This window comes from Haloferula sp. A504 (assembly GCF_044385805.1).
Taxonomy (GTDB): domain Bacteria; phylum Verrucomicrobiota; class Verrucomicrobiia; order Verrucomicrobiales; family Akkermansiaceae; genus Haloferula.
Map to the genome: position 1 here is coordinate 1 of NZ_JBISBU010000001.1, position 57671 is coordinate 57671.

Sequence of the window (57671 nt, forward strand, 5' to 3'; positions counted from 1 at the left end):
GGCAGCGACACGCTGAACACGAATGCGGACACGGAGCTGACCGGGACGGCCGGCGAGGCGTTGAGCAACGGGGTGACGGTGTCGAACCTTGAGATCCTGGGGACGACCAACGGCGTGCTCAACGGCAGCGGCGGCGATGATACCTTCAACCTGACCGGAGCAAACACCGGCAACGCGGGTGGGATTTCCTTCAGCGATGTGACGACGGTGGACGCGGCGGGCGGAAATGATCAGGTGGTGACCAATGCTGATGTGGCATTGACCAGCGTCGCCAACCAGATTGCGACGAATGGAGTGACACTTAGCAACATCGAGTCGTTCAGTGCAGGGAGTGGAATCCTGGATGGAACTGCGGGTGCTGATGTTTTCAGCTATACTGGAGATCAGGCTGGAACCGCGAACGGAATTGCTTTTGTCGGCGTGGATACCATCAATGCAGGTGACCAGAACGACATCCTGAACCTGGGTGCAACCCAAGCGGGCGGCTTGGATTTCTTCGGTCAGGGCGGCATTGATACAATCAACATCACGGGTGACTTGACCCTGACGACCGACATGCTTGATGCGGAGTTCTTCAATGTCGGGAGCAACACGGTGGAGCTTACTGGCAACAATCTAATCGACAGCATCGCGGTCGATAACACCAACGGCACCCTGAACGTGAATGGTCCGGAAACCGTCCTTACCTACTCTTCGACTGGTGGGACACTGGGAGGAGCAGGAATTCTCACCGCGACCAATGGTGCTTCTCTGAATGACGGCTCGAGCGTGGGAGGCAATCTCTTGGGGAACATCACCAGCAACGGAACGGTGGGCGTGACTGGCACCATCGGTGGGGGAAGCCTGACCGTGCAGACCGGGACTCTGGCTCTCGCTGGGACATCGACCAATAGTCCTGTCTTTATCATTGGAGGCGCGACGCTCGACAACCAGAACGGGGGACTGTCCGGTGGTGCACTCGTGGTGAATCAGGGAACCCTCGACGTTGATGTCGCTGATACCGTGGCGGTCTACACATCAAATGGTGGCCTCCTCAGCGGAGCGGGCACCCTGACTGCCACCACGGCCAACCTGAACAATAATTCCAGTGTGACAGGCAAGCTTTCGGGCACCACGACCAGCAATGGGACGGTTCAGGTGACTGGCAGCATTGGCGGTGGCGCGCTGACGGTTCAGACGGGTACCCTCACTCTGGGAGGTGTGTCCACGAATGACACGGTTGCGATTCAGCCGGCATCGACCCTTGTCGATAACGGAGACCTCGGGGACACCGCCACGGTGACGAACCAGGGAACATTGACGGTGAACACAACCGACACCATCGGTGTCCTGAACAACGACGGCGGGCTCGTGAATGGAACAGGAACGCTCACGGCGACCACCTACGATCTATCGGGTGGATCGGAAATCGCGGCTCCAACCACGCTGGGGATGGGAATTCTCAACAGCGATGGAGCGGTGACTCTCCGAGGTACCTCCAATGCAGACACTATCAACATCAATACCGGCACTCTTTCCGTCATTGCTGGTGGGCAACTGGGGCAGGCCGCTTCCATTATCAATCTGGCGGGGGGCGCGAGTCTTCAAAACGGTGGAGGTCTGACCTACTCGGTTCTGCAGGGGACGGGGACGGTTGTAGGGGGACTCAATAATTCGGGAATCGTTTCTCCTGGTGGAGACGGCGTATTAGGAACACTCACGATTGATGGAGACTTCACAAACTCTCCCGCAGGCACTCTTCGCATTGATGTCTCCAATCCGGGCGGCGCGCTCGGAGCAGACTTACTTAATGTCAATGGTGTTGCAACGTATGCGGGTAATTTGGATCTTAATCTTGTCGGCCCCGATGCACCTGATGGCGGCTCCTCGATTCAAATAGTTAACGCTGTGAGTGGCAGCGGAGCTTTAGCGCCTGACTTGGACTTTGCAACAAACGTCCTTTCCTACAGCTTCGATCCGTCAACAGGCGTGATTCAGTTCGACCTTGCAGACGAGGGGGCTAAATTCAGCAAGGCGTATCAAAATCTGAATGAGAATCAGACCGAGGTGTTCTTTGCGTTGGTAGAAGATACGCGAGATCCAGGTTTCCAGAACGTCGTGACGACAATTGATCCGGCTACTGGTGAGATACGACATCAGTTGCTGCCGGGACAGCTCGACCCGACCTTGGAGGGAGGGTTGATGCGTGATGCGACCAATGACGCCATTCAGCCGGGAGGAATTGTGACATCGGTCGTCAACCAGCTTTCGCCCGAGGTTCACCGGGGTCTTGCCGATTACTCCGAGGAGAATCTGCGGAATCATGTCCGCAATGGGGAGCGCGCGCAGTCCATCCATCGGGGGGATCACATCGATGTCTTTGCCCAGCTCTGGGGGTCGACGGCCGGAGCACAGTCGCTCGCGAACAACGCCAGCTACACTGTGGAGACCTTCGGGCTGACGGGTGGTGTCCGCTATGAGGTGGCACCGCAGTGGGAGGTCGGAATGCTGCTTGGTGTGGACACTGGAACCGTTTCAGGTGCACTGATCGATGCCGATTCCCAGGGCTTCATGCTTGGAGCCTTCGGAGGTTACCTCATCGATCCGGAGTCGTCGCTGCGGGCGACGGCCCATGTAGCCTACGGCATGTATGAGCACGACGTCACCCGCCAGAGCTTCGGTGGAGCCGTGCAGGCGAATGGGATTGGCTCGGATGTGTTCCAGATCGGTGGTGGGATTTCGGGTGTCGCTTATTCTTCCGGTCCGCTGCGCGTCATTCCCGGGGCCCGTTTGACCTACGCCAATGGTGAGGTTGATGCTTTCAGCGAGCGCGGTGCAGGCATTCCGCTGTCTGTCCAGGCTCAGGACATCGAGGCCCTACTCTTGGATTTGGAATTGCTGGTCGAGTATGACATCACGGAGAAGCTCAGTGTCTATGGATCACTTGGATACACCATGGATCTTCTGGATGATGAGGATGCCGTGGGTGCGAGTTTCGTTGCTGGTGGAGCGGCTGCCCGGCCGATGAGGGTTACGGCCCCAGGCATCGGCGACGAGGCATTCCTGTTCGGCGTCGGAGGTAGTTTTGAGGTCGCACCAAATGCCAAGGTCGGCATCCACTACCTCGGTGAGTTTTTCTCTGATGCGGACGCTGCCCACAACTTCGGAATCGGCGGGGTGGTATCCTTCTGATTCAGCCTGCCATGCGCTTCTCCATTCGAATTATCCTTGTTGTGAGCCTCGGGATCCACCTCCCGGGGTGCAGCAAGGAGACGCAGTCGTCTGAGGCCCAACTTGGGACGGATACATCGCCTCGCGTGGTGGGTCTGGGCAATATTGTAGCCATTCCCCACCGTCTCGTCAGGGACGATGGCGCATATCAGATGGTTTCCATCATCGATGGCGTCGCGGCGAACCACAGGTTCATGGCGGCGGTGAGATTTGTCCGGGAACAGGGCGAGCGCCTGGTCAAGGAAGATGGAAAAGGCGAGCCGGAGGGAGGTGAAGCGAAGGAAGGCGTGCCGACCCAGGAAACCTACCGCAGGAATCAGGAGATTCTCCTCGAGACCTACGGTTTCAAGCCCGGGGGGGATCACCTGATGATGCCTGTGAGGAGTACCCTCTACGAGGTGAGTGATGCCGGGAGTGGCGAAGGGGCAGAGGTGACCCGCTCCAAGGTGATGGAGTTGGATTCCATCGAAGCCTACGAACTCCTTCAGAAGCTGCGTGAGGACTACGCCCGCTTGTCAGCCGAAGCTGGCGGCGAGGGAAAAGCGACGGAAGTCGCGGAACGCTTGAGGAGCGGGTTTGGCTTTGACGTCACGAGGAAGTATGAGCTTGAGGTCAGCAAAACGGTGCTATTTCAGAAAGTCGATGGGTCCTGATTGAGGCGGGGCCCGGCGATTGACTGGCCCGACCGATGCGCTTGTGAGCCCCATCGCGACAAGAAAATACCAACCACTATCAGGGGATGAGGGATTTCTTTGGTCCAGACCGGAATGGCCGTCGCTCGAAGCTCCTTTGGATGCTGGGGCTTGGTGGGTCGGTAATCGTGATTCTCATCCTTGCATGGGGCCGCAACTGGCGGGGCCAGGATGAGCGGGGTTCGGGGTCGACGGTAATGGTGTCGCAGCGCGAGGCGGCGCAGAGTCGATCCCCTGCGGGACTGGCTGCCGGGGAGGCGGGCAATGGGAGAGGTGAGGCGGGTCGGGAGTCAGAAAAAGAAGAGCGCCCGCGGGATCGGGGTTTTCGTGGAGACCATGCGTGGGGACGGACCTCGGCGGGAACGACGACCGTTTCCAATGGGGGGCGGCGAGGAGACTTAGACGGCAAGCAGCGCGTTGGAGCGGTGCGCAGGGATCCGGCTCCAGAACCCCGCCCCGAGGGTGACATTGCGGCGATCCTCGAGGGCGTGGACATGGCGGATGAGAAACAGCGCGCTGCGGCGGTGGCGAAGATTCGGGCTCTGGAAGATGCCCGGTTGGATTGGGCGAGGGCCAAGGCACGGCGGATGAGTATCCCGATCATCATTCCAAGAGAGGATGGGTCCAAGGCCGAGCTTTTTGACTTTGTGGAGGATCGCCCCCAGTATCGTGCGACGAACAATCAAGACGCTGCAATCTCGACGAATGCTGCGGCCCTGAGGGTCAGCCCCTTCAGCGTGACGGGTGGGAGTCTCCGCGTAGGCGTCTGGGATGAGGCGAGGGTGCGGAACAGCCATCAGGAGTTCGGTTCCAGGGTGTCGATTCAGGACAGCAGCCCGACCTTCAGCAATCACGCGACACACGTGGCCGGGACCATAGGTGCCAGCGGGACGGTGAGCAGTGCAAAAGGTATGGCACCGGCCGTGCGGATCCATTCCTATGACTGGAACAGCGACGGGTCGGAGTTTGCTTCTGCGGGGGCCGCCACACCTCTGCAGTCCTCAAGGGTCCTTGTTTCCAACCATTCCTACGGCTTCATCCGCGGGTATAGTTGGAACAACGGCTGGACCTGGTATGGTTCAGGGACGAGTAGTTCGTCGGTTGATCCGGAGTTTGGTCGCTACTCGGACTCTAGTCGCAGTTGGGACAGCTACGCCCAGAGTCTTCCTTACACGCTCATCTGCAAGGCCGCCGGGAACGACCGCAACAACAACCCGTCCAATGGGAGTATCGTGCAAGTTAGGAGCACAGGCGGAACTTTCACCATGAGCAGCAGCAGTCCCAAGGGGGACGGCATCTACAAGGGAGGTTATGATCTGATCGAGGGGATGGGCCTTTCCAAGAATGTTCTTACGGTGGGAGCGGTCGATGATGCGGTTTCGGGCTCCAGTCGTTCGGTGGGGGCAGCATCAATGTCGTCCTTTAGTTCCTGGGGGCCTGCGGACGATGGACGGATCAAGCCAGATGTGGTGGGAAATGGAGTTGGCGTCTATTCGCCGGTCGCAACGAGCGACAGTGCCTATTCAAGCTACGGCGGAACGAGCATGGCGACTCCGAATGTGGCGGGAACCGCCATGCTTCTGACAGATTACTATCAGAAGCGTTTCCCGGGTCAGCAGATGCGGGCCAGCACGCTCAAGGCTTTGCTGATTCACACGGCGGACGATTTGGGGCGACCCGGGCCCGACTATCAGAATGGCTGGGGGCTGGTCAACGGAAAGGCAGCAGCCGAAGTGATCGATCAGCACGCTTCGAGCTCCGGGAGCCCGAAGATCATTGAGAGCCAGGTCGGCTCAAACGCTGTCAAGGTGCACACCTTCCAATGGGATGGTGTGGGTGCGATCCGCGCCACACTGGTGTGGCACGATCCGGCGGGCACCGAGAAATCGGGCGGGGACAACCGGAGCAAGGCACTCGTAAATGATCTGGATCTTAAAGTCATCGCGCCGAATTCAACCCAGTACTATCCTTTCGTGATGCCCCATGTGGGCTCGTGGAGCCAGTCGTCGCTCAGCCAGACGGCGACGACGGGTGTCAACAGCGTCGATAATGTCGAGCAGGTTCTGATTCAGAATCCGGGGACGCCTGGGACGTTCACGGTGGAGGTTCGTGCGAACGGTAGTTTTTCCGGAGGGCAACAGGCCTATTCCCTGATACTCACGGGCAGCGCCACCGCTTCTGCACAAACCCGTGTGATTGACCTGTCGGGAAGTCTCTCCTTTGGGAATGTGACAACTGGTCAGAGTGCGTTTCGGAACTTGCTTATCAGAAATCTCGGCAACGACGACCTGAGTATTTCCTCCATCAGCTACCCGACCGGCTTTTCGGGGAGTACATCGGGTGCGGTCATTCCGCCGGGTGGCTCGATCAACAGAACTGTCACCTTCGCTCCTTCGACCGGGGGGGCATACAGCGGGAATGTGACGGTATTCTCGGACAAGACATCCGGAACGAATACCCGACTGGCAACGGGTTCGGGAGTCGTGGGGGTCACCAATCTGAACAATGGCGTCCCAGTGACGGGGCTCTCGGGGGACGGAGGTTCTGAGCGAGTGTATCGCTTCAGCGTTCCCCCTGGCCAGGAATCCCTGTCGTTCGAGATCTCGGGAGGAAGTGGTGACTGCGACTTGTATGTGCGTTATGGATCAATTCCAACTACCAGCGATTGGGACCATCGACCTTACTTGGGCGGAAACGATGAAACCGTCACCATCAACAATCCCGCAGCTGGAGATTGGTACGTGATGCTGCGTGGCTATTCAAGTTATTCGGGAGTCTCCCTGGTGGCAAGCTATCAGGCTCCCGTGGTGACAACCCGGATCATCCGACTCAGTGGAAGTTTGTCCTTCGGGCAGGTTTCGACCTTTTCAACCAGTGACCGGGAATTGCGGATTCATAATGACGGCAATGCTCCGTTGTCGGTGAGTTCGATCAACCTTCCGACAGGTTTCTCGGGATCATGGTCAGGCAACATCGCGCCTGGAGGAAGTCAAGCAGTGACAATCACCTTCGCACCTGTGGATGACATCGTCTATGCGGGGAATCTGAGTGTGAATTCCAACAAGACATCAGGTGTTTCGATCGCCTCGATCTCCGGAAGTGGCGTTAATTCTGTCTATCCGCTTTCCAACGGCATCCCGGTCAACGGATTGAATGGACTGTTGGGTTCAGAGCAGTTTTTTAAAATCACCGTACCTTCTGGCCAAACCCGCCTCACGGTTTCCACTTCAGGAGGTATCGGCGACGTCGATCTGTATGTCCGGCGTGGATCGGAACCGACTATTTCCAGCTACACCCAACGTTCGATCAGCAGCGGGAATTCCGAGACAATCACCATCACGAATCCACAGAGTGGAGAATGGTTTATTCTTCTTCATGCCTTCAGCCAGTACCGGGATGTCCAATTGATCGCGTCCTACGAAGCGGTGGTCGCGCAGACCCGCATCATTCGGCTGACCGGCAATCTGGCTTTCGGCGATGTGAAGATCGGTCAATCGAAGACGCAGTTCTTCACGATCCACAACGACGGCAATTCCTCGTTGTTCGTGAATGGTTTGAATCTTCCGCAGGGCTTTACCGGGAACTACTCGGGTTCGATTCCCAGTGGTCAGTCGCAGTCGGTGGGGGTAACCTTCGAGCCCTTCAATGCGGCATCCTACGGGGGCAATCTGGTCGTCAACTCCAATGCCACCTCGGGGGGGTCGACCATGCCGGTGTCGGGAACGGGAAGCGGCACCTTGGCGTTGTCGCGTTTGGAATCAACGGCGACTGCGGCGGGTGGCAGCGGGGCGATCGATGTCAGTTGTTCCGGTCCGTGGTCTTGGAGTACGGCGGCGGCCTGGATTTCCAGTGCATTCGGGTCCAACCAATCCGGCAACCTGGAATTCGTCTTCTCGGTCGCAGAGAACCCATCCACGGATCCGCGGACGGCAGTGATTTCCTTCACACAGGGAGGCTTGACGCTGGTTCATACCGTCACCCAGGCCGGTTCCGCGCCATTGCTGGAGCTGAGTGCGGACGCACGTGGATTCAGTTCAGGAGGGGCGGCATCCTCCAACTTCAATGTGATCTCCAACCAAACGTGGTCGTGGAGCAAGAGTGTCTCATGGATCACCAGTTCCGAGCCGGGCTCCCAGAATGGCAACACAGTCTTCAGCTACTCCGTGGCTGCGAATCCGACGACGGCGATTCGTGAAGGAATCATCACCTTCACCCAGGGACCTTTGACCAGGATCCACCGGGTGACGCAGGCGGGTGCTGCGGTGACCTTGGACCTCAACACGACCCGGATTCAGAACGTCTCGTCGTCCGGGGCGAGCTACGTGGTTTCCGTCAGCTCGAATGGGGAGTGGCACTGGGTTTCGGATGCGGCTTGGGGCAAGGCACCAAGCGAGGCGGCCGTGCAATCCGGGAACCAAACCTTCTCGCTGTCGGTGGATCCCAATCCGACGGTCTTCGGTCGGTCGATGAATTTCAACTTCTCGCACGGCGCACTGAACAAGACTCTGACCGTTGAGCAGGCTGGAGCGCAAGCGACTCTTACTCTTGGGTCCCTCTCGTCATTGATTGGTGGAGAAGGTGGCGGTGCCGACATTGATGTCACTTCCAACACGGCATGGAATTGGTTCACCAACGATTCATGGGTCACCGCAGTCGGTCAGCCTCCCCAGCAAAGTGGTTCCCGCACCTTCTCGTTATCTATTGAGCAGAACTCGAGTAGCACACCCAGAACCGGAACCATTTACTTTCATACTCCGGATTATTCCACATTTGAGAGCCATACTGTCACCCAGGAAGGCTTTGTTTCGGAGCTGACGGTCACCCCGACGCAGCGGAACGTGGATGAATCGGGTGGAGTGTTCGATCTGACGGTCGGCAGCAACACGAGCTGGGACTGGTCATCGAGCGGGGACAGTTGGGTTACCAGTGGCGAACTGCCCTCGCAGGATGGACCCCAGACCTTCACCTATGAGGTGGGTGCGAATACAAGCAGCGCCCCCCGAAGCACCTTGCTGACTTTCCAGGCGGGTGGAATCATACGAACCCACGAGATCCTCCAAGCTGGTTCGGCGGCTGCGGATCCGCCGAAGATCACCAATCTTGAATCCTCCGGTTCCAGCGCGATTATCTCCTTCGAAACCATCGTGGGAAGAAGCTATCGGATCCGCTGGGGACCGAACCTTGATTCGATGCCCAACAAGCTTGAGGGCATACCTGGAAGCGGAGGCGTGGTCACCCGGACGCTCGCCGGCGCGGGTTCCGCGCTCAATGACCGCATGTTCTTCACAGTAGAGGACTACTGAGTCGTTGCTGACTTGAGGAGTTTCCCCGGAAACTTGAGTCTTCTCAGGGCGGACGGGAGAGCCCTAGGCTGCGCGCATGGCCGGAGGAAGTCTGCTGATGCTGTTGGACGACATTGCGTCGATCCTCGACGACGTCGCACTCATGACCAAGAAGGCGGCTTCGAAGACCGCCGGGGTGCTGGGGGATGACCTGGCGCTGAATGCGGAACAGGTGAGCGGGGTGGTGGCGAAGCGTGAGCTTCCGGTGGTGTGGGCGGTGGCCAGGGGATCCTTCGTCAACAAGCTGATCCTGGTGCCGGCGGCGCTGGCCCTGAATCACTTTGCATCGTGGGCAGTCACGCCCTTGCTGATGATCGGCGGTGCCTATCTCTGCTTCGAGGGGGTCGAAAAGCTGATCCACTACATCGTCCGCAAGCGCGAGAGGACGGTCGAGGCGGCGGTGGAAAAGGTGAGGGAACTTCAGCACGGCGAGGTGGACGAGAAAGCGAAGATCAAGGGGGCGGTCCGCACCGACTTCGTGCTCTCGGCGGAGATCATTGTGATCACGCTCGGAGTGGTCGCCGCGCGGCCTTTCGCGACGCAGGCGCTGGTGCTTTCCGCGATCGCCGCGCTGATGACGGTCGGCGTCTATGGCCTGGTGGCCGGCATCGTGAAGCTCGATGACCTCGGCCTCTACCTGAGCCGGAAGGGGATGGCGATCGGGCGGGCGATCCTTTGGGCCGCACCGTTCCTGATGAAGACGCTGTCGGTGGTCGGCACGGCGGCGATGTTTCTGGTCGGAGGGCAGATATTGGTGCACGGCATTCCGCCGGTGCATCACGGGATCGAGCATTTGGTCGAACCTTGGGGCGGCGGGGGAAAGGTGGCGATGACGCTGTTCAACGGGCTGTTCGGGATCGTCGCCGGGGCCTTGGTGCTGCTCGTCCTCAAGCCCTTCCTGAAGCAGGGGCATTGAGGACTACCCCTGCGCCAGTTCCAGTGCCCGCTGCTTCATCTGGGTGGCCATCAGGTTGAGGGCGTTGGCGCGGGTCGGGGCGAGGTGCTCCTTGAGGCCGGTCTTGTCGATGAAGGAAAGGTCGGCGGTGAGGATGTCGTCGGAGCTTTCGCCGTCGAGCACGCGGACGAAGAGGGCGATCATGCCCTTGGTGATCACGCTGTCGGAGTCGGCGGCGTAGCGGATCGTTCCGTCCTCGGTCGACGCATCGAGCCAGACCTGTGACTGGCAGCCCTTGATGAGCTTCTCACTGGTCTTCTGTTCCTCGGGCATGGCGGGAAGCTTCTTTCCGAGTTCGATCACGTACTCGTAGCGTTCCTGCCAGTCCTGGAAGAGGTCGAGTTCGTCGAGGACCTGCTGTTGTTTGTCGGCGATGCTCACGTCGTGGGGATGGGAAGAGGGGATTGCGAAAAATGCAAACTTTGGTTGTGGCGGAATTGGAGTGTTGCGGCGGGCCGCCGCAACCACGGGCTGCCCCGGGCCGGGGCAGCCACGGTGCCGCTACCGCAGCATCATCGCCGCCTTCTCGACGCTGGTGGCGAGGGCTTCGACATCCTCCATCGTGTTGTAGGCGGCGAAGGAGGCGCGGGTGGTGCCGGTGATGCCGAAGCGGGCCATCAGCGGCTGGCAGCAGTGGTGGCCGGTGCGGACGGCCACGCCCATCTGGTCGATCAGGGTGCCGAGGTCGTAGTGATGCACGCCCTCGATGGCGAAGGAGAGCGCTCCGGCGCGTTCCGAGGGGCCGTAGAGGTGGACGCCTTCGATGCCGCCCACGACCTCAGCCGCCTTTTCGAGCAGCCGCTTCTCGTGGAGATGGATGGCCGCCATGCCGAGTTCGTTGGCGAAGTCGATGGCCTCGGCGAGGGCGATGGCCCCTTCGATGTTCGGGGTGCCCGCCTCGTACTTGAACGGCAGGTCGTTGTAGGTGGTTCCCTCGAAGCTCACCTCCTTGATCATCTCGCCACCGCCGCGCCAGGGAGGCAGGGATTCGAGGACCTCGCGCCGGCCCCACAAGACGCCGATCCCGGTGGGGGCGAAGATCTTGTGTCCGGAGAAGACGAGGAAATCGGCGCCGAGTGCCTGGACATCGACCGGCAGGTGCGGCACCGCCTGCGCGGCATCGATCAGCACGCGGGCGCCGGCAGCCTTGGCGGCGGCGATCATTTCGGCGACCGGATTGATCGTGCCGAAGGCATTCGAAATCCAGGTGACGGCAAGCAGCCGGGTTCGTTCCGTGAGCAACTCCCGGAACGCGTCGAGATCGAGCACGCCGTGGTCGTCGCAGGGGATGACCTTCAGTGAGGCGCCGGAGCGCTCGCACAGCATCTGCCACGGGACGATGTTCGAGTGGTGCTCGAGCGTGGAGATCAGGATTTCGTCCCCGGGTTGAAACGAGGCGGTCAGGATGTTCGCGACGAGATTGATGCCATCGGTCGTGCCGGAGGTGAAGATCACCTCGTCGCTGCTGGAGGCGTTGAGGTGGGCGGCGACGGTCTCGCGGGCCTTCTCGTGGGCTTCGGTGGCGGCCCGGGCGAGGTGGTGGGTGCCACGGTGGATGTTCGAATTGAGTTCCTCGTAGTAGCGGCGCGATGCCTCGAGGACGCGCCGCGGCTTCTGGGTCGTGGCCGCATTGTCGAGATACACGAGCGGGCGCCCGTTGATCTCGGTGGCGAGAATCGGGAACTCGCTGCGGATGCTGGCAGGATCGAAGGAACTCATGGCTCAGAGTCGGCCGGGAGGTGTTCGACGCAATACTCGGTTCCGTCGAGCATGGTGCGGAAATCGAGTTCGGGATCGGTCAACTCGGTCCGATCGCACTCGGCACAGCGGTGAAAGGCCTGGTCTTCGGGCAGGGCCTTGGACTGGAACTTGCGTCGGCGCAGGCCCGCCTCGGCCAGGGCCTTGCGGTCCCGGAGGAAGGTCGGCAGCACCCACAGTCCGTAGGGGAGAAGGGTGGGGAGGACGACGGAGATCAGCGGCAAGTGACCCAGCAGCGACAGCACCATGATCCCGAAGCCGATCCACGCGAGCCAGCGCACCTGCACCGGAAGAATCGCGAAGAGCCGGAATTCGTAGCGGGGAAAGTAGGTCGCGAAGGCGAAGAACATCGCGAGGTAGAGGTAGGTCCCGATGAAGGAGGTGTGCGGGTCGAGGATCATCGGCCCGATCATCAGTCCCACCCACACGCTCAAGAGGTAGAGCGTCGTGCGGGTCGGTCCCCAGACCTCCTCCAGCGAGTCGCTCACCAGGAAGGCGATGAAGGTCGCGAACACCAGGAACAGGACGCCGAAGACGCTGAAGCCGAACACGCCCATCGGCGCGAAGCCGAAGCTCAGCAACCTCCAGTATTCGCCGTCGAGGATCTTTGCCCGGTCGAAGGCAATGATCGAGGCGACGTCCGGGTTGATCCATGAGACGGCCGATACCAGGACGCCGAGCATGGCGAGGTATTTGAAAAGTCCGGGGATTGCCACCCAGTGCAGGCGGTCTTCCATCCGTTCGAGCCAGCGCATGCCGGGAGCCTATGGCCCCGAAGTTCCAAGTAGGAAGTGCCAAGTGCCAAAAGAGAGGGAAGGCGCGTCGGTTATGAAACCGGCACGCCTGGTCGTCGCGGTCCGGAGTTCTCGATAGGGAGCCTGGGCTGCCGCCCATGGCATCCGGGGATTGGCGCGGGCGGGAGGCTGTCTATCGCAGGTGGCGCGGGGTGAGGGGATGAGGCGTGCCGATCTCATAATCGGCGCTCCTCTCCTCACATTCCCGGCAGTTCGATGAAGCCTTCCAGCTTCCGGATGCGGGTGGGGTGGCGCATTTTCCGCAGGGCCTTGGCCTCGATCTGACGGATCCGCTCGCGGGTCACCTGGAACTGGCGGCCGACCTCCTCGAGGGTGCGGCTGTAGCCGTCCTTGAGGCCGAAACGCTGCTCGAGCACCTCGCGCTCGCGCTCGGTCAGCGTGCACAGCACGTCGCCGATCTTCTCCTTGAGCATCGCGAAGCCGGCTTCCTCCATCGGGTTCTCGGCCGCCTTGTCCTCGATGAAGTCACCGAAGGAGGTGTCGTCGGAGTCGCCGACGGGTGCCTGCAGCGAGATCGGCTGCTGGGCCATCTTGAGGACGGCGCGCACCCGCTCGACGGGAAGGTGGATTTCCTCGGCGATCTCCTCCGGGGACGGCTCGCGGCCGTATTCCTGGACGAGCTGCTTCTGCACCCGCATCAGCTTGTTGATGGTCTCGATCATGTGCACCGGGATGCGGATGGTCCGGGCCTGGTCGGCGATCGAGCGGGTGATGGCCTGGCGGATCCACCACGTCGCGTAGGTCGAGAACTTGTAGCCGCGACGGTACTCGAATTTCTCGACCGCCTTCATCAGGCCCATGTTGCCCTCCTGGATCAGGTCGAGGAAGGAGAGGCCGCGGTTGGTGTATTTCTTGGCGATGGAAATGACGAGACGCAGGTTCGCCTCGACCATCTCGGTCTTGGCCTTGAGGGCCTCGCGCAGCCAGTGGCGGAGGTTCTTGTTGGTCTCGTTGAAGTCGTCGACCGAGTGCCAGGACCGTTGCTGGAGTTCGCGCAGCTTGGTTTCGAACTCCTTGTTCTTCGGGCTCGACTTCACCTTGCGTTCGTACTTCCAGAACTTCGACTGGTATTCCTCGACCTGCTCGCAGAAGTCCTCGGTGACCTTCTGCTTGAAGTAGAAGCGCGAGTAGACGCGGTGGAGGGTCTGCAGGTTCTTGGCGAAGTTTTCCTGCAGCTTCTTCTTGCCGCGGGGTGCCTTGGCCGAGAGTTGGCGGAAGATCGTCTCGTTCTCCTCGTGGAGCTGGCGCAGTTGGTCGCAGAGCTTCGGCAGGCTCTTCATGTAGCGCTCCCGTGATTCGATCTTCTTGTCGAGGATCACGCGGTCGAATCGCTCCTTGCCGCGCGTCAGCTTGTCGGCGAGTTCCAGATAACTGTCGGCCACGAAGCCGAAGAGGTGGAGCTGCTTGGCGACCTCGATCTCGGCATCCTCGATGCGCTTGGAGATCTCGACCTCCTGCTCGCGGGTGAGCAGGGGCACCTGGCCCATTTGCTTGAGGTACATCCGGACCGGGTCGTCGAGAATGTCGAGCTTCTGATCCTTGGTCTCGGCCGGTTCATCGTCGCCGGACTCGCGCTTCTTGTCCTTGAAGCGGTCGACCTCGGAGGCGTCGATGATGTCGAACTCCATGTCGCGGAGCTGCTGCATGATCGCCTCGACGTCGGAGGGCTCGACGAGATCGTTCGGCAGGATGTCGTTGATGTCGTCGTAGGTGAGATACTCCTGCTCCTTGGCGAGCTTGATGAGTTCGCGGATCTTCTCCTGGATCTCCGGGGTGTCGATGCGGCGCTTTGCGACGCCGTTTTCCTGCTCGGCCTTCGGGTCGGCTTGATCGTTGCCGCCGGCCTTTTGGGAAGCGGCTTTGTCCTTCTCCGTCGCTTCGGGGGGCGCTGCCTTCTCCTTTGGATCGGCTTTGGCGGCGGGTGTGGCCTTTTTCGTCGCCGGCTTCTTCGCGGCGGTTTTCTTCGCAGGCGCCTTTTTTGCGACCTTCTTGACGGCCTTGCCCGGTGCGGCCTTCTTGGCAGCCTTCTTCACGACCTTCTTTTTCGGGGCGGCCTTCTTTTTGGCCGGAGCCTTCTTGGCCGCTTCCTTCTTTTTGGCCGGAGCCTTCTTGGCCGCTTTCTTCGCGGGGGCCTTCGTGGCAGCCTTCTTCGGGGTTGCCGATTTTGCGACCTTCTTGCGGGCCGTCTTGCTTGCTTTCTTGGAGGACATTGGCGGGTCGATGAAGACGCCGGGACAGACCTCCCCCATTATGGGGCGAAACTGCCGTCGGCGGTAGCGCGGGCGGAACATTTCCGGACCCGCTGTCCCGGTCAAGGTTTTCTTTCGTCGCGAAAACCCGCTCTATTCCAAGGTTTTTGTGCTTTCGACCGTCGGCTCCGGGGGGTGAAGCGATCATTGGTGAGCGCCCGGGCGGGCATGCCGGCCAGGAGATCGGCGATCTCCTTGGCGCGTTCGAAGAGTTTCGCGGCCTCTTCGTTTCCCAATTGCGGGTCGTTCAGCGCGGCCTTGATCCGGGCGTCTTCCTTCTCGAGGGCGAGCGCCGAGGCATCGGCAAGGGTCTGCGTGGCGCTGTCGACCGGGTCCTCCGGGGCGGCTTCGCTGAAGGCGGTTTCCTCGCGCAGTGCCAGGCGGTCGGCTTCGTCCAGACCGGCGAGAAAACTGTTCACCGAGGCGGGTGAGGCGGGATCCGGACGCTCGGCGAGGATGGTCTGGAGGATGTGGACTCCGTCGAGTTGCTCCTTGAGTTCGTGGAGGGTTTCGAACTGCTCGCCGAGCCAGTCGCGGGCCTCGTGGGATTGGAGCGCAAGCGCACAAAGCGCCCCGATGCGACGGTCGAGGGGCGTCGGCTCGACGGCGGGGGGGCTCGGTTTGCCGTCGCGGGCCTGATGGCGGTTGGGGCGGGGACGGCGGGCGTTGCGGCGGGCGCGGGTGACGGCCCCCTGCAGGTCGGGCGCGCCCACCCGCAGGCGGGTCGCGAGGTGCTGGATCAGGGACTCGCGTGCGACGTCGTCCTGGATGACCGCGAGTTGGGAGGCGGATTCATCGATGAAGGTCGAGCGCTTGAGGGGGTCGGAAAGGTCGCCGGCGAGGCGCACGCGGAAATCGAAGAAGCTGCCGGCCTGGTCGAGGAGTTGGCGAAAGGCATCCACGCCGTTGGCCTTGATGAACGAATCCGGATCCTCGTCCGGCGGCATCGCCACGACCTTCACCGCGATGCCGTCGGCGGCGAGGGTCATGAAGGCGCTTTCGACCGCCTTGTTGCCGGCGGTGTCGGAGTCATAGCACAGCACCGCGGTCTTGGTGTAGCGCCGCAGCGTGCGGGCGTGCTGGGCGGGAAAGGCGGTGCCGAGCGGGGCGATGGCGTGGGGGATGCCCTGCTCGTGGCAGACGATGGCGTCGATCTGGCCCTCGCAGATCAAAACCGATTTCTGTTCGAGGATCCCCTTGCGCGCCTTGTCGAGGCCGAAGAGGACGTTGGACTTCTTGAACAGCTGCGTTTCCGGCGTGTTGACGTACTTGCCTTCTCGCGGGTTGTCCTCGAGTTGACGGCCCGAGAACCCGATAACGTCGCCGTAGTCGTTGGCGATGGGGAACATCAGGCGGTCGCGGAAGTAGAAGTAGAGGCCGCGCTCGGTCTTCTTGACGATGCCGGCATCCGCCAGGTCGCGGCCGCGCAGGCCTTCCTGCCTGGCCCACTGGATGAACATCGGCTTCGGTGGTGCCCAGCCGATGCGCCATTTCTCAACCGTTTCGCGGGAAAAGCCGCGGCCTTTCAGATACTCGCGGGCGTGCTCGGCTTCGGGGGCCTCGAGCAGCAGCTTCTGGTAGTAGGCGGTGATCTTGCGATGGAGGTCGAGCAACTGGCCGCGGCGGCGGCGCTCGGCTTCCTCGCGCGGGTCGAGTTCCTGCTCGACGATGGTGATCCCGGCACGCTCGCCGAGTTTCCGCACCGCATCGGCGAAGGGCAGGCCCTCGTATTCGCGGACGAAGCTGATCGCATCACCGCTCTTCTTGCAGCCGAAGCAGTGGAAGAACTGGCGGACCGGATCGATGGAGAAGGACGGGGTCTTCTCGTTGTGAAACGGGCACAGGGCCTGGAAGCGCGTGCCCGCCCGCTTGACCGGGAGGTACTGGCCGATCAGGTCCACGATGTCGGTGGCGGCCAGCACCTGTTCGACGGTTTCTCGGGGAATCTGCGGCACGGACTTCTGGTGTAAGCGGTCGGCGGGAAGTTCCAAGTTCCGAATCGGTTGATCGGAGCCGAAATCGCTTGATCGCCCTCCGGGCCGGATATGTTGCAAGTGTTCGGAATTTCCCGGGCATCAACCCCTCCCATCATCATGAAGGTAGCCACAAAGACGAAGAACGGTGAAACCCGCGAACTCCTGCTCAAGGAGTATTTCCTCAACGCCTACCTGATCGCCATGCTCAAGCGGGTGAGCGAGGAGGTGGGCCGTCGGTCCGGCAAACGCGAACGACTCGTCGAGGCCCGCGTGCCGGTCCGCTGACCGGGGTATTGCCCCGGCGGCACGACGAGTGCTAGCGTCCTGCCGATGGAACTGGCTCCCGTGCTTCAAATCGCGCTTGGATGGCTCGAACTCGGGCTTCCGGAGGAGGCTCTACAGGAGCTGGAGTCGCTGAGTGCCCGCGACCGGATGCGGCGCCAGGCGCTGGAGCTGAAGCTGGCGGCCCAGATGAAGGCCGAGCGGTGGAATGCCGGGGCCGACACCGGCCGCCTGCTTTGCCTGCGCGAACCCAAGGAGCCGCAGTTTTTCATTCAGGCAGCCTACTGCCTGCATGAAACGGGCGACACGGCGGCCGCCCGCAATTGGCTCATGACCGGGCCGTCCAGCCTGATCGAGGATCCGCTCTTCCACTACAACATTGCCTGCTACCACGCGGTGCTCGGGGAGTCCAAGCAGGCCCGCTCCCACCTCAAACGGGCGATTTCAATGGATGAGTCGCTGCGGTGGCGCGCCTGCCACGACGACGATCTGGCGACTCTCGGGGAAGTCTGGAAGCCGCAGTGATTCGCGGTTGGCAAGCGCATCGCGACGGTGGAGGGTCCGCGCATGGGAGTATCGCCGGCGGCACTGGGGGACGTGCTGGAGCAGTTTCACGAAAATTTCCGGGACAACGGCGAGCTCGGAGCCTCGGTCAGCGTGTGGTGGCGTGGGACCGAGTTGCTCAACGAAGGCCGCGGCTGGTGCGAGCGCGACCATCGCCGGCCGTGGATCGCGGACACCCTGGTGCCGGTTTACTCGGCGACCAAGGGGCCCTCGGCGGCGGCGCTGCTGCTGGCGCTCGACGAGCACGGGCTGGGGGTCGAGACCCCGGTCCGAGAAGTCTGGGCGGAGTTCCCGGTGAAGGCGAACTTCGGCGAGCTGCTCTCGCACCAGTGTGGTCTGGCCGCGTTGGACCGCCCGGCGGATGCGTGGGATCACGCGGCGATCGTCGGGGCGATCGAGGCGCAGCAACCGGCATGGTTGCCGGGTGAAGGACACGGCTATCATCCACGGACTTTCGGGACGCTGGTCGATGAGCCGGTGCGTCGCCTGACCGGCATGCCGCTGGGTCGATTCTGGAATGAACGGGTCGCCGCGCCCCTCGGGCTGGAGTTCTGGATCGGGCTGCCCAAGAGCGAGTATTTCCGCGTGGCGGAACTGCATCCGGGACGGGCCAAGGTGGGCGGAACGGAGTCGGTTTTCTACAAGGAGTTCGCCCGCGAAGGCAGCCTGTCGTTCCGGGCCTTCCGGTCGCCGACGGGGTTTCGCTCGGTCCGCGAGATGAACGACCCGAAGGCGTGGCAGGCGGGGTTTCCGGCGAAGGGAGGCGTGGGCACCGCCAGTGCGCTGGCGAAGTTCTATCAGGTCGCGATCGGTGCGCTGCCGGGGCCGTTCAGTGAGCGGGTGATCACGGCGCTCGGCACGCGTCGAATCCAGGGTGAGGACCGGGTGCTGATGCAGCCAACCGCCTTTTCCGCCGGCTGCCAGATGGACCCGCTGGATGATGGCGGGCGGAAAGTCCGCGGCCTCTACGGTCCTGAACTGGGAGCCTTCGGTCACCCGGGGGCCGGCGGCAGCCATGCTTTCGGGGATCCGGAGAACGGCATCAGCTTCGCCTACACCATGAACCAGATGGAGCTGAGCGTCCTGCCGGGCCGCAAGAGCACGGCGATGGTCGATCGGCTCTACGGGGAGTGACGGAAGATCGCGAGGTGCCGGTCGACGGATTTGCCAGGGGCGTCGTTGAGTCGCCGGGACGCGGGGTGGGGGAGGTCGGCCACCGGAGTGGCGCCGAGTTGCCGGAGGCAGGCGCCCGCCAGTTCGTGCTCGCGGTCGAAGTAGGAAGTGATCGCGAGACAACCGTCCGGCTTCAGCGCGCCGAGGGCGTGGCGGTACAGCCGGGTCCAGACCTCGGGATCGTGCCAGAAGTTCTGGTGGCGGATGAAGACGAAGTCGAAGCGGGGAAGTTGCCGCATTCGATCGACCCGCGAGGCGTCGCCGCTGCGGAAAGCGAGATCCTGTCCCGGGCCGCGGGCCGGCACCCAGCGGGCGCGGGCTTCCTCGATCTCGGCCGCCCGCAGGTCGATCCCCAGCAGGAAAAGCGGAGCGCCGCGGGGGGCGAGGGTCTCGACCAGCACCCCGGTTTCGTCGGCCCTGCCGCAGGCGAGGTTGAGCACGGCCGGTGGTGCCGTCGGTGCCCAGGCGGCGGCCTTCAGGCCGAGGTTCAGCAGCCGGCCGAGCCGGGCGACATCCTGATCGATGCCCGGAAAACTGAAGGGACGCGCCGGCCGCATGCCCCCGGGTCTCGCGGGTGCGCGGGTCCGGATCAAGAACGAACCCGGGCCTGGAGTGGGACGCGGGTGCCGGCAGACCATCAGGGGCGATCAAGTCAGGGAGAGAATCAGGCGGATTGCTGGGAATTGGGGAGCATGATGGACCTGATGGAGAGGATGAATGAGATGATTATCCGGGTGCCGGCGTCTCGTCGGAGGATCTGCGCGCCGTCGGAGCTTCAGATTTTTCCATCTCATCATGTTCATCCTTTGCATCCTCTTCATCAAGCAACCCATTCCTCCCGAGCTTGATCAACCCTGGGCAGGCCAAGCGAAATTCGGATTTGTCGCCGGGCGACCGGTCTGGTAGGCCACCCGCTTTCCCCGACGCCCATGTCTCCTTCTCCGTCTCCCGTCAGCCAGGTCGATGCCGAGGTGCTCGACCTGATCACCCGGATTTCGAACCAGTTCGCCATCGAGGGCGAGTTCGTCGCCGGCGAGGAGATCCAGAGCGGGCACATCAATTCGACCTACCGCGCGACCTTCGAAGCGGCGGACGGCTCCCGGCACCGCTACATCCTCCAGCGGATCAACGAAAAGGTCTTCAAGGATCCGCTGGCGGTGATGCGCAACGTCGAGTGCGTGACCCGCCACATCAACTGGAAGGTGCTGCGGGTGAAGAAGGATCTCGGGGGACAGACCTTGAACCTGTATCCGGGCCGGGGCGGGCGTTTCTGGGTGAGCGGGCCGGGCGGCGGGGTCTGGCGCTGCTACAACTGCATCGAGGGCTGCCACACCTACGACATCGTCGAGAACACCCGGCAGGCCTTTCAGGCGGCGCGGGCCTTCGGTTCGTTTCAGGATCTGGTGAGCGACCTGCCGCCGGACGAACTCGAGGAGACCATCCCGGCCTTCCACGACACCCGGAGACGCTACCAGCGGCTGATGGAGGTGGCCGAGGCCGACCCATCCGGCCGGGCCGGTTCGGTGGCCGCGGAACTTGAGTTCGTGAGGTCCCACGAGGCGGATGTGGGCCGGGTCCTCGACGGGCTGGCGTCGGGCGAGATTCCCCAGCGGATCACCCACAACGACACGAAGATCAACAACGTGATGATCGACGAGGAGACCGACGAGGCGGTCTGTGTGATCGATCTCGACACGGTGATGCCGGGTTCGGTCCTCTACGATTTCGGCGACCTGGTGCGCACGGCGGTGAGTCCGGCGGCCGAGGACGAGCGGGATCTTTCCAAGGTGGCGCTGCGCATGCCGATGTTCGAGGCGCTGGTGGAGGGCTACCTGGAAAGCGCGAAGGATTTCCTGCGCGAGGAAGAGGCGGCCCTGCTGGCCTTCTCGGCCAAGCTGATCACCCTGGAGATCGGCATCCGCTTCCTGACCGATCACCTCGAAGGGGACGTCTATTTCAAGACCAGGCGCCCGGACCACAACCTCGACCGCTGCCGAACCCAGTTCCGGTTGGTGGAGGAGATCGACGCTCATCTTCCCGCGATGGAGAAGTTCGTCGGCAAGGTGTGGCGGGGGAGGTGAGGCCGCGTCAGGTCATCGGGACAAAGCGCACCGGCGCAACCTCTTCGGATCGAATCGTGCCATCGGCATCCCGCGTGACGAGGGTGAGTTGCTGAATGGTGTTTTCCCCACCGATCGGCACCACCATCCGTCCCCCGGGTCTCAGCGATTCGACCGGTCGTTGCGGCAGGTGGTCGGGAGCGCAGGAGACCAGGATACCGTCGAAGCGGACGTCCGGTTCCGGCCAGCCGTCGAAGCCGTCGCCCTCACGCAGGTCGATTCGGGTGAAACCGAGCTGTTCCAGTGTTTTCCCGGCTCTTTCAACCAGTTCCGCGTCCCGTTCGAGGGCGCAGACGTGTTTTGCGATGCGGCCGAGGACCGCGGCCTGGTAACCGCTGCCGGCGCCGATCTCCAGCACGGTGGCATCGGGCGGCAGCCGCAGCAGTTGGGTCATGTAGGCGACGATGTAGGGCTGCGAGATGGTCTGTCCGTTGCCGATGGGAAGCGGATGGTCCTCGTAGGCGAGGGCGCGGCTTTCCTCGGGCACGAAGCACTCGCGGGGAATGGTGCGCATCGCATCGATCACCCGCTCGTCGTGGATCCCGCGCGCCTGGATCTGGTCGCGGATCATCGCATCGCGCTTGATCTCGTAAGTCATCCAGCGGGAAGCATGGCCCCTTGCACCGGAGATTTCCAGCGATGAGTCGAGGGCGGCTTGCGTGGCCGGGTCCCGCTGATACGGTCGCGCCGTGAAGTACTGGTTGATCAAGTCGGAGCCCGATGTGTTTGGAATCTCCGACCTCAGGAAAGCGAAGCGGGAACCGTGGGACGGCATCCGCAACTATCAGGCGCGGAATTTCATGCGCGATGGCATGGAGATCGGCGACCTGGCGATCTTCTACCACTCGAATGCCAAACCGCCCGGGGCGGTGGGCCTGGCCAGGGTGTGCAGCGACGCCTATCCCGACCCGACCCAGTTCGATGCGCAGTCGAAGTACTTCGATCCGAAGTCGAATCCCGACGAGCCACGCTGGCTGCTGCGCGACTTCGAGTTCGTGCTGGAGTTTCCTGAAATGGTGACCCTGGAGGCACTCAAGGCCGAGAAGGCGCTCGAGGGAATGATGGTGACCCAGCGCGGCACGCGGCTCTCGATCACGCCGGTCGAGTCCAAGCACTTCCGCAAGGTTTGCTCGATGGCCGGAGTGAAAGTGCCGAAGTAGCGGGTTTTCCGGGCAGGTGACGAAGGTGGGGCTTTGCTCCCGGGCAGGGGTCTGCTTGACTGTCCACTGATGAAAATCTGGATCCTTGTCCTGGCCTTGACCGGGGTGCTCGCGGCCGGGCCGACGGAGTCGCGCGAGTGGACGGCGACGAACGGCAAGACCGTGGAAGGCAGCGTGCTGCGAATCGAGGGCGACAAGGCCGTGCTCAAGCGCGCCGACGGTCCGGAGGTCAAGGTGCCGCTCTCCCTTTTCGTTGAAGGCGACCGGAAGTTGCTGCACGAGCACTTCGGGATCGAGGCGGGAGGAAATGCCACGGCAAGCGGGGCCGCCGCCGCCGAGGGCCTCCCCTTCGAACAGGGCGAGGTGGTCGGGCCGGTCGATGCCGGCGACGGGGCGACCTACTACCTCTACCTGCCCAAGTCGCTGAAGGCGGAGCGCAAGGCCCCGCTGCTCTTCTACACCGATGCGGGAGGCGGCAGCCCGCGCCAGCTCCAGGGGATCCGGGAGGGAGCGGAGGTCTGCGGATGGGTGACGGCGATCAGCGTCGAGTCGAAGAACGGCGAGTCGGTGGAGCACAACAAGCGGGTCAGCAAGGCCTGCGTGGATCACATCCTCGAGACCCTGCCGGTGGACGGGGACCGGCTCTATTTCACCGGAAATTCGGGTGGGGGTGCGATGTCGATGTTCAATGTCGACGAACTGAAGGGGGCCGGCGGTATGCCGAACATCGGCTACATCCCGCAGGGCTGCGATCCACCGAAGGGACACTACTACGTCCTTAGTGGTGGGAGCGACTTCAACCGCTACCTCTCGGCCCACATCGGGAAGAAATTCGGCAAGGACGCGGTGCACCGGATGCACCCGGGCGGGCATGACGGAGGTCCCCAGTCGATGCGGGTGGACGGGATGATCTGGCTCAACGCCCGCTTTCTCGAGGAGGAGCGGCGCGACCACGCGGAGGAGGCGCTGGATTTCGAGGCGGCGGTGATCGCCATGATCCGCGACCTCGCGGGGAAGGAGCCGCACCGGGCCTATTCGATGGCGCGTGTGCTCAAGGACGACTATGCGATTTCAGGAGCCAATCTCGGTGTCGTGGATGCCCTGCTGGGCGAACTGGGTGCCGAACCGGACAACGTCCGCTACCATGAGGGTCTGCTGGCGATCGACGAGTTCTCGGAGGATGAGTTCGCCGAGTTCGGCGAAGGTGGGGGATCGAAGATGGGGCACGCCGATCCCAAGGTGACCCGCAAGGCCGAAGCACTTGCGGAAAAGTATCAGGGCGTGCCGATGATCGAGGACACCTTCAAGGCCATGGCCAAGCCCACCGTCGGAGGCTGACTCAGTCGCGTTTCTCGTCCTCTTCTTCTTCCTCGCTGTCGTCGCCGTCCTGCGGTCCGGCATCCGTCTCCTCCTCGGGTGAATCCGCTTCTCCGGGGTCTTCTTCTTCCCCTTCGGCCTCCGCCTCGGGTTCCGGGATTCTGCCGCCGTGCTCCAGCAGGAGGATGACTTCCTCCTGAACACTTTCGACCTCATCGAGCGGAATGTTCGGATCGCGGATGAGGAAGGCGTCGCCGGTCTTCCGGTGTTCGTACACGCGAAGGGTTCCGGTCGGAATCGTCTGGGCATCGGTCTCGCGGAGAAGCTTCTTCCGCTCGAGCATCACCGCGAGGATGTAGCGGACGTTCTCGGTGTGTTCCTCGTCTTCATCGACCAGGCGGCGGAGCAGGGTTTCCGGGTCCTCCTTTTCCATCGGATCCACTTTTTCGTCCTGCGCGGGTGGCTCGTAGGTGCTGCGCCAAAAGGAGAACGCGGATTCGTCCTCTTCGCCGCGGGCCTCCCAGGCCTCGAGCGAAAAGTCCCTCCTCAGGTAGCCACTCGATTCCGGGTCGGGAAACAGGGCCGTGACGATCTGTTGTCCTTCCTCGAAGGGCTTCTCGGTGATCGCGCACTGGCGGGCGCGTGAACGGATGTGCCAGGATTCTTGTAGGGCCATGGGGTGTAAAAGCTGAAACTCTGAAAAGCTGAAAAGCTGAAAAGCTGAAACGCTGAAATGCTGAACTCTGAACTCTGAACTCTGAACTTGGATCACGCCTCGTTGGGGATCATGCGGCGGATGACCTGATAGATCGGGCGTCCGGTGAGCCGCCGCCGGAACAGGTAGAGGGCGAGGACGCCGAAGATCAGGTTCGGCAGCCAGGCGGCGAGCATGGGCCGCAGGTGTCCCGAGTCGCCGAGGCTGAGGCAGATGGTGGTGACGAAGAGCAGGCCGGCGCAGAGGAAGACCGCGAGCGCCAGGCCGCCCGAGGTGCCGCGGCGGGAAAAGAAGATGCCGAGCGGGGTGGCCAGCAGGACCACGATCACGCAGTTGAAGGGCTGGGCAAAACGATGGTGCCACTGGGTCAGGTGGGCCGCCTCGCCCCGCGGGTCGTTGGCGCGCGGGCTGCGCAGCCAGCCGACGAGTTCCGGGACGCCGAGCTGGTTGGTCGGAAGACCCGGGCGGATGATCTCGGCGGGGGTTTCCCGCCAGGTGCGGACGATGTAGGGGTTGGGCAGGTCGGGTTCGTAGAGTGGGGGTTCGCCGGCCTTGATGTGGCGCAGGGTGGCATCCTCGAAACGCCACGAGCCGTCTTTCGGCGACCATGAGGCGGAGCGGGCGACGAGGACGGATTTCAGCTTGCCCTGACCGGTCTCGCCAATGATCCGCACGCGCTGCAGTGGGGCGCCCTTCTGGTAGTTCGGGGGGAAGCTCCCGACCATCCACAGCCGTCGTTCCCGCGGGTTGCGGAACTGGACGAATTCGGCAGCCACCTCATCCAGCCCCCGGGCGGCATCGAGGATCTTCTTTTCCCGGGCATTCGACTGCGGCGCCCAGTGGAAGTTGAGTCCGGCACTGAGGGCTCCGGCCAGCAGCCCGGCGATCAGGAAGGGCTGGGTGATGCGCCCGATGCCGCGGCCCGTCTGCAGCATCGCGACGATTTCACGCGAACCCGAGAGACGGCCGAGGCAGAACAGCAGCGACAGCATCAGGGCGTAGGGCAGCAGGGTGACGGTGAGTTCCGGCAGGCGCGCGATGTAGAGCTGCAGGGCGGTGCCTGCGAGGTCGCCGCTGGCCTTCAGCTCCTGGAGGTTGTCCTCGACATCCATGAGCAGCCAGACGACCGCCAGGGCTCCGAAGGTGATCGCAAACAGGGCCAGGAACTGGCGCGAGACGTAGCGGGCGATCGTCCCGCCGAAGCAGTAGAGCAAGGCTCCGAGGGCGGGCAGCAGGCAGAGCCCGCCGACGACCAGCGGGCGCAGGCGCTCGGTGGCGATGTCGGCATTGGGGAAGCTGGCGATGCGCTCGGCGACCTTGGCCTGCTCGATGGGCATCAGACGGGAGGCAATCGCCAGTCCGAGACCGCAAAGCAGGAGGGGAATCAGGAACCGCCGCATGTTGACCGCCGGAGAATGGGTGCGCGGGGCCGCGGGTGCCAAGTGCCGAATGGGGATTGCGGGCACCAAAACGACGACCCGCCACTTCGCGCTTGGAAGTCGGGCGGGGGATGCGCGAAATGCGGCGAGCATGATCGGTCTGGCGGGAGAGCAGGGGGTTCCGGAGGGTTTCGCCCGTGAAATCGGCGAGGCCTTTTCGCCGGGCGGCCTGCTGGCGCGATCAAAGGACTTCGAATTCCGTCCGGAGCAGACCGAGATGGCGGTTGCGGTCGCCGAGGCGCTGCAGGAGCGCCGGTCGCTGGTCGTCGAGGCCGGCACCGGCGTCGGCAAGTCGCTCGCCTACCTGCTGCCCGCCGCCCGCTACTCCCTGGAAAGCGGGCGCAAGGCGATCGTCTCGACCCACACGATCAATCTCCAGGAGCAGCTCGTCCACAAGGACATCCCCATCGTCCGCCGCCTGCTCGGCGAGGACCTGCCGGCGGTGCTGCTCAAGGGGCGCCACAACTACCTGTGTCCGGCCCGGCTGAGCCGCGCCCGCCAGCAGACCGGCGACCTCTTCACCTCCAGCGAGAACGAGGAGCTCGAGGCGATCGCGAAATGGGCGGAGGGCACCCGCGACGGCACGCTGAGCGATCTCGACTTCCAGCCGTCGATGAAGGTCTGGTCGCAGGTCTGCTCGGAGGCCCACATCTGCACCGCCCGCCACTGCGGCCCCCGCGGCAACTGCTTCTTCCAGGAGACCCGCAAGCGGGCGGCGGAAGCCCGGGTGCTGGTGGTCAACCACACGCTTTTCTTCGCGCTGATCGACACCGGTGAGTGGTCGGAGGACGGCCGGGCCGAGGGATTTCTTTTCCCCGACGACTTTGTGGTGCTCGACGAGGCCCACACCGTCGAGCAGGTCGCCGCGGTGCAGCTCGGCCTCAGGGTCAGCCAGGCCGGCCTGCGCTTCGACCTCCAGCGATTGTACGATGGTCGTCGTAGAAAAGGGATCCTCAAGAGTCATGGCAGGGCCTCGGTGCTGCGGGCGGTGGAGGAGGCCCGGGTGGCGAGCGAGCGTTTTTTCGAGGCGATCGGGGGGGCGGCGTCGTTCGGCGACTGGTCGAAGGAATGGCGGGTGCGCGAACCCGACCTGGTCCCGAACACCGCGGGCGGGCCGCTGCGGCGGCTGTGGCAGGAGATCGACGCGATCGCCGAGGACGTGGATCACGAGACCAGCCGCGCCGAGCTGCAGGATGCCTCGCGGCGCCTGCGCGAGTTCCACGGCGGCATCCAGGCCTTCCTCGAGCAGAGCTCGGAGGACAGCGTCCACTGGGTGCAGAAGGCGGGCCGCGACGAGACGCAGTTCTCGCTGCATGCGGCGCCGGTGCGGGTGGCCGACAAGCTGCGTCCGCTGCTTTTCGGCGAGGACAAGACCTGCGTGATGGCCAGCGCCACGCTCGGCGTGGGCGATCCCGACCTGAGCTGGTTCCGCGGCCGGATCGGCGGCGAGGAGGTCGAAGCCCGGGTGATCGGCAGTCCCTTCGACTACCGCCGGCAGATGGTGGTGAAGATCTGGAAGTCGATGCCCGAGCCGAATGCCGCCGGCTACGACCGGGCGCTGGTGAAATGCATCGGCGAGGCGGTGGAGGCCAGCAGGGGGCGGGCCTTCGTGCTCTTCACGAGCTACCGGGTGATGCGCGAGGCGGCGCGGGAACTCCGGGATTCCTTCGAACGGAACGGCTGGAGGCTTCTGGTCCAGGGTGAGGGCATGCCACGCCACCGGATGATCGAGGAATTCCGCGGCGACGTGGACAGCGTGCTCTTCGGCACCGACAGCTTCTGGACCGGGGTGGATGTGCCCGGCGAGGCGCTGTCGAACGTGGTGGTGACCCGCCTGCCCTTCGCGGTGCCGGACCATCCGCTCACCCAGTCGCGGCTCGAGGCGATCGAGGAGGGGGGCGGCAATCCCTTCATGGAATACTCGGTGCCCGAGGCGATCCTCAAGCTGCGCCAGGGTGTCGGTCGCCTGATTCGTACCGCATCGGACTCGGGCATGATCTGCCTGCTCGACAAGCGCGTCCTGAGCAAGCGCTACGGCGGGCTCTTCCTCCAGGCCCTGCCCGAGGCGAAGCGCGAGGTCATCGGATGAAGGAAGAGGACCGCCGATTTCCGAATCGGCACCCGGCAACTCGGGAAGATTGCCGATTCGGAGATCGGCGGTCCTATCGCTCCTTTTCGACCGACTCGATCGCCTGACGAAGCTGGAAGGCGCTCCACTGGCCGGGGGCGGTCGGGGTGTCGCCGAGGTAGCCGTAGTTGAGCACCGATCCCAACTGGGCGAAGAGCAGTCGCGAGGCGGGGGCCAGCGGTCCCATCCCCATGAGGGAGACCGGGAAGCCGTCGCCGTGGCCGAGGAACAGGGCCAGGGGTCCGAGTCGACCGGGTTCCCAGCCGAGATCGACGGCGGCCTTGAAGCCGGAAGCGCCGAGCTGGCGGGCCGCCTGACGGCGCGCCTCGAGTTCATCGATGGCGGGGGTGCCGCTGAAGTCGTGGCAGGAGGCCAGCCACGGGATGTCGCGCTCCGCCAGTTCGCCGATCAGCGCCCGCATGGCGTCGGCCGAGGCGAGCTCGACGTCCACGATGGCCGCATCGTCAAGGCTCGTTCGCAGCCGGCGCAGGCGTTCGTCGGCATCCAGCCCCGGGGCTCCTCCCTCCGCCTCGCATCGCGCCGTGAAGAGCAGCGGCAGGTCGCCGAAGCGGCGCCAGGGCTTTGCCTCGACGGTGTCATCATCCAGCAGGTCGAGCCGGATTTCCACGATGTGGCAGGCCTTCCGGATCTCCGCCTCATCGACCCCGGCGAGCACTGCGGCGGTGCCGATGCTGCCGACAACCTTCGGCTGGCCCGGATCGAGGAGGGGATGTGCCATTGGCGCAAGCGAAAGCGCGAGCCCTCGTGCATGTCAATCGCAGCGTCTTGATCGAGGGGTTTCTTTGTAAATACGAAGCGCGTTTTTTGTGACAATTACGAGCTTTTCTCTCGCCAATGCCCGGGCGTGGCGACTAGTTCTCGGGGAGCAAAACCCCTATGAAAACGAGATCTTCTTTCCTGCGAAGCGTCGTCCCGGCGCTGGGTGTCGCGCTGGCCTTCTCGCTCTCACCCCAGTTGATGGCCCAAGGCCGCGTGGATATCGGCTCGCTTGAGTTCGACGAGCTGCCCTCGCCGGACCTCGGCGGAACCAAGAACAAGAGCTTCAAGCCCAAGGACTGGCTTGAGGTCGAGGCGGGTCTCACCGTCCCGGCGATGAACCGCGAGCAGGAGGCCACCGGCTTCGTCGACAAGATCGTGGTGAAGTGGTACGTGGCGGTGAAGGAGAAGGCTTCCGGCCGGGTGATGCTGCTGACCAAGGACATCACGCACCTGAACATTCCGGTCGACGAGGAGGTCTTCACCTCGGTCTATCTCTCGCCGAACACCCTCAAGCGGCTGACCGGCAACGACCGCGCCGGCAAGAGCTCGGTGGAGGTCGTGGCGCTCGAGGTGCTCGTCAATGGCGTGAAGGTCGGCGAGGAAACCTCGAAGATGAAAAGCGGCTGGTGGAACTCGCCGAACCTCGGTCGCGGCGACCGCTTCCCGCTGCTCAGCAAGGCGGAGACCCCTTTCAAGATGTACTGGTGGGATCGCTACGCCGAGATTGAGGAGGAGCGCTGAAGATTCCCTGCTGATCGTTTCCCCGCATCTCTGACCTTCCTCTCATGGCTGACCAATCGTCCACCATCACCCTCAACATCGGAACCCAGCGGGTCGCAGCCGCCGTTTTCGAGACATCGAAGTCCGGCGAACTCGTGCTGAAGGCCTACGACGACGAGAAAATTCTCGCCGATCCGGCCACCGACGCCGCGCGTCCGGCCCAGATCCGCGCGGCGATTTCCGAGCTGGTCGGTCGTCTCGGGCTCAAGGGCAAGGCCCGCTACGCGATTTCCGGACAGTCGGTCTTCATCCGCTTCGTCAAGCTTCCGCCGCTCGACGATGACAACATCGAGCAGCTCGTCACCTTCGAGGCGCAGCAGCACGTGCCCTTCCCGCTGGAAGAAGTGGTCTGGGACTATGAGATTCTCGAATCCGGTGGCGAGAAGGAGGTCGTGATCGTCGCGATCAAGGGGGAGGCGCTCGAGGAAATCAACGAAGGGGTCGATGATGCCGGGCTCGGCACCGCCGAGGTGGATGTCTCGCCGATGGCCCTCTACAACGCCTTCCGGGCCGCCTATCCCGACATCGACGAGCCCGTGCTGCTGATCGATGTGGGAGCCAAGACCAGCGACCTGCTCTACATCGAAGGAAACCGTTTCTTCACCCGCAGCGCGAATGTCGGCGGGGCGGCGGTCTCCACGGCGATTGCCAAGGAGTTCGACGTGCCCTTCGTCGAGGCGGAGGCCCACAAGACCCACGGTGGCCTGGTGGCGCTGGGTGGTGGCCACACCGAGCAACTCGATGAGGCGACGGCCGCCCTGGCCATGTGCATCCGCAATGCGATGACCCGGCTGGCGACGGAGATCCCGCGCACCACCAACTACTACCGCAGCCAGCACGGCGGCAGCGCGCCCAAGCGTGTCTTCCTTGCCGGTGGCGGGGCCAATCTTCCCTACGCCAAGGAGTTCTTCGAAGAGAAGCTGCGCCTTCCGGTCGACTACTTCAATCCGCTGCCGGCGATCACGGTCGGGTCGGAGGTCGACACCGAACGCCTTTCCAAGGAGGCCCACACGATGGGCGAGCTGATCGGTCTCGGTCTCCGCGGCAGCGGTCGCTCCCGGCTCAACATCGACCTCGTGCCGGCGAAGGTCGGCGAGGCCCGCGCCGCCGAGAAACGCAAGCCCCTGTTCATCGCGGCGGCCGCGCTGCTCATGCTCGGTGCGCTGGTTGGAGGCGTCTTCAAGTGGCAGGCGGCGAACAAGGCACGCGAGGAGGCCGACAAGCTCGCCCGCATCGCCGATGAACTGCAGCAACCCGCGCAGGCGATCGACCGCCAGGTCAAGAAGCAGCAGAAGCTCGAGAACGTGGCCTCGATCTACGTCGGTGCCGAGCGCTCGCGGACCTTCTGGCTGGATGCCTTTGACGAGCTGTCGAATGCCTTCGCCAGCGAGTTCGTCTGGATCACCGACATGGATCCGGTGGCCGCCTATCAGCCCTTTGCCGAGAAGCCGCTCGAGACGCCGAAGTCGGTGGTCAAGAAGGACTTCGGCCGCACCGCCTACGGGGGTGAGGGCCTGGAGAACGTGACCATCACGATCAAGGGCACGCGTCCGCGCGATCCGGACCGCAAGGTCGCCGCGTCGGTCAATGCCCTGCGCCTCAAGGGCTTCTGGCTCAACAGCAAGAGCAACACCAAGGGGCAGAACGTCGTTTACGACCTGCTGGCCCGGCTGCAGGAGAACGCCAAGGAGGGCGGCAGCCACTTCAAGTTCAGCGTCAAGCGCGACGGCAAGGATGTCGAACTGGAGAACAGCCAGTTGGTTCCCAAGATCGACGCGGCGCCGAAGGAGGGGGAGTATGCCGCCTATTTCGAGTTGATCCTGCCCCTCAGCCGGGAGGTCCGCCCCCGCTAAACCCCAGCAAAGAATGAGTTTTCAGGAAAACAAGTTTCCCATCCTGCTCGGAGCCGTGACCGCCGTGGTCACCGGTGGCCTGATCTTCTGGAGCATGAAGAGCGGGGGCAAGTACGAGGAGGCCAAGTCGGACTACGACAACGCCGACCGCAAGATCGGCCAGCTCATGCGCGTCGATCCGAAGCCGACCGAGGGCAACCAGGTTGCCAAGAAACAGGCGGTGGATGCCTATGCCGAATCGGTGGCCAAGCTGCAGGAGGCCTTCGATCCACGCCGCGCCACGAAGCTGCAGAACATCGAGCCGAGCGCCTTCACCGACTCGCTCCTTTCGGCCCGCAAGCGGGTGCTCGCCGAGTTCGAGAAATCCGGCACCACCGTGCCGGAGCAGTTCTTTCTCGGCCACGGCCGGTTTTCCGACACGCTGCCCCAGAAGAAGGACACCGGCGTGCTCAGCTACCAGCTCGGGGCCTTCGAGGATCTCCTCACCAAGCTGGCGCAGGCGGCGCCTACGGCCCTGACAAACATCTACTGGGCCGGAGTCCCCGAGGTTCCGGAAGGGGCGGCAGTCGTGCCCCATCCGATCGAGATCACCTTCCGCGGCCCGGAGTCGAGCCTGCGGGAATTCCTCTCCTCGCTCGATGATACCGGGAAATACTATTACGTTGTAAGGACGATGCGGGTCATGAACGAGCGCGACAGTGCCCCGAATGCCCAGGACGCCCGTTTTGAAAGGGTCGTGACCCCCACACCGGATCTGGGTGGGCCGGGCAGCATTTTCGGAGACCCCGGCGGCTTTGTCTTTCCCGAGGAGGATGGTCTCGAGGATCTCGACTCAACGGAGGATCCCGCGGATGGCGGGGCCGAGGGCGAGGGTGAGGGAGAGGGCCTGCCCGTCGAGGAGGTCCCGGCTCCCCCGGCACCCGCACCCGAACCGGCGGCTCCCACCGACAGCGGCGAGATCCTGAAGCAGGTCCTCGGCGACGAGAAGATCCAGGTCTTCCTGCGGATCGACGTGCTCCAATTCCTCGAACCCCGCGAGCTTCCCCAATAAGTTTCCCATGTCGAAAGCACCCAAGAACATCGAGAAGATCCTGCTGGGCGTGGGCCTGCTGGCCGGGGCCGGTCTGGCCTATCTCGGGTATTCGCAGTTCGCCGCAGATGCGTTCAACAAGTCGGCGCCGAATCCGCGCGATGGCGACGTCTCCGTCGCCGGTGCCGAGCAGATTCCCGGGACGATCAACTCCCTCCAGAGCGACCGCACCATCCGGGCCGCCACCGTGCCCTCGACCCGCTTGGATTCCGGCCAGCGCGAGGTCAACCTCTTTGTCGGCGTGCCGCTGTTCGCCGAGCGGGACAATCCGAACGATCCCATCGACCTGCTCCAGAGCCCCGACGTGCATCCGCCGATTCCGAACGAATGGTGGCTGAAGTACGAGATTTCTCCGGTGTACGCCGATTCCCCCCAGCGCGATGCGGATGAGGACGGCTTCAGCAACCTCGAGGAGTTCACGGCCAAGACCCTGCCGAATGATTCTGGGAGCCATCCGGAACTCGCCGACAAGCTGGCCTACGTGAAGGATGAAACGGTGACCTGGTTCCTCGAGTTCGGGTTCCAGGCGGGAGGCAAGTGGATTCCGAAATTCGAGAACCTCACCACCGGGGAGAAAAACCGCGTGCCTTTCGCCAATGGCCTTGAGCCGGGAGATGTCTTCTTCGGGGAGGAGCCGTTCAAGGGGCGCTTCAAGTTCATCGAGATCGAGGAGCGCGAAGTCTTCAACGAGCGGCTGAACATCAACGAGAAAAAGCAGTTCGGGAAGTACGAGGACCTCAAGGAGAACAAGAAGGGGACGCGGTATGAAGTTCCCAACCGCATTCCCAACGCCGTGAAGCCGCAGTATTACAACTACGACCGCACCGCCGTGCTGGAACTCCGCGCGCTCGGCATGGGAGGGAAGGAATTCAAGGTCGAGGAAAACACCCGCTTCGCCCTGCCGCCGGACGGCGATGACAAGAAATACCTCCTCAAAAACGTCACTCCCGAACAGATCGAGATCGAATGGGAGGTCGACGGCGAGACCCGGTCGCGGGTGATTCCGAAAGGATGAAGTTATCCTGTAAATACAATCCCAAGGCTTTGTGACAGCTTCGAAGAATTCGCTTTCCAAAGGCCGGTCAGACCGGCAGAACCACCCAGCAAATATGCATAAAAAGCCAACGCTTCCGACCCACACGACCGTGGCCACCTTGCTGGCCGCCGCGACGGTGATGCCGGTCATCATGACCTCGGCCCACGCCCAGAGTGGCCTCGCCCAGCGCGAGATGGTCCGCCGCCAGCAGGCCGTCAATGAATCCGACCGTCTTCGCGACGAGGCCCGCCTCGCCTATTCCAAGCAGGAATACAAGGAGGCCTACGATCTTTACACCCAGGCCCTCGACCTGCTCCCGGACGCCCCGCTGCTGAGGGAGCGTCGCAATTTTCTCAAGGCGTCGCGTGGTGATGCCGCAATCGCGGTGGCGGATCAGTATCGGCGCTTCGGCAAGTACGACGAAGCGCGGACGATGCTCGAAGATGTCCTAGAAGAGGATCCAAATAACCATCTGGTCAAGCAGCGGCTCAACTGGCTCGACGATCCGATCCGCACCAACCCGGCCCTGACCGTCGAACACTCGAAGGACATCGAGGAGGTCCGGCAGGGGCTCTACATGGCCCAAGGCTACTACGATCTCGGCCAGTTCGACGAGGCTCGCGAGGCCTACCAGGACGTGTTGCGCATCGACCGCTACAACTCCGCCGCACGCCGCGGCATGGAGCGTGTCGATGCCGCGCGCAGCGACTACTACAAGGCCGCCTACGATTCCACACGTGCCGAGCTGCTGGCCCAGGTCGATGCCGCATGGGAAATGTCCATTCCGCCGGAAGCGCCGGCCGGAAGTGGCATCATCGATTCCCAGGTTCGCGAGAGCGCCGGGGCCACCTACATCCTCCAGAAGCTTCGCAATATCGTGGTTCCGGTCATCGACTTCGAGGACACCTCGGTCGAAGAGGCCATCGACTACCTTCGTGTGCGCTCGATCGAACTTGATACCTTCGAGCTCGACCCCGACAAGAAGGGGATCAACTTCTTCATCCGCAAGCCGTCGAATGCCGGCGGCGGAGCCGACAACGGCCTCGATATCGGCGGTGGCGGTGGTGCCGCCCCGGGAACCGAGCGGATTTCCGAACTCCGCCTGCGCAACGTGCCGCTGGCCGAGGCTCTCGACTACATTTGCGAGGCGACCCGCCTGCGCTGGTCGGTCGACGACTTCGCCGTGACCATCAAGCCGGCCGGCGACGTCGACGAGGATCTCTTCACCCGCACCTTCAACGTGCCGCCGGACTTCGTGAACCGGATCGGGGGCGGAGGTGAGGAGGCCGGGGGCGGTGGTGACTTCGATCCCTTTGCCCCGGCGGCCGACAGTGGCCCCAGCTCGCTGAAGCCGAAGCAGAACATCACCGAGGCCCTCAAGTCGAACGGTGTCAAGTTCCCGGAGGGCGCTTCCGCCCAGTTCTTCGCCGCGAATTCCACGCTTCTCGTCCGCAACACGCCGACCAACCTCGACCTCGTCGAGACGATCGTGAACAACACCGTGGGCGACGCGCCGAAGCAGGTGAAGATCTCGACCAAGTTTGTCGAGGTATCCCAGGAAAACACCGACGAGCTCGGCTTCGACTGGATCATCTCGCCCTTTGGTCTTTCGGCCAACAGTGTCTTCCTCGGAGGCGGCACCATTGGCAACGGGGTTCCCCGCACCAATGCCGACTTCATCAGCCCGGTGAACTTCACCGCCATCCCCGGGGTGCCGATCGCTTCGGGCCAGAACGTCGAGAACATCGCCACCGGCGGCAACCGGTCCGGTGACGCCGCCCTCGCGCGGAACTCGATCGATGCGGTTCTGAACAACCCCACCCGTGCCGCTCAGAATTCGAGCGTGGCCCCGGGCATCCTGTCGCTGACCGGATTGTTTACGGACGGACAGGTTCAGATGATCATGCGGGGTCTCGCCCAGAAGAAGGGCACCGACCTGATGACCGCTCCGAGCGTGACCGCACGCTCGGGTGAAAAGGCCACCATCGAGATCATCCGCGAGTTCATCTACCCGACCGAATACGAGCCGCCGGAACTCCCGAACAGCGTCGGCAACAACGGTGGCAACGCCGGTGGTATCGGTGGTCTCGGCCAGGGACCTGCGATCTTCCCGGTCACGCCCGCCACGCCGACCGCCTTCGAGACCCGGAACACCGGTGTCACGCTGGAGATCGCTCCCAACATCGGGGCCAACGACTTCGTGATCGACCTCAACTTCGCGCCGGAAATCGTCGAGTTCGAGGGCTTCATCAACTACGGAAGCCCGATCCAGTCGCCGTCTTCGGATGCGCTTGGCAACCCGACCACCGTCACGATCACCGACAACCGGATCGAGATGCCCGTCTTCTCGACCCGCCGGGTGAATACCGCGCTGACCATCTTCGATGGCTACACCGTGGCCGTCGGCGGCCTCATGCGTGAGGACGTCCAGAACGTCGAGGACAAGGTGCCGATTCTCGGTGACATCCCGATCCTCGGCCGTCTGTTCCAGACCAAGGCCGAGAACCGGATCAAGAGCAACCTGATCATCTTCGTGACCGCGGAGATCATCGATGCCACCGGACGTCCGTTGAATCGTGGAGGGGCCACCGCTCCGATTGGAGACCCGGGCCTGCCCGATACGGTCGGCGTGCTTCCGACGCGCTGATATCCGGCCTGCCAGATCATGACCCAAGCGGGCGGGGGACCAGGTCCTCCGCCCGTTTTCGTCGAATGGGGAGCGCCGGCGTCCCGCCGGCACCTTTCGGCATTCTGCCGAAAGGTGCGGAGCCTGGCTTCCGAGAGCGACCGGACCGGTTGAGCCGGAGTGGCGCTTTCCGGAGCGCCGTACCGGGGCGGGGCGACCTCCCGGTCGCGGGGAAAGGCCATACTTCGCTTGCGGTCACCCCACCAATGCCGGCTGCACCAAGCGGCTGCAAGCCGCCCCGCCCCGGAATGGCTCCTTCAAGGAGCCACTCCACCGCCGGACTTCCCTCGCGACGCCGGATCGGTTTCACTCCGTGGCATGAGTATGAGGGTCATGGCCCTGACTGGTGGCGTCGCGAGTGGGAAATCCACGGCGTGCGCGATCTTCCGGGAGCTGTGTTCCGACCTCGTGCTGTTCGAGGCCGACGCCTCAGTACACCGGCTGCTGGCCTCCGACCCGGGGGTCGAAGCGGCGGTGGTCGGGCGCTTCGGCGCGGAATGCCGGGCACCTGGAGGCGGGATCGACCGCCCGGTGTTGCGCGAGCGGGTTTTCGGTGATGAGGCCGCTCGCCGCGACCTCGAGGGGATCCTCCATCCGCGAGTGAGGGAGGAATGTCTTGAATCCCTGGCCCGCGCGCGCAAGATCGGCGCGTCGCTGTTCCTTGCGGACATTCCGCTCCTGTTCGAAAACGATTTCGATTTCGGCCAGGAAACCAGTCTTCTGATCGCTGTCGGCCGGGATACCCAGCTCAAGCGCCTCAGGGATCGGAACGGCTTCGACGACGACCTCGCCCGGTCCATTCTGGATGCCCAGATGCCGACGGCGGACAAGATGCGCCGGGCGGACGTCGTTTTCTGGAACGAGGGCTCCCCGGAACTCCTGCGAGCGCAGGTCCGGCGATTTCTCCATACCCACTCGAACATGAGCGAACCAACACCCGATACTCCGGCTGCGGAAGCCCCTCCGACTTCGGTCATCGACATCAACGAATTCCGGGCCAGGTCGCTGGCAGAACTTCAGGCCATGGCGGAAGCCGTGCCCGGCCGGATGACTGCCTCCCCGACCAAGGCCCAGCTGATCTTCGAACTCCTCAGCTTCCACGCCCGCGAGGGGGCCGAGCTGATCGGCGAAGGGGTGGTCGAGCAGGCCAAGGAGAACTACGCGATGCTGCGCGATCCCGCCCGCAGCTTCCGGACTTCGCCCGACGACCTCCACATCAACGGCAACCTGCTGCGCGATTACGGGATCAAGCCCGGCCACCGGGTCAAGGTGCTGGTGCGCTCGCCCCGGGAGCGGGACAAGTTTCTCAGCGCGGTCGAGGTCCTCGAGATCGAGGGAGTTCCGGCGTCGGAGTTCGAACCCGGCAAGGATTTCGACAAGCTGACGCCGCTTTTTCCCGACGAACGGTTGATCCTGGAAGGGGAGGGACCCGCCGGGCTCAGTCCCCGGGCGATCGATTTGATCGCTCCGCTGGGCAAGGGTCAGAGGGGGCTGATCGTCGCTCCTCCGCGGGGCGGCAAGACCATCCTCCTCAAGCAGATTGCCAAGGCGATCCACGAGAATCACAAGGAGGTCGAACTCATTGTGGTGCTGCTGGACGAGCGCCCGGAGGAGGTCACGGACTTCGAGGAGACCGTCGGCGCGACGGTCTATGCTTCGACCTTCGACGAGGCACCGAAGCGTCATGCTCAGGTGGCGGACCTCGTCATCGAGCGCGCCCAACGGCTCGTGGAGCAGGGGCGTGACGTGGTGTTGCTGCTCGACAGCCTCACCCGTCTGGCCCGCGGCCACAATTCGGCCAACAAGGGTGGTCCGATCGGTTCCGGCGGCATCAGTCCCGCAGCCCTGCAGAAGTCCCGGAAATTCTTCGGCAATGCCCGGAATGTCGAGGACGGCGGAAGCCTGACGATCCTTGCAACGGCCCTGGTCGAGACCGAGAGCCGCATGGACGATGTGATTTTCGAGGAGTTCAAGGGTACCGGCAACATGGAGGTGCGGCTCGACCGCGAACTGGCCGAGCGGCGGATCTACCCCGCCATCCACATTCCCCAGAGTGGAACCCGCAACGACGACCGCCTCTACCATGCCGACGAGTTCCCGAAGGTGCTGGATTTGAGGCGCCAGCTGGCGGGATTGCCGGTCGGAGAGGCGATCGAGACCCTGATGAAGAATCTGGGCACCACCCAGAACAATACCGAATTGCTGCTCAGGGGGTTACGCTGATTTGGGTGTCCATGGAGCCGGACAGAGTTTGCCCTTGCCGGAGGGCTTGCGCTAAGGTGTAGTCCCTCTACGCATGAACGGAAGGACATCGACGGTTTCCGCCAAATTTCTCAAGTCTTCGATTGTCGGGGTGATTCTCGCTTCGGCATCGATTCCGAGCAACACGGCGCAAGCCCAGTTGACGGATCCTGAAGAGATTACCGATCTGTTCTTGCGATGGGCTGTGAGCCAGGGATCCACGGGTCCGCGTGGCTTCATCCGGACCCAGCGTGTCATCCGCCAGACCGGTCCCCAGACCGCGGCTTTCGTTTCGGGAGAGGTTGAGTTCGTGGTGGCCGATGGCGCGATCGGCGGCATCTGGCGCGACCAGATCATCCCCTTCTTTGAGGAGTGGGACACCGACCAGGACGGCTGGCGTGACGTGGTGGAGCAGGAGTACCAGGGCCAGGTGGGTCTGACTCCCGCTGGCACGGATTGGGCCCTCGATCCGTTCTACAACCCGCCCCGTGACCAGTTTCCTCCGGACGTCTTCTGGACGGTCCTGGCCAACGGTTCCCGTCTTCCCGTGCGGCCCGAGGGTTCCGCTCCGGCCACTCTGGTCCTTCCGTTCGCAGGCAACTCCGTGATTCTCGCATCCGGACCCCCGAGTCCGCTGCCGAAACCTCAGGTGCTGTTCAATTACTCGACATCGTTCTTTGTCACGACCCAGGCAGGATCCGGATTCCTGAACGGACTTTCGGTCTACCACTGGTCGAAGAAGTACACCAGCAACCTTGGCGGAGCGATCATGGAAAAGGAGATCCTCCCCTCCGATGCGTATCGCCTTCAGTTTCCGGTCACCACCAACCCCGCGCAGACCACGACCGTTTCACTGAACCACCTGCCCGTACCCAACGGCGCGCTTACTCTCGGTCTGCGGCGCCCTGACTGGTTGATTCGCAAAGTCGAAACCTTCGTCGGGACCAACCAGCAGTTCGCCGAGCAAAAGTGGTCCAATGGCCGGCTGGTCCTCGATCCTGTGTTGGTGAACTATTTCACCATGGACAATCTTACCGGGCTGTTTGCCAATCCCTTCAATGACCGGCTTGCAATCAGTGTTCTGGACGAGGCCGGGGAGGTGATCTGGCCCCCGCTCTCGGGATCCGGTTTCGTTCTCAACCTGCAGCAACCGACCTTCCCTTTGGTCTTCGGGCAGCTTTATGGGACGCCCGGGCTTGGAGGGAATCCCACCTCGAAGCTTTCGGTAAACGGCGAGATCGCCATCTTCTACCAGCGCAACGTCTCCACTCCTCCGAGTGGCGGGGATGTCTCGTCGGTGGAGTTGCGTATTCCGGTCAAGTTTGAGCAGAGCTACCAGTCATGGCGTCAGCTCTTTTTCGGAGCCAATGCCTTCAATGATGTGATTTCCGGGAAAAACGCGGATCCGGACGGTGACGGAATCGTGAACATCGATGAATTCGAGGGTGGAACGAATCCGAACGTGATCGACCTCGGCCCGCTCTTCATCACTTTCGCGCCACCTCCGATTGCCGCTGCGCCTGGTGCCGGGGCCCTCATGGCCGATGGCGACGACGTGCCGCAGATCCGGTACGACAAGCCTGGTGGTATTGAGTCGCAATCAACCCGCACGGTCGAGTATTCCTTCGAGACATCGACGAACGGAACGGATTGGGATACGATCGATGAGACCCGCTGGGACGTCGACGAGGACGATGTGAGCATGTCCGCCACCTACACCGGCAGCGACCCGCTTCCGCCGACCATGCTGTTCCGGGTGCGATACACCACCCCGGCCGAGTAGGCAGGTGGGTGGAGCCAGCAGTGGGTCGGCGGTGAAATCTGCGTTCGAATACTCTTGCTCCCGTCATCGGGCTTCCTGACGCCGGGCTCGGAGCCATAACTTGATGGAAGCGATTGGGAATGATTTCATGATTGAGACGCCGGAGGCCCTTGGAGAGTTGCTGAGTCGGGCGAAGGGGGCATCGGTTTGTGCGGTGGATACCGAGGCGGACAGTCTTCACCGCTACCGGGAATCGCTGTGTCTGATTCAGTTTGCGTGGGGCGACGAGTCCACTCTGATCGACCCCCTGGCCATCGACGACCTCGGGGCGTTCTACGACTATCTCGGCAGCCGCATCGTCTGGATGCACGGGGCGGACTACGACATGACCATGCTCCGCCGCGAGTGCGGCGTGATTCCCGAGAAGGTCTACGACACCCAGATCGGAGCCCGCCTGCTGGGCATCCGGAAGTTCGGCCTGGGCAACCTGGTCGAGCACTACTTCGACATCAAGCTGTCGAAGTCTTCGCAGAAGGCCGATTGGGGCAAGCGCCCGCTTTCGCCGAAGATGGAAGAGTATGCGATCAACGATGTCCGCTACCTTCTGCCGATGGCCGAGATGATCGTGACGGGCCTGAAGGACAAGGGGCGCTACGATTGGTTCATCGAGAGCTGCGAGCAGGCGCGGGCGAAGGTGCTGGATCGTGACGAGTCGAAAGACGAACCCTGGCGCATCCAGGGTGCCGGGAGGCTGGATCGACCGGGACTCAACCTCCTGAAGCATCTCTGGTACTGGCGCGACCGGGAGGCCGAGCGCTGGGATCGGCCTTCGTTCATGGTGGCATCCAACAAGCAGCTGCTTCAGTGGGTGCAGGAGATTTCCGCGGGCGACCGCGTCGAGTTGCCGCGGCATTTCCGGCCCGACCGGCGGAGGCGTTTCCAAGCGGCACTCAAGGAGGCGGCGGCAACCGACGCCTCGGAACATCCGAAACGCCAGAGGGGTGTGAGGCGGCGTCGCGACCGGGACTTCGATCAACGGGTGGCCGAAATGATCAAACACCGCAACAAGGTGGGCGAGGAGCTCGATATCGATGGCTCCGTGATCGCGTCGAGGGCGATGATCGAGGCCTATGTGGCGGAAGATGACGACCACGAGGAGCAGTGGATGGGATGGCAGAAGAGCTGCCTGGGCCTTGACGATTAGACGGCTTGGCCCGGACGGGTGGGCGACTCTTCGCCGGGAGTCGTAATTTTTTGAAAATCAGGCGTTTGGAGTGAGGAAAAATGTCCTGCTGAGGGCATAATCGGCCTTGTCTCAACCCCGCGATTTTCGGATCTTTTCGGGGTTCATGTCCGAAGAGTCGAAAGAGCCCGAAGGGGAGCATACCAAGGTCAGCGGGGAGCAGAAGTACGGGGCCGAACAGATCGACAAGCTCGAGGGTTTGGAAGCGGTCAGGAAGCGCCCCGGGATGTACATCGGGGACCCGGATGTCAGGGGCCTGCACCATTGTGTGTTCGAGGTGCTCGACAACTCGATCGACGAGCATCTCGCGGGTTACTGCGACATGATTCGTGTCGCGCTGCACGTGGATGGCTCCGCAAGCATCAGCGACAACGGGCGCGGCATTCCGGTCGACACCCACCAGAAGTTCGGAATGCCGGCTGTGGAACTGGTGCTGACGAGCCTGCACGCCGGCGGCAAGTTCGGTCAGGGAGCCTACAAGTATTCCGGTGGTCTGCACGGGGTGGGTGCCAAGTGCGTCAATGCGCTTTCCGACTGGTTCAAGGCGGAGGTCATGCGCGACGGAAAGGTCCACTCGATCACCTTTGAGCGGGGCAAGACCACCAAGCCGCTGGAGGTGATCGGCAATGCCCCCGACGGCCACACCGGCACGACAATCACCTTCTTTCCGGACGCCACGATTTTCACCGACACCATCCAGTTCGAGTTCGACCGGCTGGCGAAGCGTCTGAGGGAACTCGCCTTCCTGAATCCCGGATTGACGATCGTGCTGGAGGACGAGCGACCCGAATCGCAGCAGAAGGAGTCGTTTTTTTATGCGAGGGGGATCGAGGAGTTCGTCGAGCAGCTGGGTGAAAGCAAGACCCTGGTCCATCCCGATCCGGTGATCCTCAAGGGCAAGCGCCAGATCGAGGTGGACTACGATGGAAAGATCACCCAGGACGACGTCTACGCCGACGTGGTCTTCCAGTACAACGACGGTTACCAGGACCAGATTCTCTGCTTTGCCAACTCGATCCCGAATGCCGACGGCGGGACCCACCTGAGCGGCTTCCGGGGTGCCCTGACGCGGGCGATCAACCAGTACGCCAAGGCCAACAAGATCCTCAAGGACAAGGATCCCGCGTTGAGCGGAGACGATGTGCGCGAGGGCATTGTCTGCGTGATCAGCGTCAAGATGCCGAATCCGCGCTTCAGTTCGCAGACCAAGGACAAGCTCGTCAACACGGAGATCGAAGGGGTCGTCGGGTCGATCGTTTACGAAGGCCTGCAGACCTACTTCGACGAGAATCCGAACCTCGCGAAGATCATCATCGACAAGGCGGTGAATGCCGCACGAGCCCGCGAGGCGGCACGCAAGGCCCGCGAGACCGTCCGGAAGTCGGTGCTTTCGGGAGGCGGGCTTCCCGGCAAGCTGGCCGACTGCTCGGAGCGCGATCCGGCGAAGTCCGAGATCTACATCGTCGAGGGCGACTCGGCGGGTGGCTCGGCGAAGTCGGGCCGCAACCGGCAGACCCAGGCGATCCTTCCGCTGCGGGGCAAGGTGATCAACGTCGAGAAGGCACGCCTTCACAAGGCCCTCCAGAACAAGGAGATCCAGGCGATGATCACCGCCATCGGTGCCGGGATCGGGGAGGGCGACCAGGAGGGGGCGTTCGATCTTTCCAAGGTCCGCTACCACAAGGTGATCATCATGACGGATGCCGACGTGGACGGCTCCCACATCCGCACCCTGCTGCTGACCTTTTTCTGCCGCCACATGTCGGAACTGGTGAAGGCGGGATACCTCTACATCGCGCAGCCGCCCCTGTACAAGGTGTCCCGCAAGAAGCGGGAGGAGTATGTGCAGGACGATGCCGCGCTGAGCCGGATCCTGATATCCCTCGGCTCCGAGGACGTCATCCTGCGGCGGCCCGACGGCTCGGACGCGGTCGATGCCGACCTGCTGAAGAGCATCCTTGAGGTGCTCGTCCAGCTCGGCCGCTACAAGCAGACCGTCGAAGGACACGGGGGCAGCCTGCGCTCGCTGCTTGATGCGCGTCATGACGGCAAGTTGCCCGAGTTCATGGTCCGGGTTCGCGAGGGCAACGAGGAGGAGGTCCACTATTTTCCCACGGAAAGGGAGTTGCTGGACTTCGCCGCCGGGAACCGTGATCTTCGACTGTTCGATGAGGACCTCAGCGAAGAGGAACTCGCCGAGTTCAAGGAGAGGTGGGGATCGATGCCCCGGCGGGCGGTGAAGTACGAGCTGCACGAGTCGTCGGCGATCACCCGGTTGCTGGCGAGGCTGGAAGAGTTCGGGGTGAAGACCGATCCGTTCTATTCCGACGACGAGCCGCTCTACGAAATGATCGAAGGGGATGGCGACGAGCCACCGGTTGCGGTTCACAACCTCTTCGAGATCCTCGACCGGGTCTTCGAGATCGGCCGGCGCGGCATGCGCATCCAGCGCTTCAAGGGTCTCGGGGAAATGAACGCCAAGGAACTCTATTCAACCACCATGGATCCGGCGACCCGCAAGCTGCTGCGGGTGAGGCTGGATGAGGAGAACCTGCTGGAGGCGGACAAGATGTTCGACGTCCTGATGGGTGACATCGTGGAACCGCGGAAGCGCTTCATCGAGGACAACGCACTCAACGTGCAGAACCTCGATGTCTGAGACCTGCCCCCAACCTTTCTAACGAATTTGCAAGATGTCTGAAGAATCGATCAGTTCGATCAACGTTGCCGATGAGATGTCGAAGTCCTTCCTGGACTACTCGATGTCGGTGATCATCTCCCGGGCGCTTCCCGACGCCCGGGACGGCCTGAAACCCTCGCAGCGCCGCATTCTCTATGCGATGCATCACGACCTCTCGCTGACGCCGGCCAAGCCCCACCTGAAGTGCGCGCGCATCGTCGGTGAAACGATGGGTAAGTACCACCCCCACGGCGACTCGGCGATCTACACGACGCTCGTGAACATGGCCCAGCCGTGGACGATGAGGGAGCGGCTCATCGACGGGCAGGGGAACTTCGGTTCGGTGGAAGGCGATGCGGCCGCGGCAATGCGGTACACCGAGGCGCGGATGGCCGCGCTCGGGTCGGCGATGATGACCGACATCGAGAAGGAGACCGTGGATCACCACGTCACCTACGACGAGAATTCCGTCGAACCCGACGTGCTCCCGGCGGCCTTTCCCAACCTGCTGGTCAACGGCGGAACGGGCATTGCGGTGGGCATGGCGACGAACATCCCCGCCCACAACCTCGGCGAGGTGATCGACGGCGTGTGCGCGCGCATCGACAGGCCTTCGATCTCCATCGAGGAGATGAAGGAGCACATCAAGGGTCCGGATTTCGCCACCGCCTGCGAGATCCGCGGCTTCAAGGGGATCGACAGCTATTTCCGCACTGGACGCGGCAGCGTGAAGATGCGGGGCACGATGGAGGTCGAGGAGAATGCCTCGGGCACCTCGACGATCACCATCCGCCAGGTGCCCCACGGGGTGAACCGCGCGGTGCTGCAGCAGCGCATCGCCGAGCTCGTGCGCGAGAAGGTGCTCACCGACATCTCCGGCATGCGGGATCTCTCGGACGAGGAAACGCGCATCGAGATCACGCTCAAGCGCGACGCGCGGCCCCAGGTCGTGGTCAACCAGCTCTACAAGCTGACCGCCATGGAGACCTCGTTCGGGGTCAACATGCTGGCAATCCACGAGCGGCGGCCGAAGCAGCTCTCGTTGATGGATGCCATCGACGCGTTCATCGAGCACCGGCGGGACGTGGTGGTCCGGCGCACCCGTTTCCTTCTCAAGAAGGCGGAGGACCGCGCCGAGAACCTCGAGGCCTTCCTGCTGGCACTCGGACACCTCGACGATTTCATCAAGATCATCCGCGAGTCCAGGAACCGCGACGAGGCTCGCGAGAAGCTCAAGGCCTACACTTTCGAAGTGGCGACCGCCGAGCGTCTCGGGGTGCTGATCCGCAGCCAGCCGAGCATCGAGGGCGATCGCTACGTCTTCACCGACCGCCAGGTCAACGCCATCCTCGAACTCCGCCTCTATCAGCTGACCGCGATGGAGCAGGACAAGATCAAGGGCGAGTACGACGCCGTGATCGAGGAGATCAAGGATCTCATGGACATCCTGGAGAAGGAGTCCCGGGTCCTGGAGATCATCAAGACCGAGCTGCTCGAGGTGAAGGAAAAGCACGCGACCCCGCGGCGCTGCCCGATCCTCCCGGACGAGGGCGAGATCGCCATCGAGGACCTGATCGCCAACGAGGGCATGATCGTGACGCTCAGCCACCGGGGCTACGTGAAGCGCACCCCGGCCAGCGAGTACCGCGTGCAGGGCCGGGGCGGCAAGGGAGTCCGGGGCATGGAAACCCGCAACGCGGCGGATCCCGACGAAAACGACTTCGTCGAGCAACTCTTCTCGGTGCAGGCCCATGATTACCTGATGTTCTTCACCAACACCGGGCGGGTTTATGTCGAGCGGGTTTATGAAATCCCGGAGGCATCCCGTGCCTCGAAAGGGCGGAGCATCAAGAACGTGCTGAACCTCCAGCCCGAGGAGACCATCGCCTCGATGCTTCGCCTGGAGCGCCGGACGGATGACGACGGCAATGACATCACCTTCTCCGAGGACCAGGGCTATGTGCTTTTCGCCACCCGCAGCGGGAAGGTGAAGAAGACCTCGCTTCACGATTTCCGGAACTATCGCAAGGATGGAATCATCGCGATCAAGCTCGAGGAAGGCAACGAGTTGATCGGCGTGCGCCTGACCACCGGCAAGGACGAGGTTATCCTCGTCACCCGTCAGGGGATGAGCCTGCGCTTCCCGGAGGAACAGTCGAGATCGATGGGCCGCGCCACTGCAGGGGTCGCGGGCATCAAGCCGGTGGAAGGCGACTACGTGGTCAGCCTCTCGCTGGTGAGCGAGGATGCCACGCTGCTGGTCGCCTCCGAGAATGGCATCGGTAAGCGCACGGCGTTCGAGGAGTACCGCTCCCAGAGCCGCGGAGGCAAGGGCATCATCACGATGAAGGTCGGTGAGAAGACCGGCGAAGTTGTCGGGGCGGTTTCGGTGGCCGAGGAGGATGAACTGATGCTGATGACCTCCGGAGGCCAGAGCATCCGGATCCGTGTCTCCGAGGTACGGACCGCCGGCCGGAACACCATGGGTGTGAAGCTGCTGACCCTGAAGAAGGGCGAGCGGCTTCAGGACATCGCTCGCGTGATTCCCGACGAGGATTCGGAGGATGCGGGCGAGGTCGATGAAGCCGGGGCGGCGGAGCCACCGGAACCTGAAGCGGAAAGCAGCGAAGAGTAAGCCGCCCGGACGGCGGGACCGCCGCGTTGGGGGAATTCAGGGACGTCCGTCGACCCGTTCCACCACGTAGGTCATCCCGTCTTCCAGCACCCGCACGGACTCACCCTTGGGGATCAAGCCCTGACGTGAGATGGCATCGTGCTGGATGCCCTCGACGAGGATCGTGCCGGAAGGCCGGAGGTCGGTGACGGCCTTGCCGGTGGCTCCGATCAGCGAGCGACCGAGGTCCTGCTCGGCGGGACTGCCCGAGGGCAGCTCTTTCTTCACGATCAGCGAGCGCAGGAGCGGGATGTTCGGCAGATAACGGGCGAAGACGAAGAGGGCGAGCATGCCGCCCGCCAGGCCCAGTCCGAGCATCATGGCCGGTCGAAGAAGCAGGTCATCGAGCGAGGAGATCATCTCGCCGGATTCGCGCGCGCGGTCGAATTCGATCTTGTCGGCCATCGCGAACCAGAGCGAGCCGAGGACCATGAGCACGCCGATGATCCCGGCAATGCCGCTCGGCAGGACGAAGAGTTCGAGGATGATGAGCACCACCCCGAGAAGGAAGACCGCCATCAACTCGTAGCCGGCCAGGTTTCCGGCCACGCTGTTGCCGAAGAAGAAAATCGCGAAGGCGCCGAGGGAGATGAAGCCGAAGACGCCGAATCCCGGGGCCTTGAGCTCGATCCACGCCGCGCCGATGCCGACGGCGATGAGAAGCGGCGAGAGGGCCGCGATCCACCAGGCGATGGCCTCGAAACCGGTCGGCTTGGCCGGAACGACCTCGGCGCCGGTGATGCCCTCGGCCTCGAGGACCTTGTCGACGCTGTCGGCGATGCCGGCGGCGAGCAGGGGTGCCCCGTCGATCTGCTGGGTTGCCTCCTGGGCGGTCAGGCTGAGCAACTCGTCCTTCGGAACGGTCACGCTGCCGAAGGTCCGTTCGTTTTCGTCGTCGATGAACATCATCGCCCGCAGGACATCGATGCGGTGGCCCTTCTTCTTCACGATGCCGCGAAGCGAGGCGTCGAAGACGCTTTCCAGCTTGGCCCGCATGACCGGATCAATCTCCTGGCCGGTTCCGCTGACGAGCCCGGCCGCGCCGATGATGGTGCCGGGCGCCATGTAGATCCTGTCGGTTGCGAAGGCGATGATGGCCCCGGCACTGAGGGCCTCGCGCTCGACCCAGGCGATGGTGGGGACCTCGAGCTTGCCCAGTTGGTCGAAGATCAGGTCCCGGGTGTTGAAGGCAAAGCCGCCGGGGGTGTCGATTTTGAGAACGAGCGCCCGTGCCTTCTCGTTCTCGGCGCGCTCGAGCGTCCGCTGGAAGAACTTGAAGGCCTGGTTGTTCATCAGGTCCTTCTGCCCGATGGAGAGGACCACCACCTTGTCGGTGTAGGATTCCTCCTCGGACTTGCCGATGAGCTTGCGCTCCGGCGTCTCCCCGTCTTCCGCGAAGGCCGGGAGAAGGACGAGCAACAGGGCTGCGAGGAATCGGAGGGCGGATTTCATGGGTGGCGTTCGCCGCTTTGGCGAAGGGAGACGGGAGGCCCCAGAACTTCGGCGAGAATGATGGCGCGGCGGGTGGCATCCGCTGAACGCAGGCTGTCACCGATCGGAGTGCGGCGGCCCGGTGCCCTCCGTCGCCCCCCGGTTTTTCGCTCGAAGGCCTCGGCGAGGCGCGCCTCGCGCTCCGAGACTTCGGGCACCGGAGCCTGGACGGCAGCGGGCGTGGCGGGAATGGGTGGCGGCTCCGGCAGGGGGGGCGGCGCGACCTTCTCGGGGTGCCAGACCGTGGGATCCGTTTCCCACGGGGCGCGGTCCTCCTGCTCGCCCATCTGGCGGCGCCAGACGATCTCGCGCATCCGTTCCTCCTCCTCGGAGATCGGCTCCTCCTCGATCTCGCGCTGGCCGAAGCGGTTCTTCAGCCACCCGAGAAACGAGATGATCATCAGCAACAGCAGGCCGATGGCATCGCCCGGCAGGTCGCTGAAATCGAAGGCGAGGATCATTGCTGGGTGTCCCCCTTGGGCGAGTCACCGTCGGTGGCGATCGAAGAACGCATGTCGGTGTCGGCGACGACGTTGCGGTAGCGGGCGTAATCCATGATGCCGAGGTTGCCGGAGCGGAAGGCCTCGGCCATGGCCTGCGGCACCTGGGCCTCGGCCTCGACGACCTTGGCGCGCATTTCCTGGGTGCGGGCAGACATTTCCTGCTCGGCGGCGACGGCGGCCGCGCGGCGCATCTCGGCCTTGGCCTGGGCGACCCGCTTGTCGGCCTCGGCCTGCTCGGTTTGCAGCCGGGCACCGATGTTGTCGGCCACATCCACGTCGGCGATGTCGATGGAAAGGATCTCGAAGGCGGTCGAGGCATCGACGCCCTTCTCGAGAACGAGCTTCGAGATGTTGTCGGGGTTCTCGAGGACGTGCTTGTAGGTCTCGGCCGAACCGACGGACGTGACGATGCCCTCGCCGACGCGGGCGATCACGGTTTCCTCGGTGGCCCCGCCGATGAACGAGTCGAGGGCGGTGCGGACCGTGACCCGGGCGCGCACGTTCACCGCGATGCCGTCGCGGGCGACGGCGGTGATCTTGTTCGGGCCACCGGCTTCGGGATTCGGGCACTCGATGACCTTCGGGTTGATCGAGGTGCGGACCGCCTCGAGGACGGTCTTGGCGGTGCCCTTGACCGCGAGGTCGATGGCGCAGGCGCGGTCGAAGGGGAGCTTGATCCCGGCCTTGTCGGCGGCGATCAGGGCCAGCACGGTGTTTTCCACGTCGCCCCCGGCGAGGTAGTGGGCCTCGAGTTCCTCGGAAGTGTAGGGCAGCCCCGCCTTCACGGCGGTGATCCGGGCATTGACGATGCGGTTGAACGGCACCTTCCGCAGGAACATTCCGATCAGGTTGCCCCAGGAGACCGGGGCGTTGGAAAGCTTGGCCCGCAGCCAAGTCTTGAAGAACATCGAGATGATCAGCACCCCGATGGCAAGGATGATGAGCGCGACGGCGATCCCGATGAGGGAACCCAGGGAGTCGGAAGCGAGGAGGGTCATGCCCGGATCCTAGCCGATCCGCGGCATCGCGCCAGCACTGAGCGGAAGAAATCTGAAGACGGCCGGGAAGGACCGTCCGCAATCACGCAAGCCCGGCGGCTTTATCGCCGGTGGCGGTCTTTGGCCGGCGGGGTTCTTCCTTCCAGCTCAGGGCTCCCTTGCGGAAGGCATAAACGTAGGCGAAGGCGAGAATGCCCGCGAAACCCGCCATGCTGAGCAAGGCCACCGGGCTGTGGGCCACGAGGTCGCGGAATTGGACGGCCCACGGATACATGAACACCACCTCGATGTCGAAAACGACGAACAGCATCGCCACCAGGTAGAACTTGACCGAGAACCGGGAAGCTCCATCCCCCACGGCGAGCATCCCGCATTCGTAGGCCGAATCCTTGGTCGCGTTGCGGTGGGCGGACTTGCCGAGCACCACCGAGAGAGTCAGCGCGACGGCGGCAAAGCCGATCGCCACCAGAATCTGGACGAAGACGGGAAGGAACTGCGAGTGCATGATCGGTGGGCGATGGATATTCGCGGAGTGGGCGGGTGCCAAGAATGGAATGCCGTCTGCTGGAAAAGAAGAACCCGCACCGGTGGGCCGGTGCGGGTTGCAAGGGAAAGCACTTGTTCAGGCGCAGGGAATCAATCCTCCTGCTGTTGTTGGGCGAGCCACTCGCTGGACGCTTCGTGGACCCGCGGGGTTCCTTTGTATTCCTTACCGATTTTTTCGACCAGACCGCGGGTGACGAGATTCTGAAGCTTCTCATAGGCACGCAGGCGGAGCATTTCCTCGCCGCCGCTGACTGCGTTGCGTTGCTTCAGGTTCTCAAACACCCGTTCGAACAGGTCGTTGAAACCGAACACCTTATCTTCCTCAAGGACATTGCAGAGTTCGTCCGTAACGTGGTCGGGAAGCCGGCGCGAAAACCGGGTGCGTTTGGTGGTGGTTGACATAGCGGCGGGAGAATAGCAGCAACCTGTAACAAATGCGACCCAAAAAAAGCCCGCCATTAAAAAAGGAACAAATAATTTTACAAGTTAAAAATTACGTTTATCTTAAAGATTATTTCCGTGGGGTCGAATCCGGGGATGGGCATTGACGGCGGCCGTGGTCGATCCAAGCTGCGACTCCATGATCGTCCGGTTGCGAGGGAAGGTGTGGGAGAGTTACCCCAATCGTCTGGTGGTGGAGGCCTCCGGGGTGGGCTACGAGGTGCTGGTCCCGTTTTCGAGCATGGACCGGCTGAATCCGGTGCCGGGGGCGGATATCGAGTTGCGGACCTACCACCACATCCGGGAGAACGGCCAGCAGCTCTATGGTTTTGCGACCGAGGAGGAACGGGATCTGTTCCTCCTCCTGATCGGGAGGGTGAGCGGGATCGGCCCGGCGATTGCTTTGGCGGTGCTCAATGGCATGCCGGCGGCCCGCTTCAAGGCCTGCGTGGCGGAGGGGGACAGCGTCGGTCTCTCCAAGATCAAGGGCCTCGGCAAGAAGACCGCCGAGCGGATCATCCTCGAGCTCAAGGACAAGGTCGGAATGGTGGAGACCTGGCGGGGAGTCGAGAGTGGGGAGGTGGCGCCGAAGGCGGCCGACGCCGAGCTGGCCCTCGTGGCCCTCGGCTACAAGCAGGTGGATGCCCGCAAGGCGGTGCGGAAATTGCTTGAGGAGCAGGCCGAGGCGACGACCGAGGAGTTGATCCGTGGCGCGCTGAAGTCGATGTCATGAGTTTGTCGCTGGAAACGATCCGGGCCGCCCTGCCGGATGGGGGATTGTATGAAGGGGGGTGGCGGTTTTCGCCCGAGCCGCTGCCACTGAGCCGATCGGAAATGCGGTTCGTGCAGGGTCTGGGCCATCCGCTGGCCCGCTTCCAACAGGCATGCGACGAGATTTACCGGCGCAGCGTCGGCACCTCCCTGCCGGGCTGGATCGCCGAACTGCTGGACAGCGGCAAGCCGACCTGGATGGTGGACATCCAGCGCGAGGCGGGCCGCCAGGGCCAGCGACCGCGGGTCATTCGCCCGGACCTGTTGTTGGAAGAGGGCGGGTTCGCCCTGACCGAGCTGGATGCCGTGCCCGGTGGCATGGGCATCACGGCCTGGCTTTCCAGGCTGTATGCAGGGGCCGGCTACCGCGTTGCCGGAGGAGCGGATGGGATGGTCCGGGGCTTCGCGGGTGTTCTCGAAGAGGGAGGAGAGATCGTGATTTCCGAGGAGGCGGCCGATTACCGGACGGAAATGGAGTGGCTCGCCGATGCGGCCGGAGGCGGCCGACGGGTCGTGTCGGCGGAAGCGTTCCAGGGAGTGGGCCACGCGATCTACCGCTTTTTCGAATGGTTCGACTGGGAGAGCCTGCCCTTGTTCCGGAGCCTGGCCGAGCGCTCGGTCGCCGGAGGTCTGCGGATGAACCCTCCGTGCCTGCCGCATCTCGAGGACAAGCTGTGGCTGGCCTTGTTGTGGACGCCGGCACTGCAGCCCCTGTGGCGGGAAGTGCTGCGGGGAAGTCATCTCGAACGCATCCGGGAACTGGTGCCCTTCAGCTGGGTGGTCGATCCCTCACCGCTGCCGCCCCAGGCGGCGATCCCGCGGATGGAAGTGCACTCGTGGGACGAGGTGGCGCGCTTCAGCCAGAAGGACCGGCAACTGGTGCTGAAGATCAGTGGCTTCCACGAAACTGCCTGGGGCTCGCGCGGCGTCTTCATCGGCCACGACCTGTCCGGGCCGGAATGGAAGCGGCAGGTCCGTCACGCACTCGACGATTTCAGCCAGCAGCCCTGGATCATGCAGGAGTTCCGGGAAACCCGGGTGGTCCGGCATCCGGTCTACCGCGACGACGGCAGCATCGAGGAATTCGAGGGCCGCGTGAGGCTTTGCCCGTACTATTTCATCGACGACGAGGGGAAGACCTCTCTCGGCGGTTGCCTGGCGACGCTGGTGCCGGTCGACAAGAAAAAGATCCACGGCATGCGCGACGCCGTGCTGCTGCCGGTTGTCGAGGCCTGATACCAAAGAAAAAGGCCCGGAGCGGAACTCCGGGCCTTCTTGAAAGTTGTGGGCGGATCCAGCCTCAGATCAGGCCGGCCTTCTTGAGGGTCACGTAGGCACCGTTCTTGTTGACGGTCTTGAGCGCGCGGCACGAAAGTTTCACCCGCACCCAGCGATTCAGCTCGGGCACCCAGATGCGCTTGCTCTGCAGGTTGGGCGAGACCTTGCGCTTCACCACCTTGGTGACGTGACGGCCGATGCCGCCTTTTTTCTTGGCGAGACCGGAGCGGTTGATTCTACCGCCGGAACGAACTCGGCTTCCTCGGATACTGCAGACGCGTGCCATGATTGGAAAGGGGTCGGTTGAAGGGGCGCGAAGGATGCATGCGGCCTCCGGGGGGTCAAGGGAAATCGGAAGGTCTGTGCAGCAGGGCGATCAATGCCAAGGAAAGAATGAAGCGGAGCGCAGGGAATCAGGTGGCTTGATGAACCTGATCGGCAGGGTGAAGAGGATCTTTCGTGGTTTGCGGTGCTTGAGTCGTCGCATTCCGGAAACGACATGTTCTCGCCGTGAAACGGGTCGAATCGGTTTCGCAACGAGTCGATTCGCCACGCAAAGGAGTCGTTTGGGCATCGAAATGAGTCGAGTTTCTCGCGGAACCCATCGTTCTCCTCCGTCCACAGCCCGTTCTCCCGGCGAAACGGCCCGTGCGGGTGCCGGACCGACTCGACCGGCCCCGCGCCGGGTCCGGAATCCTGCGCGGATCGCCCCTTCCGCCGGCTTGCCGGCCGTGCTAAGGATAAGGCCCGCCCCGCCTTGCGGCGGGACGGGCCTGCTGGTGCAGCGGGTGCTGCCTGATGCTCAGTCTTCGCGGATCGACATCAGGCGGCTTCCCCCGCCGCGGGGCTTTCTGCTTCCGTGGGTTCGTCACCCTCCTGCGCTCCCTGGCGGACGAGTCCGCTGCGGCGTTCGCTCAGGGTCACGTAGCCCATGGCGCGGTAGAGTTCGCTGTCCTCCCCGTAGGAAAGATGCGCCCTCACGGCATTGGCGACCTTGCGAAGCACCTTGCGGGCCTCGGTGTCCAATGTCTTGCGCCGCTTCACCGCCGCCGATTTCTGGGCGGCCAGTGCCTTCATCTCCAGCTCGTGCGCCCTCACGGGCGCCACCGCTGTGTCGAACTCCGCCAGGGTCATCCCGGCGAAGGTTTCCTCCGGAGCAAGCTCCTGCCATGCGGCTTGGAACTGCTCGACCCGATCCGCCACCGGCGGATACTTCCGTTGTGTATGGCTATTGTTGGCCATTGTTTCGTCATTTTGGTTTGCAGCTGTGTGCTCCCGCCGCGCGGAGTGCGGGACCACCGAGGCCCCGCGAGAACGATATTTAACGTAGATTAATGAAAATCGGGCGACGGGGTCAATCAGGGCATCCGGTGAACTTCTGTGGATAACTCGGAAAAAACTCCGAAAACCCCGGAAACCCCGGAAACAAGGACGAAGGGAAGGGGGCGGATGCCGCCACCGGCCGGCGGCGCGGTGCGGATCGTGCCGCCACCGGCCGGCGGCGCGGTGCGGATCGAGTTCCCTGTGGATGTCGATCGGCAAGGTTCACTCCCCCGATCGTCCCGCCCGGCCCGCGAAAGGCAAACCGATCGATGGGGGCCCCGGTGTCGGATGGTGCTCCTGTGGCAGTCATGCCGCCATCCTGGCATGGGTTCTCAAGGGCAAATCCGGGCCGCCGGGCAGCGGGAAGCCCTTTCGGCGGGTCCTTCGTTGCAAGACCCTTGCAGGGGTCTTGCAAAACCCTTGCAGGACTTTGCAGGACTTTGCAGGGATTGCAGGGATTGCAGGACCGCCGAAATTTCCTGATTTTCCGCTCGACGGGGTTTCGGCAGACCGGGGTTTCGGCAGACCGGGGTTTCGGCATCAATTCTTGGGTTGGCGGTCGTGATGGAGCGCCGGTTTGAAACCGGCACCGCCGAAGGGAAAGCCCGCGAACCGGCCCGGCGGAGACGACTCCTCGGCTGCCTTCGGGTTGCCTTCGAGCCGCCGTCGAGAAGCGGTCGTGGAAGGCGGTGGGGGAGGGGGAGCCGTTGGCGCGGGGGAATCGCGGGGGACTTGAAGATGGAAGCGGGCGTGCGGGAGGCGGGTTCGCGCGGTCACCTTGCCCGCATGGGAGCAGCGGTTCGTCTTGGACGGCGGGGTCCTGATGGCGACCGGTGCGTCGCGGCACCGGCCGGGTCATCGTGCTCGACGCATCCCGCCGGACCGACGAAAACCCCACCGTGACCCTCGACCCCGCCGCTCGACCGGCGAAAGGGAACTCCATCATCCCGCCGGTCAGTCCGTCCTCCTGCCGAAGGATCCGGCCTTCCATCCCGATGGCGAGGGCCTGGCCTGGAGGTGCCGGAGATTGAGCGCGTCGTTCCCAACGGCCTGAAGGGCCGGATCGTCCCGGCACCTCCCGTTGCAGGATGGGTGGCATCTTGGCTCTTGTTGGATCGAACCGGTTCAGCCGGTTGCGGTGAGTCGCCCAACCAGCTCGTTGTAGGCCTCACGGCCGCCCTCGGCCCGGCACCATCGCTCGACCGCCGCCAGATCGACCCGTTCCGCCTGCCTGCGGCAGATGAGGACCGCCTGGTCGAAATTCGCGCGGGCCTGCCAGTGGATGTAGCCGGCGAGCCGATCCTTCACGCTGTCGGTCGGAGACAGCAGCCGCAGCGTCCGCCCGGCCACCTCGACTTCCTCGGGGGTGATCGGAAACTCTTCGCCGATCTCCACCGGTCCCCGGGGGAACTCGAGGAACAAGTGCGGGCATTCGGGATGCTTGAAGTAGCGCGAGCGGGTCGGAGCGAATCCGATCTCCCTGAGCACCGGCTCCAGGCGGCTGCGACCGAGATCGTCGGGCACCAGATCGAGGTCGCCCGAGCGGTAGAGACCTTCGGTGTAGATGGAAACGACCGCACCGCCGACCAGCACCGAGCGGATGCCGGCTCCTTCGAGGTGCCACGCGACATAGCGCCACAGCTCCTCTTCGGTGCAGGTCGCCCAGTCGGGCGGCGACAACTGACTTGAATCATCGGTCATTCGACCTTAGGATCCGGTCATGATTTCAACGGTCCTGCAAGACCTTTTCGGCGGCAAGGCGGCCGAGGCGGTGCTGCTTTCCCTGTTTCACCAGGGCGAGGCGTATGGTCGTGCGGTGTCGCGGGACTTCGGGGTGTCGCTCGATTCGGTGCAGCGGCAACTGGACCGTTTCGAGCGCTCCGGGGCCTTGGTTTGCAAGCAACTGGGGCGGACGCTGGTCTACAGCTGGAACCCTAAGTCACGGGTGGCGGCACGGTTGAGGGAACTGGTCGGAGTGGCCTATGATGGTCTCGGCCCCGAGGTGAAGGAGGTGGTTTTCCAGGCGCGGCGGCAGCCCCGGGCGAAGGACAAACCGGTGATCCGGCGGTGACCGGGTTGGAGTGGGGCCGGCTCACCTCATCCCCTTTTCGGAAAGCCACAACGACCACCCGACCAACGGCCTCGCGCTGTGCAAGAACCACCACTGGGCGATGGACCGCGACCTCATCGCCCCGTGCCCCGATCACCGCTGGCGGGTTTCGGCGGTTCTTGATCCCCGCCGCTCGACCGGCGAAAGGGAACTTCATCATCCCGCCGGCCAGTCCGTCCTCCTGCCGAAAGATCCGGCCTTCCACCCCGATGGCGAGGGACTCGCCTGGAGGTGCGGGAGATTGAGCGCGTAGGGCGGGGAAAGGGCGCCGGGACTTTTCGCCGTCCAAAATCCTAACCGCCACGGCATCCTGACGCCCCAATCGCCGCCTGCGACCCTCGAACGACCTCCCATCCGCCACCCCTCCACTCCACCTGCAACCCGGAATCTGAGCACCAGGCGTGTTGCCACCGCCACAATTCACGGACCCCTTCGATAGGGTAGGTGGGCTACCAAACAGGAAACCCCGGGTCCTGAACTTCCTCGGGGAAGAAGTCCCCAACCACAAGGCTCTCGGGGGCCTCCTTGAGGGCGACATTGACGTGTAGGTACTTGCTCCGCCAGTGGCTGATCGAGTCCCTGCTGGTCCAGTCCTCACCGAATGTGAGGCCGTGCATGATGCGGGAAAGCGTCATCGATAAGTAGTGTTGTAGGTGATTGGCAAGCTGCGGAACAAATCTCGACTCGATGCCATGATGGACCAGGAGATTCCTGGCTCGATAGATTCTGGAAAGATGCCACCTCAACGCCTCCTCGGACTTCGCCTGGCGTTTCTGCATTTCACGCGGATTACTCGCGAATTTCCAGCAACTGCAAACTCGGTAAAGTAGGAGCGGATGATCCGTGGTCAGTGCCATGAGGCTGTTGAGATTGTGATCCCCTTCGAGCTTTGAAACGATCGTCAGTATTCGTTCCGGTTCCACCGCGTCATTTGGGCCGAGAGGGAAAGGAATCGAAGAACGCTCGATCTTCGGGTTCTCCTTCAGCCAGAAGTGTAGGTTAATCGCCAGATACCTCAGAATTTTGTCGATTCTTCGCCACGTCACAATGGGGCAAATCAGCCGCTCAACCCGCTCGATGATTGAGCCTCCGTCGACTAGGGAGGCCAAGCATTCTACAGCCGACCAGAGATTTACCAGACGAAGTGCGTCTTCCTCAGCACGGAGAGCTTGGCCATGGAGGTCCAGTGCCGAAGCCAGAGCAGCTTCGCCGCGAAGCCCTGAAATAGCTTTAGTGGCCCTGCCCGCAAGGGTCACCGCGTTCCTTCTCGGATGGAGGTTGTCAAAGCGGCGAGGTCGAGCGTCAACCTCTCGAGCACTGTCACCGTTGTAGATCCACCCTCGATCTCGCACTCTTGGTGTTCTAGACTGCTGGTAGAACCCCAACAGATTCAAGGCGTCTTGGATCTCCACTCGGAGAGCGTTCAGCGCTTGATTGTCTTTTAGGGCCTTGACTGTCTTCTTAAAGAAAAACCATCGCCCGTTGCATGA

At 63.2% G+C, this 57671-nt stretch carries 44 protein-coding genes (1 of these 44 running past the window's edge); 25 read left to right on the forward strand and 19 right to left on the reverse strand.

From position 1 onward, the window contains the following. Positions 1-78 precede the first annotated feature (78 nt). The 4 genes from ACG2LG_RS00005 to ACG2LG_RS00020 all read left to right on the forward strand — a co-directional run bounded on the left by ACG2LG_RS00005 (position 79) and on the right by ACG2LG_RS00020 (position 10160). Positions 79-3171 (forward strand): autotransporter domain-containing protein, encoded by a 3093-nt coding sequence (locus ACG2LG_RS00005; protein ID WP_396255223.1) that lies wholly within the window; start codon positions 79-81, stop codon positions 3169-3171. Between the two features lie 11 nt (positions 3172-3182). Continuing rightward, positions 3183-3863: a hypothetical protein gene (locus ACG2LG_RS00010; RefSeq protein ID WP_396255224.1), complete on the forward strand. Its 681-nt coding sequence runs from the start codon at positions 3183-3185 to the stop codon at positions 3861-3863. A 167-nt stretch (positions 3864-4030) separates the two neighbouring features. Continuing rightward, positions 4031-9205, forward strand: a complete 5175-nt coding sequence (locus ACG2LG_RS00015) for a S8 family serine peptidase (RefSeq protein ID WP_396255225.1) — start codon at positions 4031-4033, stop codon at positions 9203-9205. Between the two features lie 76 nt (positions 9206-9281). Further along, positions 9282-10160 carry a DUF808 domain-containing protein gene (locus ACG2LG_RS00020; RefSeq protein WP_396255227.1) on the forward strand — a complete coding sequence of 293 codons (879 nt, stop codon included), beginning with the start codon at positions 9282-9284 and terminating at the stop codon, positions 10158-10160. Positions 10161-10163: 3 nt separating this feature from the next. Here the strand turns inward: ACG2LG_RS00020 and ACG2LG_RS00025 are convergent, their stop codons facing one another. The 5 genes from ACG2LG_RS00025 to dnaG all read right to left on the reverse strand — a co-directional run bounded on the left by ACG2LG_RS00025 (position 10164) and on the right by dnaG (position 17012). Then, the gene (locus tag ACG2LG_RS00025) at positions 10164-10580 is read right to left on the reverse strand and encodes a SufE family protein (RefSeq protein WP_396255229.1); all 417 of its coding nucleotides are present in this window, start codon (positions 10578-10580) and stop codon (positions 10164-10166) included. Positions 10581-10700: 120 nt separating this feature from the next. Further along, a complete protein-coding gene (locus ACG2LG_RS00030; RefSeq protein ID WP_396255230.1) occupies positions 10701-11918 on the reverse strand; it encodes an aminotransferase class V-fold PLP-dependent enzyme in 1218 nt (405 codons plus the stop codon). Next, the gene (locus ACG2LG_RS00035; RefSeq protein ID WP_396255232.1) at positions 11915-12712 is read right to left on the reverse strand and encodes a hypothetical protein; all 798 of its coding nucleotides are present in this window, start codon (positions 12710-12712) and stop codon (positions 11915-11917) included. Before ACG2LG_RS00035 ends, ACG2LG_RS00030 begins: the two co-directional genes overlap by 4 nt. A 236-nt stretch (positions 12713-12948) precedes the next feature. Beyond that, a complete protein-coding gene (gene rpoD / locus ACG2LG_RS00040) occupies positions 12949-14982 on the reverse strand; it encodes an RNA polymerase sigma factor RpoD (RefSeq protein ID WP_396255234.1) in 2034 nt (677 codons plus the stop codon). 101 nt (positions 14983-15083) lie between these two features. Next, complete coding sequence (gene dnaG, locus ACG2LG_RS00045) at positions 15084-17012, reverse strand: DNA primase (RefSeq protein WP_396255236.1); 1929 nt, start codon at positions 17010-17012, stop codon at positions 15084-15086. Positions 17013-17114: 102 nt separating this feature from the next. Here dnaG and ACG2LG_RS00050 point away from each other — a divergent pair, with 102 nt between their 5' ends. Genes ACG2LG_RS00050 through ACG2LG_RS00060 form a run of 3 tightly spaced genes read left to right on the forward strand, consistent with a single transcriptional unit; the run spans position 17115 to position 18977 of the window. Next, entirely contained in the window at positions 17115-17282 is a 168-nt protein-coding gene (locus ACG2LG_RS00050; RefSeq protein ID WP_396255237.1) for a hypothetical protein, read from the forward strand. 45 nt (positions 17283-17327) lie between these two features. Next, entirely contained in the window at positions 17328-17804 is a 477-nt protein-coding gene (locus ACG2LG_RS00055) for a tetratricopeptide repeat protein (RefSeq protein WP_396255238.1), read from the forward strand. Positions 17805-17846: 42 nt separating this feature from the next. Beyond that, positions 17847-18977 (forward strand): serine hydrolase domain-containing protein, encoded by a 1131-nt coding sequence (locus tag ACG2LG_RS00060; protein WP_396255239.1) that lies wholly within the window; start codon positions 17847-17849, stop codon positions 18975-18977. On the opposite strand, the gene ACG2LG_RS00065 is transcribed toward ACG2LG_RS00060, so the two are convergent. Further along, positions 18965-19573 (reverse strand): class I SAM-dependent methyltransferase, encoded by a 609-nt coding sequence (locus ACG2LG_RS00065; protein WP_396255241.1) that lies wholly within the window; start codon positions 19571-19573, stop codon positions 18965-18967. The two genes, ACG2LG_RS00060 and ACG2LG_RS00065, sit on opposite strands and share 13 nt — an antisense overlap. A 372-nt stretch (positions 19574-19945) precedes the next feature. Between ACG2LG_RS00065 and ACG2LG_RS00070 the strand changes: the two genes are divergently transcribed. Beyond that, complete coding sequence (locus ACG2LG_RS00070; RefSeq protein ID WP_396255242.1) at positions 19946-21097, forward strand: phosphotransferase enzyme family protein; 1152 nt, start codon at positions 19946-19948, stop codon at positions 21095-21097. Positions 21098-21104: 7 nt separating this feature from the next. On the opposite strand, the gene ACG2LG_RS00075 is transcribed toward ACG2LG_RS00070, so the two are convergent. Continuing rightward, positions 21105-21734: a protein-L-isoaspartate(D-aspartate) O-methyltransferase gene (locus ACG2LG_RS00075; protein ID WP_396255244.1), complete on the reverse strand. Its 630-nt coding sequence runs from the start codon at positions 21732-21734 to the stop codon at positions 21105-21107. 91 nt (positions 21735-21825) lie between these two features. On the opposite strand from ACG2LG_RS00075, the gene ACG2LG_RS00080 reads away from it, so the two are divergent. Beyond that, positions 21826-22296: an EVE domain-containing protein gene (locus tag ACG2LG_RS00080; protein WP_396255246.1), complete on the forward strand. Its 471-nt coding sequence runs from the start codon at positions 21826-21828 to the stop codon at positions 22294-22296. 69 nt (positions 22297-22365) lie between these two features. Then, complete coding sequence (locus tag ACG2LG_RS00085; protein ID WP_396255248.1) at positions 22366-23634, forward strand: hypothetical protein; 1269 nt, start codon at positions 22366-22368, stop codon at positions 23632-23634. 1 nt (position 23635) lies between these two features. Here ACG2LG_RS00085 and ACG2LG_RS00090 read toward each other — a convergent pair whose 3' ends face one another. Together ACG2LG_RS00090 and ACG2LG_RS00095 are read right to left on the reverse strand one after the other, a co-directional pair. Further along, positions 23636-24289, reverse strand: coding sequence for a hypothetical protein (locus ACG2LG_RS00090; protein WP_396255250.1), 654 nt, complete (start codon positions 24287-24289; stop codon positions 23636-23638). 92 nt (positions 24290-24381) lie between these two features. After that, positions 24382-25728, reverse strand: a complete 1347-nt coding sequence (locus ACG2LG_RS00095; protein ID WP_396255251.1) for an LptF/LptG family permease — start codon at positions 25726-25728, stop codon at positions 24382-24384. Here ACG2LG_RS00095 and ACG2LG_RS00100 point away from each other — a divergent pair. Then, positions 25727-27856 (forward strand): ATP-dependent DNA helicase, encoded by a 2130-nt coding sequence (locus tag ACG2LG_RS00100; protein ID WP_396255253.1) that lies wholly within the window; start codon positions 25727-25729, stop codon positions 27854-27856. The two genes, ACG2LG_RS00095 and ACG2LG_RS00100, sit on opposite strands and share 2 nt — an antisense overlap. A 73-nt stretch (positions 27857-27929) precedes the next feature. Here the strand turns inward: ACG2LG_RS00100 and ACG2LG_RS00105 are convergent, their stop codons facing one another. Then, positions 27930-28634: a type I 3-dehydroquinate dehydratase gene (locus ACG2LG_RS00105; RefSeq protein ID WP_396255255.1), complete on the reverse strand. Its 705-nt coding sequence runs from the start codon at positions 28632-28634 to the stop codon at positions 27930-27932. 158 nt (positions 28635-28792) lie between these two features. Between ACG2LG_RS00105 and ACG2LG_RS00110 the strand changes: the two genes are divergently transcribed. The 10 genes from ACG2LG_RS00110 to gyrA all read left to right on the forward strand — a co-directional run bounded on the left by ACG2LG_RS00110 (position 28793) and on the right by gyrA (position 46681). Further along, on the forward strand, positions 28793-29416 hold the full coding sequence (locus tag ACG2LG_RS00110) for an Amuc_1102 family pilus-like protein (RefSeq protein WP_396255256.1): 624 nt from the start codon (positions 28793-28795) through the stop codon (positions 29414-29416). A gap of 44 nt (positions 29417-29460) precedes the next feature. After that, entirely contained in the window at positions 29461-31308 is a 1848-nt protein-coding gene (locus ACG2LG_RS00115; RefSeq protein WP_396255258.1) for an Amuc_1101 family PilM-like pilus complex protein, read from the forward strand. Positions 31309-31321: 13 nt separating this feature from the next. Beyond that, entirely contained in the window at positions 31322-32359 is a 1038-nt protein-coding gene (locus ACG2LG_RS00120; protein ID WP_396255259.1) for an Amuc_1100 family pilus-like protein, read from the forward strand. A 7-nt stretch (positions 32360-32366) separates the two neighbouring features. After that, a complete protein-coding gene (locus tag ACG2LG_RS00125; protein ID WP_396255261.1) occupies positions 32367-33413 on the forward strand; it encodes an Amuc_1099 family pilus-like system protein in 1047 nt (348 codons plus the stop codon). Positions 33414-33507: 94 nt separating this feature from the next. Next, positions 33508-36081 carry an Amuc_1098 family type IV pilus outer membrane protein gene (locus ACG2LG_RS00130; RefSeq protein WP_396255263.1) on the forward strand — a complete coding sequence of 858 codons (2574 nt, stop codon included), beginning with the start codon at positions 33508-33510 and terminating at the stop codon, positions 36079-36081. A 372-nt stretch (positions 36082-36453) separates the two neighbouring features. Further along, the gene (gene rho, locus ACG2LG_RS00135) at positions 36454-38343 is read left to right on the forward strand and encodes a transcription termination factor Rho (protein WP_396255264.1); all 1890 of its coding nucleotides are present in this window, start codon (positions 36454-36456) and stop codon (positions 38341-38343) included. A gap of 73 nt (positions 38344-38416) precedes the next feature. Further along, positions 38417-40144: a hypothetical protein gene (locus ACG2LG_RS00140; RefSeq protein WP_396255266.1), complete on the forward strand. Its 1728-nt coding sequence runs from the start codon at positions 38417-38419 to the stop codon at positions 40142-40144. A 127-nt stretch (positions 40145-40271) separates the two neighbouring features. After that, on the forward strand, positions 40272-41327 hold the full coding sequence (locus ACG2LG_RS00145; RefSeq protein WP_396255268.1) for a ribonuclease D: 1056 nt from the start codon (positions 40272-40274) through the stop codon (positions 41325-41327). Positions 41328-41472: 145 nt separating this feature from the next. Further along, complete coding sequence (gyrB, locus tag ACG2LG_RS00150; protein WP_396255270.1) at positions 41473-44025, forward strand: DNA topoisomerase (ATP-hydrolyzing) subunit B; 2553 nt, start codon at positions 41473-41475, stop codon at positions 44023-44025. A 34-nt stretch (positions 44026-44059) separates the two neighbouring features. Continuing rightward, positions 44060-46681, forward strand: coding sequence for a DNA gyrase subunit A (gyrA, locus tag ACG2LG_RS00155; protein WP_396255271.1), 2622 nt, complete (start codon positions 44060-44062; stop codon positions 46679-46681). Between the two features lie 36 nt (positions 46682-46717). Here gyrA and ACG2LG_RS00160 read toward each other — a convergent pair whose 3' ends face one another. From ACG2LG_RS00160 to ACG2LG_RS00180, 5 genes are all read right to left on the reverse strand, one after another. Continuing rightward, on the reverse strand, positions 46718-48172 hold the full coding sequence (locus ACG2LG_RS00160; RefSeq protein ID WP_396255273.1) for a nodulation protein NfeD: 1455 nt from the start codon (positions 48170-48172) through the stop codon (positions 46718-46720). Further along, complete coding sequence (locus tag ACG2LG_RS00165; protein ID WP_396255274.1) at positions 48169-48672, reverse strand: hypothetical protein; 504 nt, start codon at positions 48670-48672, stop codon at positions 48169-48171. Before ACG2LG_RS00165 ends, ACG2LG_RS00160 begins: the two co-directional genes overlap by 4 nt. Continuing rightward, a complete protein-coding gene (floA, locus tag ACG2LG_RS00170) occupies positions 48669-49712 on the reverse strand; it encodes a flotillin-like protein FloA (RefSeq protein WP_396255275.1) in 1044 nt (347 codons plus the stop codon). Before floA ends, ACG2LG_RS00165 begins: the two co-directional genes overlap by 4 nt. Before the next feature lie 82 nt (positions 49713-49794). Beyond that, positions 49795-50217, reverse strand: coding sequence for an NADH-quinone oxidoreductase subunit A (locus ACG2LG_RS00175; RefSeq protein ID WP_396255277.1), 423 nt, complete (start codon positions 50215-50217; stop codon positions 49795-49797). A 131-nt stretch (positions 50218-50348) separates the two neighbouring features. Next, complete coding sequence (locus tag ACG2LG_RS00180) at positions 50349-50660, reverse strand: hypothetical protein (RefSeq protein ID WP_396255279.1); 312 nt, start codon at positions 50658-50660, stop codon at positions 50349-50351. Between the two features lie 178 nt (positions 50661-50838). Here ACG2LG_RS00180 and ruvA point away from each other — a divergent pair, with 178 nt between their 5' ends. Then, positions 50839-51432, forward strand: coding sequence for a Holliday junction branch migration protein RuvA (ruvA, locus tag ACG2LG_RS00185; protein ID WP_396255280.1), 594 nt, complete (start codon positions 50839-50841; stop codon positions 51430-51432). Beyond that, a complete protein-coding gene (locus ACG2LG_RS00190) occupies positions 51429-52706 on the forward strand; it encodes a hypothetical protein (RefSeq protein ID WP_396255281.1) in 1278 nt (425 codons plus the stop codon). The genes ruvA and ACG2LG_RS00190 overlap by 4 nt, the downstream gene beginning before the upstream one ends. 64 nt (positions 52707-52770) lie before the next feature. On the opposite strand, the gene rpmB is transcribed toward ACG2LG_RS00190, so the two are convergent. The 3 genes from rpmB to ACG2LG_RS00205 all read right to left on the reverse strand — a co-directional run bounded on the left by rpmB (position 52771) and on the right by ACG2LG_RS00205 (position 55772). Then, the gene (rpmB, locus tag ACG2LG_RS00195) at positions 52771-53034 is read right to left on the reverse strand and encodes a 50S ribosomal protein L28 (protein ID WP_396255282.1); all 264 of its coding nucleotides are present in this window, start codon (positions 53032-53034) and stop codon (positions 52771-52773) included. A gap of 536 nt (positions 53035-53570) precedes the next feature. Continuing rightward, on the reverse strand, positions 53571-53990 hold the full coding sequence (locus ACG2LG_RS00200; RefSeq protein ID WP_396255284.1) for a hypothetical protein: 420 nt from the start codon (positions 53988-53990) through the stop codon (positions 53571-53573). 1206 nt (positions 53991-55196) lie between these two features. Beyond that, positions 55197-55772, reverse strand: coding sequence for a hypothetical protein (locus ACG2LG_RS00205; protein ID WP_396255285.1), 576 nt, complete (start codon positions 55770-55772; stop codon positions 55197-55199). A 19-nt stretch (positions 55773-55791) separates the two neighbouring features. Between ACG2LG_RS00205 and ACG2LG_RS00210 the strand changes: the two genes are divergently transcribed. Continuing rightward, the gene (locus ACG2LG_RS00210) at positions 55792-56142 is read left to right on the forward strand and encodes an ArsR family transcriptional regulator (RefSeq protein ID WP_396255287.1); all 351 of its coding nucleotides are present in this window, start codon (positions 55792-55794) and stop codon (positions 56140-56142) included. Between the two features lie 10 nt (positions 56143-56152). Further along, on the forward strand, positions 56153-56434 hold the full coding sequence (locus tag ACG2LG_RS00215; protein ID WP_396255289.1) for an HNH endonuclease: 282 nt from the start codon (positions 56153-56155) through the stop codon (positions 56432-56434). 196 nt (positions 56435-56630) lie between these two features. Here the strand turns inward: ACG2LG_RS00215 and ACG2LG_RS00220 are convergent, their stop codons facing one another. Further along, a protein-coding gene (locus ACG2LG_RS00220) for a hypothetical protein (RefSeq protein ID WP_396255291.1) crosses the window boundary here: on the reverse strand, positions 56631-57671 show its 3' portion. The gene runs 687 nt beyond the window's last position; only the last 1041 of its 1728 coding nucleotides appear in the window; its start codon lies off the right edge, out of view — the gene reads right to left on this strand; its stop codon occupies positions 56631-56633.

Bases quoted from the DNA above. Each gene is read 5' to 3' on its own strand.
- ACG2LG_RS00090 (WP_396255250.1), bottom strand. From the start codon at position 24,289: ATGGCCCTACAAGAATCCTGGCACATCCGTTCACGCGCCCGCCAGTGC.
- ACG2LG_RS00175 (WP_396255277.1), bottom strand. From the start codon at position 50,217: ATGCACTCGCAGTTCCTTCCCGTCTTCGTCCAGATTCTGGTGGCGATC.
- ACG2LG_RS00210 (WP_396255287.1), top strand. From the start codon at position 55,792: ATGATTTCAACGGTCCTGCAAGACCTTTTCGGCGGCAAGGCGGCCGAG.
- ACG2LG_RS00050 (WP_396255237.1), top strand. From the start codon at position 17,115: ATGAAGGTAGCCACAAAGACGAAGAACGGTGAAACCCGCGAACTCCTG.
- ACG2LG_RS00020 (WP_396255227.1), top strand. From the start codon at position 9,282: ATGGCCGGAGGAAGTCTGCTGATGCTGTTGGACGACATTGCGTCGATC.
- ACG2LG_RS00055 (WP_396255238.1), top strand. From the start codon at position 17,328: ATGGAACTGGCTCCCGTGCTTCAAATCGCGCTTGGATGGCTCGAACTC.
- ACG2LG_RS00060 (WP_396255239.1), top strand. From the start codon at position 17,847: ATGGGAGTATCGCCGGCGGCACTGGGGGACGTGCTGGAGCAGTTTCAC.
- ACG2LG_RS00165 (WP_396255274.1), bottom strand. From the start codon at position 48,672: ATGATCCTCGCCTTCGATTTCAGCGACCTGCCGGGCGATGCCATCGGC.
- ruvA (WP_396255280.1), top strand. From the start codon at position 50,839: ATGATCGTCCGGTTGCGAGGGAAGGTGTGGGAGAGTTACCCCAATCGT.
- ACG2LG_RS00070 (WP_396255242.1), top strand. From the start codon at position 19,946: ATGTCTCCTTCTCCGTCTCCCGTCAGCCAGGTCGATGCCGAGGTGCTC.
- ACG2LG_RS00010 (WP_396255224.1), top strand. From the start codon at position 3,183: ATGCGCTTCTCCATTCGAATTATCCTTGTTGTGAGCCTCGGGATCCAC.
- floA (WP_396255275.1), bottom strand. From the start codon at position 49,712: ATGACCCTCCTCGCTTCCGACTCCCTGGGTTCCCTCATCGGGATCGCC.
- rho (WP_396255264.1), top strand. From the start codon at position 36,454: ATGGCCCTGACTGGTGGCGTCGCGAGTGGGAAATCCACGGCGTGCGCG.
- ACG2LG_RS00200 (WP_396255284.1), bottom strand. From the start codon at position 53,990: ATGGCCAACAATAGCCATACACAACGGAAGTATCCGCCGGTGGCGGAT.
- ACG2LG_RS00075 (WP_396255244.1), bottom strand. From the start codon at position 21,734: ATGACTTACGAGATCAAGCGCGATGCGATGATCCGCGACCAGATCCAG.
- ACG2LG_RS00205 (WP_396255285.1), bottom strand. From the start codon at position 55,772: ATGACCGATGATTCAAGTCAGTTGTCGCCGCCCGACTGGGCGACCTGC.
- gyrA (WP_396255271.1), top strand. From the start codon at position 44,060: ATGTCTGAAGAATCGATCAGTTCGATCAACGTTGCCGATGAGATGTCG.
- rpoD (WP_396255234.1), bottom strand. From the start codon at position 14,982: ATGTCCTCCAAGAAAGCAAGCAAGACGGCCCGCAAGAAGGTCGCAAAA.
- ACG2LG_RS00030 (WP_396255230.1), bottom strand. From the start codon at position 11,918: ATGAGTTCCTTCGATCCTGCCAGCATCCGCAGCGAGTTCCCGATTCTC.
- ACG2LG_RS00145 (WP_396255268.1), top strand. From the start codon at position 40,272: ATGATTGAGACGCCGGAGGCCCTTGGAGAGTTGCTGAGTCGGGCGAAG.
- ACG2LG_RS00085 (WP_396255248.1), top strand. From the start codon at position 22,366: ATGAAAATCTGGATCCTTGTCCTGGCCTTGACCGGGGTGCTCGCGGCC.
- ACG2LG_RS00105 (WP_396255255.1), bottom strand. From the start codon at position 28,634: ATGGCACATCCCCTCCTCGATCCGGGCCAGCCGAAGGTTGTCGGCAGC.
- ACG2LG_RS00130 (WP_396255263.1), top strand. From the start codon at position 33,508: ATGCATAAAAAGCCAACGCTTCCGACCCACACGACCGTGGCCACCTTG.
- ACG2LG_RS00110 (WP_396255256.1), top strand. From the start codon at position 28,793: ATGAAAACGAGATCTTCTTTCCTGCGAAGCGTCGTCCCGGCGCTGGGT.
- ACG2LG_RS00160 (WP_396255273.1), bottom strand. From the start codon at position 48,172: ATGAAATCCGCCCTCCGATTCCTCGCAGCCCTGTTGCTCGTCCTTCTC.
- ACG2LG_RS00065 (WP_396255241.1), bottom strand. From the start codon at position 19,573: ATGCGGCCGGCGCGTCCCTTCAGTTTTCCGGGCATCGATCAGGATGTC.
- ACG2LG_RS00140 (WP_396255266.1), top strand. From the start codon at position 38,417: ATGAACGGAAGGACATCGACGGTTTCCGCCAAATTTCTCAAGTCTTCG.
- rpmB (WP_396255282.1), bottom strand. From the start codon at position 53,034: ATGGCACGCGTCTGCAGTATCCGAGGAAGCCGAGTTCGTTCCGGCGGT.
- gyrB (WP_396255270.1), top strand. From the start codon at position 41,473: ATGTCCGAAGAGTCGAAAGAGCCCGAAGGGGAGCATACCAAGGTCAGC.
- ACG2LG_RS00100 (WP_396255253.1), top strand. From the start codon at position 25,727: ATGTTGACCGCCGGAGAATGGGTGCGCGGGGCCGCGGGTGCCAAGTGC.
- ACG2LG_RS00095 (WP_396255251.1), bottom strand. From the start codon at position 25,728: ATGCGGCGGTTCCTGATTCCCCTCCTGCTTTGCGGTCTCGGACTGGCG.
- ACG2LG_RS00190 (WP_396255281.1), top strand. From the start codon at position 51,429: ATGAGTTTGTCGCTGGAAACGATCCGGGCCGCCCTGCCGGATGGGGGA.
- ACG2LG_RS00180 (WP_396255279.1), bottom strand. From the start codon at position 50,660: ATGTCAACCACCACCAAACGCACCCGGTTTTCGCGCCGGCTTCCCGAC.
- ACG2LG_RS00120 (WP_396255259.1), top strand. From the start codon at position 31,322: ATGAGTTTTCAGGAAAACAAGTTTCCCATCCTGCTCGGAGCCGTGACC.
- ACG2LG_RS00125 (WP_396255261.1), top strand. From the start codon at position 32,367: ATGTCGAAAGCACCCAAGAACATCGAGAAGATCCTGCTGGGCGTGGGC.
- ACG2LG_RS00035 (WP_396255232.1), bottom strand. From the start codon at position 12,712: ATGCGCTGGCTCGAACGGATGGAAGACCGCCTGCACTGGGTGGCAATC.
- ACG2LG_RS00115 (WP_396255258.1), top strand. From the start codon at position 29,461: ATGGCTGACCAATCGTCCACCATCACCCTCAACATCGGAACCCAGCGG.